This is a genomic window from Pseudomonas sp. PS01300 (genome assembly GCF_029960155.1).
Lineage (GTDB): Bacteria > Pseudomonadota > Gammaproteobacteria > Pseudomonadales > Pseudomonadaceae > Aquipseudomonas > Aquipseudomonas palmensis.
Genome location: NZ_JASCPN010000006.1, coordinates 1 through 54596 on the forward strand (window position 1 = coordinate 1; position 54596 = coordinate 54596).

Consider the following 54596-nt stretch of genomic DNA (forward strand, 5'->3'; position numbering starts at 1 on the left):
GGTCAAGCCCGCTCCCACAACGGCTACGGTGATCCTTGTGGGAGCGGGCTTGACCCGCGATTGGGCATAACTGTCAGTAGTAGGCGTTTTCTTTCTGCGAATGGTCGGTCACGTCACGCACGCCCTTGAGCTCCGGAATGCGTTCGAGCAAGGTGCGCTCGATGCCTTCGCGCAAGGTAACGTCGGCCTGGCCGCAACCCTGGCAACCACCGCCGAACTGCAGCACCGCAATGCCGTCCTCGACTACTTCGATCAGGTTGACCTGACCGCCGTGGCTGGCCAGCCCCGGGTTGATCTCGGTTTGCAGGTAGTAGTTGATGCGCTCGTTGATCGGGCTGTCGGCATTGACCATTGGCACCTTGGCGTTCGGCGCCTTGATGGTCAGCTGGCCGCCCATGCGGTCGGTGGCGTAGTCCACCACCGCATCCTCCAGAAACGGGATGCTGACCGCATCCAGGTAGGCGGTGAAGGACTTGAGCCCCACCGCTTCGTCTTCCGGCTTTTCTTCACCTGGCTTGCAGTAGGCAATGCAGGTTTCGGCGTAGCTCGTACCCGGCTGGGTAATGAAAATGCGAATGCCAATGCCTGGGGTATTCTGCTTTTCCAGCAGATCGGCCAGGTAATCGTGCGCGGCGTCGGTAATCGTTATGGCGCTCATGTAAGTTCCTCACAGACTTGTGCGCAGTTTACGCCAACACGGCCGGCGAACAAAGTCCTAGTAATTCTGTCGGGAAAGTGCCACCGGCACCGCCGGGCCCAGACGCGCCTCGAACCAGCCACTCATGCGCCGGTACAGGCCCTTTTCCAGCCAGCGGTAACTGGCCCACGACGCCCCGCCGATCAGCGGCACGCACAGCGCGAACACCAGGTAGGGGTTGAGCCCCAGACGCTCGCTGGCAAACCAGCCGCCGTATAGCACCAGCACATGGATCAGGTACACCGAATAGGAGCAGTCGCCCAGGGCCTTGAGCACCCGGTTGCCCTTGAAATACGGCTCCAGCGAGATGCACGCCAGCACGATCAGCGCGCTCGGCAGGCCCCAGTGCAGCAGGCGCGACGAATTATCCAGGCGATAGATCGCCACCGATGCGGCCGCCAGGGTCAGCAACGGCAGCCACAGCCCCTGGGCAATCCAGCCGCGTCGGTAGAGCACGCCGATGGCTACGCCCAGCAGGAACTCGTAGATGATGTTGTTGCTGTAGAACCGCCCCAGCACGCCCAGGCCGGTGAGCACCTCGCTGACCGCGAACAGCGCCAGCGCCACCAGCCACAGGTGATGGCGCTGGCGCACCAGGAACACCAATGAGAACAGCAGGTAGAAGAACATCTCGTAGTTCAGCGTCCAGCCCACGTTGAGCGTGGGGTACAGGCCGTAGCCGCCGGGGTTTTCCGCCGGAATGAACAGCAGCGACAGCAGCAGGTGCGACAGCTCCAGGGTCTGGTGCGGCATCCACTGGCTGGCCACCACCAGCAGCAGCGCCATCAGGCCGGTATAGAACCAGTAGGCCGGCACGATGCGCAGCACCCGGTTGAGCAGAAAGCGCCGGGGCGCCATGGGTTTGTCGCGGGTCGAGAGGTAGATCACCAGCCCGCTGATGACGAAGAAGATGTCCACCCCGACCGCACCGCGATCGGCCAGAAACTGCCCTACCGGGCCGCTGGCCTTGAAGTCGAAGAAGATCTGCATGAAGTGGTGACAGACCACCACCCAGGCGGCGAGCGCCCTCAATGCCTGAAGCGAAAACAGCATGTCGATTCCCGTCTCTCGTTACCCCACCCTGGCCCCGCACAAATCGGGACCGCTTGCGGGTGGGACTACGAAAGGCCGGGAAAGATCAGCCCGATCTGCCCGGCGGTTGCTTCAGAGGTTCTCGTAGCGGTTCATGTCGAGCACGCCGGCCTCCACCGGATCGGTCTGCTGGATGTAGCGGCTCAGGTCATGAAAGTACTGCCAGAACTGCGGGTGGCTGCGGCGCACGCCCCAGCGCATGACGATGCGCTCGAAGCGGGCCGGATCGTCCCGCGCCGCCTCCATGTCCTCGACCCACTCGGGCACGTCGCTGGCCGGAATGTTGAACATGAAGTTGGGGTAGCTGCTCATCACCCCCGGGTAGAGGGTCAGGGTGTCCAGCCCCGGCTGGTAGCGGTAGGCCTCGCCGAGCATGAAGGCCACGTTGCTGTGGGCGCGGTTGCGCAGCAGGCTGTAGACCTTGCGCTGGCCGCCCTGCCCTTCGATGCGCAGCATGGTCGCCTCGGGCAGCTGGCCGATCACCTTGAGCCCGGCCGCCGGGCGCGAGGCCAGCCGGCTCAGGGCCTGCTCCACGTCACGGAACTCCTCGCTGCCGGGCAGCGAGCAGTACGCGCCCTGGCAGCGGTTGATCGGATCGGGCGCGGCGTTCAGGCTGCCGGTGCGCTCCACCAGCTTGAGGCCGAAGTCGCGCTTGGGGTCGCGCGGGTCGAGCTTGAGGGCGGTCGGGGTCTTGCTGTCGATCGCCTCGTAGTCCAGCCACATCTTGACCTTGCCGCTGTTCTGGTACCAGTCGCCGAGGATGTCGCTGCGCTGCTTGGCCGGCATCAGGCGCAGGAAGTTGACCTCGGCCCCGTTGCGGATCAGGTCGAAGTACAGGCGCGTCTGCGCCTGGTGCGAGACGTTGCCGTACACGTCGAAATTCACCGCCAGCTGGTAATAGGTGCGCTCGAACAGCGGGTAGTCGAACAGCCACAGGGTCTTGGGCACATCGCCGATCAGGCCCTTGCTCACCGAGGCGCTGTCGAAGTGGCGGAAGATGGTCAGCAAGGCATTGTCGTTGCCGGCCCACAGGCTCGACCAGCTCGGTGGCGGCAGGTCGGCATAGGCGTCGCGGCGCAGTTTTTCGTACTCGTTGCGCTTGTCGCGGTAGGCGTGCCACAGGGTCAGGATGCTGCCCACGTCGTCGATCTGACCGGGCATCGCCAACAGGGGCGTGGCCTTGCCGCGGTACTCGGCATCGGTGATGTAGCGGTCGTGTGCCGGCTCCTGGAACAGGGTCCAGAAGTTGTCGCGGATCACGTCGGTGGCGATCTGCCCACGGCATACCGGGCCGCGAATGAAGGTGCGCACGAAGTACTCGGCGTTATCGAGCATGAACTGGTAGCGCGCTATCGCCGGGATCGCCTCGAAGGTCTCGAACGGGTTGGCGCGGTGGCGCGGGCCGTAGCCGGGCAAGGCCGTGGCATGCCAGTCGCCGCTGTAGAACAGCTGCTTGACGCGCTTGAGCTTGTTCGGCCCCATCGGGTAGGTGATGTGGGTCTTGTGCACGATCACGCCCTGCACGGGCATCAGGCGGTAGTAGAAGTCGGTGCCGGGCGGATCGTTGGGGCGGCGTGTGGCGATCAGGTCGATCGGCTGGCCGCTGGGCGTGCGCGAGCGCACCCACTGGAAGAAGTGGCCCTGCTCGCCGCCGACAAAGTAGATGTGCGCCAGGAACAGGTGCTCGTACAGCCAGCGCCCCACCAGCGCCTCGGTGGACCCGGGGCGGTTGAGCAGCGCCTCCCACTCGGTGATCTGCGCGGCCTCGCTGGCACTTGGCTGGATCGGGTTGTACTCCACCGGCGCACCGGCGGCGAACCAGCGCTGCAGGGTCTGGTACTCGGCATCGGTAAGGCCGGTGACGGCCAGCGGCATGCCCTCCCTGGGGTGGGCGCCGGCGTAGGCGTCGAACTCGCCGGGCAGCGGGCACATGTTGTTGCGGTTGAGCCCCAGCACGATCTCCTCGGGCAGCTTGGCGTTGGGGGTGAGCGGCGTGTTGTGGCCCAGCTCGAGCATGCGCGCCATCAGCGCGGCCTGGCTGCCCTGGCTGTCGAGCACCGAACTGAAGCCCTTGCGCTGCCAGGCCTCGACGCTGTGCGCGTCGTAGAAAAGCCGGGTCGGCGCGACCGCCGTACTGCGGTCGCCCTGATACACAGGCACCTTGGAGGCACCGCGCGCGGCGCCCTCGGCACTGCCCAGGTTCAGCTGGCAGGCCGCGTCGTTGCAGGCATGGCAGGCAACGCACTTCTCGGTGAAGATCGGTTGGATGTCCCGGGTATAGGAAATAGCCGGGCTTGTGACGGGGGCTTGTCCGAGCGCCGCGCCGCTGATGAGCAGTGCGAAGGCGCCGGCAAGTAAACGATGCACCATGTGCCGAATGTCCTGGGTATTGATAGCTTCACGATTCTACCGGTGGCGGCAGCGTGCCAACATGAATCAAATTCATGCAAACCGGCAACACGCCTAAAAACCGCGCAGGTTTGTTATTATTCCGCAACTTTTGTATTTGCCCGACCAGGTAGTCCTATGTCTGACCGCAGCGCCCGTTACCAAGCACTTCAGCAAGCCCTCAAAGAGCGCATACTGATCCTCGATGGCGGCATGGGTACTATGATCCAAAGCTACCGCCTGGAGGAACACGACTATCGTGGCACGCGCTTTGCCGACTGGCCTAGCGACGTCAAGGGTAACAACGACCTGCTGCTGCTTTCGCGCCCCGACGTGATCGCGGCCATCGAGAAAGCCTACCTGGATGCCGGCGCCGACATCCTCGAAACCAACACCTTCAACGCCACCCAGGTATCCCAGGCCGACTACGGCATGGAATCGCTGGTGTACGAACTCAACGTGGAAGGTGCGCGCATCGCCCGCCAGGTGGCCGATGCCAAGACCCTCGAAACCCCCGACAAGCCGCGCTTCGTCGCCGGGGTGCTGGGCCCCACCAGCCGGACCTGCTCGATCTCCCCGGATGTCAACGACCCCGGCTACCGCAACGTCACCTTCGACCTGCTGGTGGAAAACTACATCGAGGCCACCCGCGGCCTGATCGAGGGCGGCGCCGACCTGATCCTGATCGAGACCATCTTCGACACCCTCAATGCCAAGGCGGCGATCTTCGCCGTGCAGCAGGTGTTCGAGGACGACGGCATCGAGCTGCCGATCATGATCTCGGGCACCATCACCGACGCCTCGGGCCGTACCCTCTCGGGCCAGACCACCGAGGCGTTCTGGAACTCGGTGCGCCACGCCAACCCGATCTCGGTGGGCCTGAACTGCGCACTGGGCGCCAAGGACCTGCGCCCCTACCTCGAAGAGCTGTCGAACAAGGCCGGCACCCACGTTTCGGCGCACCCCAACGCCGGCCTGCCGAACGCCTTCGGCGAGTACGACGAGACCCCGGCCGAAACCGCCGCGGTGATCGAAGAGTTCGCCGCCAGTGGGTTTCTGAACATCATCGGCGGTTGCTGCGGCACCACCCCGGGGCATATCCAGGCCATCGCCGAGGCAGTGGCCAAGTACCCGCCACGGGCGATCCCCGAGATTCCCAGGGCCTGCCGCCTGTCGGGCCTGGAGCCGTTCACCATCGACCGCAGCTCGCTGTTCGTCAACGTCGGCGAACGCACCAACATCACAGGTTCCGCCCGTTTCGCGCGGCTGATCCGTGAAGAGAACTACACCGAGGCGCTGGAAGTGGCCCTGCAGCAGGTCGAGGCCGGCGCCCAGGTGATCGACATCAACATGGACGAAGGGATGCTCGATTCCCAGGCGGCCATGGTCAAGTTCCTCAACCTGATCGCCGGCGAACCCGACATCTCCCGGGTGCCGATCATGATCGACTCCTCCAAGTGGGAAGTGATCGAGGCCGGCCTCAAGTGCATCCAGGGCAAGGGCATCGTCAACTCGATCTCGATGAAGGAAGGCGTCGAGGCGTTCAAGCACCATGCCCGCCTGTGCAAGCGCTACGGCGCCGCCGTGGTGGTGATGGCCTTCGACGAGGTCGGCCAGGCCGATACCGCCGCCCGCAAGCGCGAGATCTGCAAGCGCAGCTACGACATCCTGGTCGATGAGGTGGGCTTCCCGCCCGAAGACATCATCTTCGACCCGAACATCTTCGCCGTGGCCACCGGCATCGAGGAACACAACAACTACGCGGTGGACTTCATCGAGGCCTGTGCCTACATCCGCGACCACCTGCCGTATGCACTGACCTCCGGCGGGGTATCCAACGTGTCGTTCTCGTTCCGTGGCAACAACCCGGTGCGCGAGGCGATCCACTCGGTGTTCCTCTACCACGCGATCCAGAACGGCCTGACCATGGGCATCGTCAACGCCGGCCAGCTGGAGATCTACGACGAGATCCCGGCGCTGCTGCGCGAGAAGGTCGAGGACGTGGTGCTCAACCGCACCCCCGACGGCACCGATGCGCTGCTGGCGATTGCCGACGACTACAAGGGCGGCGGCGCGGTCAAGGAGGTCGAGAACGAGGAGTGGCGTTCGCTGCCGGTGGACAAGCGCCTCGAGCACGCCCTGGTCAAGGGCATCACCGCGTTCATCGTCGAGGACACCGAGGAGTGCCGCCAGCAGTGCGCGCGCCCCATCGAGGTGATCGAGGGGCCGCTGATGAGCGGCATGAACGTGGTGGGCGACCTGTTCGGCGCAGGCAAGATGTTCCTGCCCCAGGTGGTCAAGTCGGCGCGGGTGATGAAGCAGGCGGTGGCTCACCTGATCCCGTTCATCGAACTGGAAAAAGGCGACAAGCCCGAGGCCAAGGGCAAGATCCTGATGGCCACGGTCAAGGGCGACGTGCACGATATCGGCAAGAACATCGTCGGCGTGGTGCTCGGCTGCAACGGCTACGACATCGTCGACCTGGGCGTGATGGTACCGGCCGAGAAGATCCTGCAGGTGGCGCGCGAGCAGAAGTGCGACATCATCGGCCTGTCGGGGCTGATCACCCCGTCGCTGGACGAAATGGTGCACGTGGCCCGCGAGATGCAGCGCCAGGACTTCCACCTGCCGCTGATGATCGGGGGGGCAACCACCTCCAAGGCGCATACCGCGGTGAAGATCGAGCCCAAGTACAGCAACGACGCGGTGGTCTACGTGACCGACGCCTCGCGTGCGGTGGGCGTGGCCACGCAGTTGCTGTCCAAAGAGCTCAAGCCGGCCTTCGTGCACAAGACCCGCGAGGACTACGTGGAGGTGCGCGAACGCACCGCCAACCGCAGCGCGCGCACCGAGCGCCTGAGCTATGCGCAGTCGATCGAGGCCAAGCCGAAATACGACTGGTCTGCCTACCAGCCGGTGGCACCGACCTTTACCGGTACCCGCGTGCTGGAGAACATCGACCTCAAGGTGCTGGCCGAGTACATCGACTGGACGCCGTTCTTCATCTCCTGGGACCTGGCTGGCAAGTACCCGCGCATCCTCAACGACGAGGTGGTGGGCGAAGCGGCCACCGCCCTGTTCGCCGATGCACAGGAAATGCTGGCCAAGCTGATCGACGAGAAGCTGATCAGTGCCCGCGCGGTGTTCGGCTTCTGGCCGGCCAACCAGGTGGCGCACGACGACATCGAGGTGTACGGCGATGACGGCCAGCCCCTGGCCCTGCTGCACCACCTGCGCCAGCAGACGATCAAGCCCGACAGCAAGCCCAATTTCTGCCTGGCGGACTTCGTGGCGCCCAAGGACAGCGGCATCACCGACTACGTGGGCGGCTTCATCACCACCGCCGGCATCGGCGCCGAGGAAGTGGCCAAGGCCTACCAGGACAAGGGCGACGACTACAGCTCGATCATGGTCAAGGCCCTGGCCGACCGCCTGGCCGAGGCCTGCGCCGAGTGGCTGCACGAGCAGGTGCGCAAGGAGTACTGGGGCTATGCCAAGGACGAGCACCTGGACAACGAGGCGCTGATCAAGGAGCAGTACGCGGGTATCCGCCCTGCCCCGGGCTACCCGGCGTGCCCGGACCACACCGAGAAGGAAACCCTGTTCCGCCTGCTCGACGGCACGGCGATCGGCGAGACCGGCCCGAGCGGCGTGTTCCTCACCGAGCACTTCGCGATGTTCCCGGCGGCGGCGGTCAGCGGCTGGTACTTTGCCCACCCGCAGGCGCAGTACTTTGCCGTGGGCAAGGTCGACAAGGACCAGGTCCAGAGCTACACCGCGCGCAAGGGGCAGGACCTGGCGGTAACCGAGCGCTGGCTGGCGCCCAACCTGGGGTACGACAACTAAGCGCTGGTGAGGCAAGGGTCTACACTGAGCTGAAGCCTTTTACAGGAGCAGATCATGGAAGACCCGGCCGAACACAAACCGCCGACCTTCTGGCAAATGCTGCACAGCGTGCTGGCTGCAGCCTTTGGCGTGCAGACCGGCAAGAACCGCGCCCGCGACTTCACCCACGGCAAGCCCGCGCACTTCATTGCGCTGGGCACGGCCTTCACGCTGGTGTTCATCCTGGTGCTGATAGGGCTGGTTCAGCTGGCGATGCACCTGACGGCACGCTGAATCTGTTCTGCCCCCATCGCGGGTCAAGCCCGCTCCCACACGGGCATTGCTGACCCGCGGTAGGCCGCAATCGACCTTCAGGGCTCCAGCCCGATCCCACGCAGTATCACACTGGTCACCGTCTGCAACGCCCGCTCGAACTGCGGTTCGCTCAGCGGCTGGTGCGCGTTGAGCAGGTTCACCTGGTGGCTGAAGTCGGCGTAGTGCTGGGTCGAGGCCCAGATCATGTACAGCAGCCCCGAGGGCTCCACCGGCAGAATCCGCCCGTCCTCGACCCACTGGCGAATCTTGCCCTCCTTGAGCTTGGCCCATCCGTACAGGCTGTCATCCAGCGCCGCCCCCAGGTGCGGCGCACCGTGGATGATCTCGTTCGCCCACACCTTGGAACCGTGCGGGCGGGTCCAGGAATGGTTCATCTTGGCGCGGATATAGGTGCTGAGCACGATGCGCGGGTCATCGTAGAGCTCGAAGCACAGGGCGTCCTGCTTCCACACTTCCAGCAAGCCGAACAGCACCGCCTGGTACAGCTCGGCCTTGGTGCTGAAGTAATAGTGCACGTTGCTGCGCGGCAGCGCGGCGGCCTCGGCGATGTCGGCCATGGCCGTGCCGGCGAAGCCCTTCTCGGCAAAGACCTTTTCTGCTGCCAGCAGGATGCTGTCGACATTGCGTTGGCGAATGCTGTGCTTGTGCGCGGCCATGGGCGGGTCCGTTGCGGATGACCCTGCAAGGCTACCACCGCCAGGGCGATTCGTGCCGCACGCTCAAAAAAGTTGTGCCGCGGGCGGTGTTTTTCAGCGCCGTGCGCTGTCCGATACTGCGCCTCACCGCATTACATCCCACACAAGAGGACGCACTCCATGACTATTCCCCTGCTCGGCCTGGGCACCTTCCGGCTCAAGGACCAGGTGGTCATCGACTCGGTCAGCCAGGCCCTCGAACTGGGCTACCGGGCCATCGACACCGCGCAGATCTACGGCAACGAGGCCGACGTCGGGCACGCCATCGCCGCCAGCGGCGTTGCACGCAACGAGCTGTTCCTGACCAGCAAGATCTGGACCGAGAACCTGGGCGCCGACAAGCTGATCCCCAGCCTGAAAGAGAGCCTGCACAAGCTGGGCACCGACTATCTGGACCTGACCCTGATCCATTGGCCGTCGCCCAAGGGCGCCGTGCCGGTGGCCGAGTTCATGGGCGCCCTGCTCGAAGCGAAGCGCCAGGGCCTGACCCGCCAGATCGGCGTGTCCAACTTCACCATCGCCTTGCTGCGTCAGGCCATCGAGGTGGTTGGCGCCGAACAGATCGCCACCAACCAGATCGAGCTGCACCCCTACCTGCAGAACCGCACGCTGGTGGATTTCATGCACGAACAGGGCATCGCGGTGACCTCCTACATGACCCTGGGCTATGGCAAGGTGCTGCACGATCCGCTGATCCAGCAGATCGCCGAACACCATGGCGCCACCCCGGCGCAGGTGGCCCTGGCCTGGGCGATGCAGCTGGGCTATGCGGTGATCCCCTCCTCGACCCGGCGTGAAAACCTGGCCAGCAACCTGAAGGCAGCGCAGCTGCGCCTGAGCGAACAGGACATGGCGCAGATTGCCGGCCTGGACAAGGGCGAGCGCCTGGTCGACCCCGAGTCGCTTGCACCCGCCTGGGACTGATCAACCGCGGTCGGTGCACACCTTGGCCAGTTTCAGGTACTGCACGGTGTGCTGCCGGCCGGCAGAGTCCACGTAGGTCATGTACGCCTTCACCACGTCGCAGACCTCGGTGGCCGGCTCGTCCAGTTGCACCACGCGCGCCACGTCCAGTGGCATGCCGTACTGATAGACCGTGGTTGTCTGGGCCTGGGCGGCACCGGCCAGCAACAGCGCCAGGGGCAGCAGCATTCGCAGCGTCATGACAGTTCTCCCGTGAAATGGAAGGCACGCCCGGCACCGGCGCGCGCCGACCCTTTCAGTGTGGTGCCATGCCTGCCCTGGCGTCGCTTTCGCGGATCAACGGCATGCCCATCGCCTGCGCATAGCCGCTGGGGGCGAAGCGCCAGGTCACCAGCAGCATCAGCAGCACCGTCACGCTCAGCAGCAGCCAGGAGGCCTGGAAGTCGCCGCTGACGTCGCGCAACCAGCCGGTGACGTAAGGCACGATGCCGGTGATGATGAAGCCCACGCCCTGCACGAACGCCGCCAGCGCCCCCGCACTGGCCGGGGCCTTGAGGTGTTCGAGGGTCAGCGTGAGGCTGAGGCTGAAGCACGCGCCCAGGCCGAAGCCGATCAGGGCCACCCATAGCCCGGCGATCGCCGGGGCCAGCAGCAGGCCGACAAAGCCTGCCAGTTGCACGGTCAACGCCAGCCACAGGCCGGGGCGCCGATCCACCAGGCGACGCAGCAGCAAGGGCAGCCCGAGGGCGCCGGCCACCTGGAACACGGTCATCAGCCCCACCAGCTCGCCACCGCCCTGGGCACTGCCGCCGACCTGCTGGTAGTAGGCCGGCAGCCACGCCACCATGCTGGTGTAGCCGCCATTGATCAGCCCGAAATAGACCGCCAGCAGCCATGCCCGACGGCTGCCGAACAGGTGCCCGCTGGCACCTGCGCCGCCGACCGCCGCTTCGAGCTGCGGGCGCACCCAGGCCCATACCGCGAACGCCAGCAAGGCCGGCAACAGCCAGATGCCCAGGCCTGCCTGCCAGTGCGAGAACTGCTCGGCCACCCGCGGCCCGAGCACGGCGGCGGCCCCGCCGCCGCTCATCAGGGCTGCCGAATACACACCCATGGCCATGGCCAGGCGGTGAGGAAACCGCCGGTTGACCAGCCCCGGCATCAGCGCCTGAATGCAGGCCACCCCAAGCCCGGCCAATGCTGCGCTGGCGATCAGCGCAGCGGCGGAGTCGAGGGTCAGGCGCCAGGCGCAGGCCAGCGCGATGGCGGCCAGCCCGGCGAGCATCGCGCCCTGCTCGCTGACCCAGCGGCGCAACCAGGGTTGCAGCAAGGGCACCAGCCCCATGCACAGCACGGGCAAGGCGGTCAGCAGCGCGGCCTGCTGGTAGCCGATGCCGGTGCTCTGGCGGATGGCCTCCAGCAATGGGCCGATGCTGGTGAGGATGGGGCGCAGGTTCAGCGCCATCACCACCACCAGCAACAGCAGCAAGGTACTGCGAGCCTGCTCGCGCATCACCCCTGCACCTGCCGCCAGGCGGCGTACAGGCCCTGCTCGCCGGCTGGCTTCAGGGGTGCCAGGGGCAGCGACTGCTGCTGCGGCGGGCGTGCCATCTGCACGTACACCGCTGCCGTCGACAGGCCATAGGGCTCGCCGTCTTCGTTGCTGTAGGCGAACCAGGCGCGCTCGATACCGCACAGGTGCATGGCGGCCAGGCACATCGGGCAGGGGTGGCCGGTGGCGTAGATTTCGCAGCCTTCCAGGCGCGGGCTGCCGAGCACCTGGCTGGCCAGGCGGATGGCCTGCAGTTCGGCGTGGGCGGTCGGGTCCTGGGTCAGGTGGATCTGGTTGACCGCCTCGGCGATCACCCGGCCCTGGTGCACCAGCACCGCCGCGAACGGGCGGCCGCCGGCCTGGATGTTAGCCCGGGCCAGCCCCAGCGCTTGCTGCATGAAATGTTCGTTGGCCATGGTCAGGCTCCTGTCAGGTTCAATGGGCATCGTGGGCCAGCAGCAACTCGACGATCCGCTGCTGGCCGCGTTCCCGGGCGTGCTGCAGGGGCGTCACGCCCTGGCGGTCGGCAAGGTTGACGTCGGCACCGGCGTCGATCAGCAGTTGCACGATGGCCTGGTGACGCGGGCCGCCATCGCTGAGCAGGATGGCTTCGAGCAGCCCGGTCCAGCCCAGCGAGTTCACGTGGTCGGGTGCAACGCCGGCGGCCAGCAGGCGAGCGACCACCTCGACATGGCCGCGCTCGCATGCGGGGATCAGCGCCGTGCCGCCATAGCGGTTGGTGCTCTTGAGGTCCGCGCCATGGGCCAGGGTCATCTCCAGAATCTGCAACTGGCCTTCGGCGCCGGCCAGCAGATACGGGCTGTCGTGCATCCAATTGCTGGCGTTGACGTCGGCGCCGGCGTCGATCAACCGGCGCGCCGCCGCCACATGCCCGCCGGCGGTGGCCAGCAGCAGCGGCGTATTGTTGCGCGAGTCGCGCTGATCGACGTCGGCGCCCTGGGCCAGCAAGGCGCCGACGCGGGTGGGGTTGCCGCTGGCGGCGGCTTCGAGCAAGGTGTCGGCCGCCCCGGCGGCCCCGGCGATGCCGAGGCTGGCGCACAGCCCGGCAACCCCGTACATCCAGTGTCTGAGCAATGACATGGCGCCTCCTTTGGTGCAATGAAGCGGGATTATCCGAGGCTTGGGGTGTAGCATGAAATTAATTGATTTCATGCATACCAGTGGGTAATCGAATGCTTGACCCCGTACTGCTGCGCAGCTTCGTGACCGTGGTGGAAACCGGCAATTTCACCCGCGCCGCCGAGCGCCTGCACCTGACCCAGTCGACCATCAGCCAGCAGATCATCCGGCTGGAGCAGCACCTGGGGGTGCGCCTGCTGGATCGCAGCCAGCGCCAGGTGTGGCCGACCGAAGACGGCGAGCGCCTGCTGGGGTATGCCCGGCGCCTGCTGCGCCTGGACGAAGAGGCGCGCCAGGCGTTCAGCCCGGTGCAGGCGCAACGGGCACTACGCCTGGGGGTGCCGGAAGACCTGGCCGGGGAAGTGCTGACCGAGCCATTGAGCCGGTTCATCGGCGAGCGCCCGCATGTGCGCCTGGAGGTCGAGAGCGGGCTGAGCAGCCCGCTGCTGCGCCTGTACCGTGATGGCGAGCTGGACTTGCTGCTGGTCAAGCAATGGGGTGCGGACCGCGACCGCCATGCCGGCTGGCGCGAGCCGTTGTCGTGGGTGTGCAGTGCCGGGCAGACGCAGCTGGCCGACCCGGTGCCGCTGGTGGTGTTTCCGGTGGGGGCGCTGTACCGGCAGGAAATGATCAATGCGCTGGAAGCCCGTGGGCGCAGCTGGCGTATCAGCTATTCGAGCACCAGTCTGGCCAGCCTGGGGGCGGCGGTGAGTGCGGGGTTGGGCGTGAGCCTGATACCGACCCGCAGCGTGTTGCCGACCCATCGGGTGCTGGGTGAAGCGCAGGGGTTTACCCCGGTCCAGGGCCTGGAGCTGGCGTTGTACGGGCGCAAGGGGCTGGACGCCGATGGCCTGGCGCTGCGCGAGCTGCTGCAGACCCTGTGCGAGCAGCGCGCAGGGTGTCGAGGGGGCCAGCCCCCTACTCCCCCGCCACCCGCGCCCGGTAGCTCCCCGGGCTCTCCCCCGTCCATTTCTTGAACGCGCGATGAAACGCGCTGGGCTCCTGGAAGCCGGTCTGCTCGGCAATCTGCGCCACGCTCAACACACCATCGCGCAGACACTCGAACGCCAGTGCACGGCGCACCTCGTCCTTGATCTGCTGGTACGAACACCCCTCACGCTCCAACTGCCGGCGAAAACTGCTCGGGCTCAGGCCCTCGGCTGCCGCCATGCCCAGCAAGGTTGGCCACTGCCCGTACTGACGCCCGCGCAGATGCCGGTATACCCGCGCCGCCAATCCGTTCTGGTTGCGGTAGCGCACCACCAGCCACTGCGGCGCACTGCGCAGGAAGGTCTTGAGCGCACCCAGGTCCTGCACCACCGGCAAGCGCAGGTAGTGCGCCGAGAACTCGACCTGGGTGCGGCCACTGCCCAACTGCAGGTTCGGCCCCCACAGCAACGCGTCGTCCTCCAGCACCGCACGCCCGTCGCGCAGTTCGGTACGGTCGATGGCGATGCGCCGCCCCCCCAGCCAGCACAGCAGGCTGACCACCAGCACCAGGAAGGTCTCCTCTGCATATACCCGAGTCTGCGCATCGTCGAAATGCGACTCCAGGCTGATCACCGCACGCTGCCCACGCACCACCAGGCGCCCGCGCACGTCACGCAGGAACAGGCCGAAGTTGCTCAGGCACTGGCGCAAGGCCTTTTCCAGCGTCGGCTCCTGGATCAGCCCACGACAGATCAGGGCGAAACTGCCCAGCGGCATGCCGTGGCTGTCGAGGTTGAAGAATTCGTCGCCCAGGTCTTCAATGAGCAGCAGCCACAGCCGTGCGAACGCCCTGGCCGGCACCCGTGCATCGGGTGCGTCCACCACCGCCGGGTCGATGCCCGCCTGCACCAGCAACGCACTGGCGCGCGCCGGCTGTTGGCGCAGTGTGTGCAGCATGATGTGCACGAAGTACACCGCGACCGAATCGTTTTCCCGCATGACTGTTTCCGCTATGCAGCGTAAGAATATGGCAAAAAGTGCCAGCCTCGCTGGGCAGTTATGGCATAGGCCCAGGCGTGACCTTTGCCTAGACTCGAACCCATCCCGAGCGTGGCCCCGGGCGCCATTCTGGCAGAGCCAGGCAGCGCCCCGCCACGCTTTCGCACACTGGAGTCGCGTATGAACACCCCGCAAATCTATGTAGTGAGCGCCGTTCGCTCGGCCATCGGCACCTTCGGCGGCTCGCTCAAGGACCTGCCCCTGGCCGACCTGGCCACCCAGGTGACCCGCGCCGCCATCGAACGCTCCGGCATTGCCCCCGAACAGATCGGCCACATGGTCATGGGCAACGTGATCCCCACCGAGCCGCGTGACGCGTACCTTGGCCGCGTGGCTGCGATGAACGCCGGCGTACCCAAGGAAACCCCGGCATTCAACGTCAACCGCCTGTGCGGCTCGGGCCTGCAGGCCATCGTCTCGGCCGCGCAGAGCCTGCTGCTGGGCGAGGCCGAGGCGGTGATTGCCGCCGGCGCCGAATCCATGAGCCGCGGCCCGTACCTGCTGCCGCAGGCGCGCTGGGGCGCGCGCATGGGTGACCTGAAGGGTGTCGACTACATGCTGGGCATTCTGCAGGACCCGTTCGAAGGCTTTCACATGGGCATCACCGCCGAGAACGTGGCGGCGAAAAACGGCATCACCCGCCAGATGCAGGACGAGGTGGCCCTGACCAGCCAGCAGCGCGCCGCCCGCGCCATCGCCGAAGGCCGCTTCACCAGCCAGATCGTGCCCATCGAGATCCCGAGCCGCAAAGGTCCGGTACGTTTCGAGGTGGACGAGCATGTGCGTGGCGATGTGAGTGCCGAGCAACTGGCCGGCATGAAGCCTGCCTTCAAGAAGGACGGCACCGTCACCGCCGGCAACGCCAGCGGCCTCAACGACGGCGCCGGCGCCCTGGTGCTGGCCACCGGCGAAATGGTCGAGCGCCTGGGCTTGCGCCCGCTGGCGCGCCTGGTGGCCTATGCACATGCAGGCGTCGAGCCCGAGCTGATGGGCCTGGGCCCGGTGCCGGCCACGCGCAAGGTGCTGGAAAAGGCCGGCCTGAGCGTCGCCGACCTGGACGTGATCGAGTCCAACGAAGCCTTCGCTGCCCAGGCCTGCGCCGTGTCGCGGGAACTGGGCCTGGACCCCGAAAAGGTCAACCCCAACGGCTCGGGCATTTCCCTGGGCCACCCGGTGGGAGCCACCGGGGCCATCATCGCCACCAAGGCGATCCATGAGCTGCAACGTATCCAGGGCCGCTACGCGCTGGCCACCATGTGCATCGGCGGCGGTCAGGGTATCGCCGTCGTGTTCGAACGTGTTTGAGTCGGAGTTAACCGTGAGTATTGAAAACATCGCCGTGATCGGCGCCGGCACCATGGGCAACGGGATTGCCCAGGTGTGTGCAGTGGCCGGCTACCAGGTCACCCTGATCGACGTGTCCGAGGCCGCGCTGGAGCGTGGCCTGGCCACCCTGCGCAAGAACCTGGAGCGCCAGGTCAGCAAGCAGACCCTGCAGGCCGAACAGGCCGAGGCAGCCCTGACGCGCATCGCCACCAGCACCGACTACGCGCAGCTCAAGGGCGCGCAGCTGGTGATCGAGGCAGCCACCGAGAACCTCGCCCTGAAGGTGAAGATTCTGCAGCAGGTGGCCGCCAGCGTGGCCGACGACTGCGTCATCGCCACCAACACCTCGTCGCTGTCGATCACCCAGCTGGGCGCATCGGTGAGCCAGCCCGAACGTTTCATCGGCGTGCACTTCTTCAACCCGGTGCCGATGATGGCGCTGGTCGAGATCATTCGCGGCCTGCAGACAAGCGATGCCACCTACGCCAGCGCCATGGCCCTGACCGAGCGCGTGGGCAAGACCGCCATCAGTGCCGGCAACCGCCCGGGCTTCGTGGTCAACCGCATCCTGGTGCCGATGATCAACGAGGCAATCATGGTGCTGCAGGAAGGCCTGGCCAGCGCCGAGGACATCGACACCGGCATGCGCCTGGGCTGCAACCAGCCCATCGGCCCGCTGGCCCTGGCCGACCTGATCGGCCTGGACACGCTGCTGGCGATCATCGAGTCGTTCCACGACGGCTTCAACGACAGCAAGTACCGCCCCGCTGCCCTGCTCAAGGAAATGGTCGCCGCCGGCTACCTGGGGCGCAAGAGCGGCCGCGGCTTCTTCACCTACTGAGGTACGGGCATGCCGCAGACCTGCGCCGAACGTTGCGCCAACTTTGAAGAACGTCGGGACAAGGCACTCGAACTCTTTGCGGTCAAGGGGTTCGGCCAGGTCAGCATGCGTGAACTGGCCAGCCACCTGGGGCTGACGGCGGGCTCGCTGTATCACCACTTCCCGAGCAAGCAGCACCTGCTGTTCGACCTGATCGAAGAGCTGTTCGAGGAGTTGCTGGCCACCCTGCAGCCCCGTGGGCGCGGCAAGCCCGGGGCCACGGCGTTGAGCCGGGTGATAAAGGCACACTGGGCGCTGCATGCCGAGCGCCCGTTGCAGTTTCGCCTGGCCGAGCGTGACCTGTGCTGCCTGAGCGAGGAACAACAGGCACGCATCGCCCAGCTGCGCCGTGAATACGAAACCCGCCTGTTACAGTTGATCGCCCCTCACGCGGCCCTGCCGCCGCCAGCCCGGGAGGCGACCGGCCATGTCATCGCCACGCTGCTCAACAGCCTGCCCGGCTGGTTGCAGGCCTCACCGCTGGGGCAGCCACAACGCCTGGCGCTGATGGAAAACATGCTGCTGGGGGCGATAGAGCGCACCCTGCAGACCGGTGCGCTGGACGCTGCCGCTTGAACTCACGCCAACGTCAGGCCTATTTCAGGAGTTCCTGAATCTGGTCGCGCAGGCTGTCCAGGTCGAACGGCTTGGCCAGGATCGGTGCCTTGAACGCGATCGGGCTGCCCGACTCGCGGATCTCCGCCGGGTAGCCACTGATGAAGATCACCTTCAGGTCCGGGCGCAGCTTGACCGCAGGTTCGGCGATCTGTACCCCTGAAATGCCGCCCGGCAGGCGGAAGTCGGTCACGATAAGGTCCAGGTGCGGCTTGCTGGCCAGGATCTTGAATGCCTGCTCGCCATCTTCGGCCACCAGCACGTGATAGCCCTCGCCTTGAAGATAGTCCTTCAGGATCATGCGAATGACCGGTTCGTCTTCGACGACCAGTACTACATCTTGCGCATCTTCACTCATGCCAATGCCTTCAACTCGTATTTGATTCATGGGGGATCGCTATACGACCCCGGCCTCACGCAGAGGTTGCCTGCTGCGCGCCACTTTCTTGCGGGCTGCGTACCAGTGGCAGGCGCACGCTGAATGTCGCGCCCTGGCCCTCGGTACTGCTGACCGTGATGCTGCCGCCATGGGCCAGCACGATCTGTTCGGAAATATACAGGCCCAGCCCCAGGCCGGCACTGCTCTGGTTGGAGCATACCCGCTCGAACTGCTGGAAGATGCGCTGCTGGTTCTCGGCACTGATGCCGATGCCATGGTCGCGCACCTGCACGCAGGCCATGCCCTGTTCCTCGAACACGCGCACCTGCACCGGCGACTTGGCGCCATAGCGCAGGGCGTTGGTGAGCAGGTTGGCGATCACCTGCTCGATACGAAACTCGTCCCAGTAGCCGACCAGTTCGGCGCCGGCCTGCAGGCTGATGCTCGAGTCGACCGCAGCCGCCTGGGCGGCGAAGTTCTCGACCAGGCCGCTGACCAGCTGGCACAGGTCGAACGATGCGGGCCGGATCGACAGCTTGCCGGTACGGATGCGCGACACGTCGAGCATGTCTTCGATCAGCCGGATCAGGCTGTTGATCTGGCGCTCGTCACGCTCGACCATGGCGTGCATCTTGTCCAGGGTGAAGGCATCGGCGTTGTTGCGCGCCAGGTGCAGCTTGCGCAGCTGGGTCTCCAGTATCAGACCGTTGAGCGGTGTGCGCACCTCGTGGGAGACGATCGACATGAAGTCGTCGCGCATGCGTACGGCGTGCTCCAGCTCGCTGCGCGTGACCTGCAGCTGCGCCAGCAGCAGCTCCTGCTCCTGGCGGCTGCGCTCCAGGGCCTCCAGCTGCTGGCCGAGGGCCTTGCGCTGGCGGTACAGGTCGATGAACACCGCCACCTTGCTCTTCACCGCCTGGGTGTCCAGCGGCTTGTGCAGGAAGTCCACCGCGCCGCTCTCGTAGCCCTTGAAGGCGTAGTTCATCTCGCGCGCCGCAGCGCTCACGAACACGATGGGAATGTTCTTGGTCTTTTCCGTACCGCGCATCATCTCGGCCAGTTCGAAACCGTTCATCCCGGGCATCTGGACGTCGAGGATGGCCAGTGCGAACTCGTGCTCGAGCAACAGCGACAACGCATGGTCGGCCGATTGCGCCTGGTACACGTTGCGGTCCGGCCCCTTGATCAGCGCCTCGAGCGCCAGCAGGTTTTCCGGCAGGTCGTCGACGATCAGCAGGTTTGCTTGGATATGGCTTAGCATGCACGTGGTTCCAGCTTGGCGAGCAATTGCCCGATGCCATTCAATGGGAGTATGTGGTCGGGCCGGTGCAGCGCCAGCGCCGCCTCGGGCATGACCGCGACTTGCGCCTCATGCGGGTCCTGAATCAGGGTAGTACCGCCGTGCTCCTTGATGCGCGCCAGCCCGCGCGCTCCGTCTTCGTTGGCGCCGGTCAGCAGCACGCCGACCAGGCCGTCGCCATAGGCATCGGCGGCCGACTCGAAGAGGATGTCGATCGAGGGGCGGGAAAAGTGCACGCGGTCCTCCTGGCTCAGGGACAGGCTGCGGTCACGCTCCACCGACAGGTGATAGCCGGGGCCGGCCACGTAGATCATCCCCGGCACCACGCTTTCCTTGTCGCGGGCCTCCTGCACGGGGCGCTGCAAGCGGCGGCTGAAGACTTCGGCCAGCTGGCTGTGGCGGTCGTCGGGCAGGTGCAGCACGCACAGCAGCGCAATGGCGTAGTCGGCGGGCAAGGCGGCAAACACCGTGAGCAGCGCCGACACGCCCCCGGCTGAAGCCCCCACCACGATCGCATCGGTGCCTTTCATGACTTTCGGTAGATCCGTTCTGGCTTGACCAGCGCGTCGAAGCGGTTGGCGTAAGCGGAAAAATCCAGGGTTTCCTTGCTGCCCAGCACCAGAAAGCCACGGTGGCACAGCGAGTCGTGAAACAGACCGAAGGCCCGGTCCTGCAGGGTCTTGTTGAAGTAGATGAGCACGTTGCGGCACGAGATCAGCTGGGTTTCGGAGAACACGCTGTCGGTGGCCAGGCTGTGGTCGGCGAAGGTCACGTTTTCGCGCAGGCTGCTGTCGATGATCGCGTTGCCATAGGCGGCAGTGTAGTAGTCGCTGAAGGCCCGGCGCCCGCCGGCCTTCTGGTAGTTCTCGGTGTACTCGCGCATGTTCTGCATCGAGTAGATGCCCTGCTTGGCCTTTTCCAGCGAGCTGGGGTTGATGTCGGTGGCGTAGATGATGGTGCGTTCGAGCAACCCTTCTTCGCGCAGCAGGATGGCCATGGAGTAGACCTCCTCGCCCGTGCTGCAGCCGGCAATCCAGATCTTGATCGAGGGCCAGGTCTTGAGGTGCGGCACCACCTCCTCGCGCAGCGCGAGGAAGTGACCGGGGTCGCGAAACATCTCGCTCACCGGGATGGTGAGGTACTGCAGCAACTGCATGAACACACTCGGGTCGTGCAGCACCCGTTCCTGCAGGGCCGACACCGTGGCACATTCGAACTGGCGCACGGCATGCAGCACCCGGCGCTTGATCGAAGCGCCGGAATAGTCGCGAAAGTCATAGCTGTACTTGAGGTAGATCGCCTCGATCAGCAGCCGGATTTCAATGTCGGTGTTACGTTCGATACTCAAATTCGCTCCAGTTGCGGCAGCCATACCCGAATCAGGGAGAACAGCCGGTCCAGCTCTATCGGCTTGGCCAGGTAGTCGTTGGCGCCGGCCTGCAGGCAGCGCTCCTGGTCATCCTTCATGGCCTTGGCGGTGACGGCGATGATCGGCAGCTTGCGCCAGCGCGGGTCCTTGCGAATGCGCCGTGTGGCTTCATAGCCGTCCATCTCCGGCATCATCACGTCCATCAGCACCAGGTCGATATCGCTGACCTGCTCGAGTTTTTCGATGGCCTCGCGGCCATTGCGACCGATCTCCACGATCGCGCCCTTGTGCTCCAGCGCACTGGTGAGGGCGAAGATGTTGCGCACGTCGTCGTCCACCAGCAGGATCTTGCGCCCCTCGAACACCTTGTCGCGGCTGCGCGCGGTCTTGAGCATGCGCTGACGTTCATGGGACAGCGTCGACTCGACTTTGTGCAGAAACAGCGTGACTTCATCCAGCAACCGCTCGGGTGAACGCGCGCCCTTGATGATGATCGAGCGCGAGTACTTGAGCAGGTCGGCCTCTTCGTCGCGGGTCAGGTTGCGCCCGGTGTAGACGATCACCGGCGGGAACGAGCGGATATCGTCGGCGGTCATGCGCTTGAGCAGCTCGTTGCCGAGCATGTCGGGCAGCTTGAGGTCGATGATCATGCAGTCGTAGATGTTCTCGCGCAGCAGCTCCAGGGCTTCCTGGGCCATGCCCACCGCGGTGATCTTGATGTCTTCGTCGCCGATCAGGCGGGCGATGCTTTCGCGCTGCAGGTCATCGTCTTCCACCAGCAGGATGTGCTTGAGCTTCTGGGTCAGCTTGGCTTCCAGGCGGCCGAACACGGCCTTGAGCTCCTCACGGCTGGTGGGCTTGACCGCATAGCCGATCGCGCCCATGTGCATGGCCGCCTCGACACGGTCCTCGACCGAGATGATGTGCACCGGTATGTGCCGGGTGGACGCCTGCTCCTTGAGCCGCTGCAGCACGGTAAGGCCGGAATGGTCGGGCAGGCGCATGTCCAGCAGGATGGCGTCGGGGATGTAGCTGGCCGCCAGTTCGAAGCCTTCGTCGGCGGCCTGGGCCACCAGGCAGCTGTAGCCCAGTTCGTGGGCCAGGTCGAAGAGGATGCGGGCAAAGTTGGGCTCGTCCTCGATCACCAGGATGCAGCGGTTGCTGAACGGTGCCAGGTGACGGTCGTCGGCGAAGCTGGCCGCCGGACGCGGGGCTTCGGCGGCCGGCAGCACGACGGGGGCCGCCACGGGCAACGGCGCGGCGGCGCGGGCCACCAGTGCCAGCGGCTGCGCCTCGACGCTCGGCTCGTACGACTCGGGCAGTATCAAGCTGAACACGCTGCCCTGGCCCAGTTGGCTTTCGACACGGATCTGGCCGCCCAGCAACTGCGCCAGGTCACGGGAAATCGACAGCCCCAGGCCCGTGCCGCCGTAGCGCCGGTTGGTGGTGCCGTCGGCCTGGTGGAAGGCTTCGAAGATGCTCTGCTGCTGGTCGTCGGCAATGCCGATGCCACTGTCGCGCACCGAGAACACGATGCCGGTGCCGGCCTGGTAGCCGATGGTCAGCGCCACCTGGCCGCGCTCGGTGAACTTCAGCGCGTTGGACAGCAGGTTCTTGAGGATCTGCTCCAGGCGCTGGCGATCGGTGAACAGGGTGGCCGGCACCTGCGGCTCTACGGTGACGCTGAAGGCCAGCTGCTTCTGCTGCGCCAGCGGCTCGAACAGGCTGCGCAGGCCTTCGGCCATGCGGCTGATGTGGGTGGTTTCGGCGCGTACATCGAGCTTGCCGGCCTCGACCTTGGCGATGTCGAGAATGTCGTTGATCAGGTTGAGCAGGTCGTTGCCGGCCGAATAGATCGACTCGGCGAACTTGACCTGCTCGGCGCTGAGGTTGTCCTGCGGGTTCTCGGCCAGCAGCTTGGCCAGGATCAGCGAGCTGTTGAGCGGGGTGCGCAGCTCGTGGGACATGTTGGCGAGGAATTCGGACTTGTACTTGCTCGAGCGCTGCAGTTCCTCTGCACGCTCCTGCAACTCGACCTGCACCCGGTTCAGCTCGCCGTTCTTGCGGTCCAGCGCATCGCGCTGCTCGGCCAGCGCGTCGGTACGCTCGGCCAGTTGCTCGTTGGTCTGCTCCAGCTCGGCCTGCTGCGTCTCCAGATGGGCCTGGGACTCCTTGAGCACCCGGGACTGTTCCTCGAGCTCTTCGTTGGCGGTCTTGAGCTCTTCCTGCTGCACCTGCAGCTCTTCGTTGAGCTGCTGGGTTTCGGCCAGCACTTCCTGCAGGCGCTGGCGATAGCGCGCACTCTCGATGGAGGTGCCCAGGTTGTCGGCCAACCGCTCGAGAAACTCGATGTCGCGATCCTCCACTGCGCGCAGAAAGCCCAGCTCGACCACACCATTGACCTGGCCGTCGTTGATCGCCGGAATCACCAGCACGTTGCGCGGGCACCCCTCGCCCAGCCCGGAGCTGACCTTGAAGTAGTCCTGCGGCACCTCGTCCAGGCGCATCAGGCGACGTTGCGCCACGGCCTGGGCAAGGATGCCCTCTTGGGCGCCGACGACCTGCTCCTGCCCCTGCTGCTCGCGGGAGAAGCCGTAGCTGGCCACGCGGCGCAGGCTGCCATGCTCGTCGCGCACGTACACGGCCGCCACCACGCTGCCCAGGTAATGGGCGAAGAACTGCAGGATGTTGTTGCCCAGCATCGGCAGGGTCAGTTGCCCCAGCACCTGCTCGGCCAGACGCGATTGCCCGGCGCGCTGCCAGGCCTGCTGTTCGAGGCGCTCGGCAGCGCGCTGCTGGGCCTCCAGGTTGGCCGCGTAGTTGCTGGACAGGTTGAGCAGGTCGCGGCGGCCGATGTAGGCCAGCAATGCGCTGAGCAGCACCACGAAGGCCAGGTAAAGGGAAATGGACCACTTCGTGGTGTTGCTGACCTGATCGTTGCGGGCAAGACGCAGCTGTTGCTCCATCGCGACGAAATCGTCGAACTCCTTGCGGATCTCGTCGGTCAGGCGCTTGCCCTGACCGAGCTTGATGGGCGTGCGGTAGTCGTCATTGGCGCGGCGCAGGGCGATCATGTCCTTGCCGAAGTTGTTCCAGGCGGCCTGCAGGGCTTGCAGGCGGCTCAGGCGGTCGACCTGCTGCGGGTTGTCGGCCACCAGTTCCTTGAGCGTCTCGAGTTCGGCCTGTATGCGTGGCTTGGCCACTTCATAGGGGTCGAGGAACTGCTCGTCGCCAGTGAGCAGGAACCCGCGCATGCCGGTTTCCATGTCGATGGACAGCTTGACCGCCTCGTTGGCGTTGTTGATCACCCGGTCGGTGTGGGCGACCCACTGGATGACCGACAGCAGGTAGGCAATCACGGCGACGAAAACCACCGCACTGATCAGACCGACCCCCAGGGGCAGGCCGATGTTGCGGCTCAGCAGCTTGCGAAAGCTCTGCTGATCGGTCGAGGCTGGTTGACTCATTGGAAAGGCCCGAGCAAGTAGACGAACGAAAGAGTGTGACGGATTTTCGAGCAATTGTTCCAGTTTTCCGCCAGTTCAATGCCCGCAGCGTGGCGCCGTGCCCGTGTTGGCCGGGCATCGAGCCCGTATTTGAGCCAGTGCTGCGCCAAACGTTCCCTGTTTGGCCAGAGCCCGCTATGCTCACTGGCTGGTACGTTTGACGATCCAGGGAACTAAGCACCGCGTGCTGTTTACAGATAGTGTGTCACCCATTTTCACAGGATCCTGCCATGCCCGATAATCACCCTCTTCTGGTCGTCGAAGACGACACCATCGTGCGCATGCTGATGGTGGATGTGCTCGATGAACTGGGTTACCAGGTGGTGGAGGCCAAAGATGCCGAACAAGCGCTGCAAGTGCTGTGCGACCCGGACAAACCCCTTGCCCTGATGATGACCGATGTCGGCTTGCCCGACATGGACGGCAAGCAACTGGCGGGCAGGGCCCGCGAACTGCGGCCGCTGTTGCCCATCCTGTTCGCCAGTGGCTATGCCGACAGCTTCGATGTGCCCGAGGGCATGCACATGATCGGCAAGCCGTTCAGCATCGACCAGCTGCGCGACAAGGTGACCTCGATTCTGGCCCTCTAGGCGCGCCAGCTCCCGCACCGCTGTACCTGCGGGAGCCGGCCTGCCGCCGAAGAGGCCGAAACGGGTGGCCTGGATTCTGGTTTAATACGCCTTTTTTGCCCAAAGGCCCGCCCTCCCCATGCACCCAACCGCCCTCCACGTACTGGTCATCGGCTATGTCTGGCCCGAACCCCGCTCTTCGGCCGCCGGCGGGCACATGATGCAGCTGCTGGAGTGTTTTCTGGAGCGCGGCTGGCACATCACCTTCAGCAGCCCCGCAGCCATCGGCGAACACAAGGCCGACCTCGCGAGCCTGGGCATCGCCGAGCAGGCCATCGAGCTGAACAACGCCAGTTTCGACCGTTTCATCGCCGACCTTGCCCCCGACGTGGTGTTGTTCGATCGCTTCATGATGGAGGAGCAGTTCGGCTGGCGCGTCGAGAAGCATTGCCCGGCGGCCCTGCGCGTGCTCGAGACCTCCGACCTGCAGAGCCTGCGCGATGCCCGTCATCAGTTGCTGCGCCGGCGCCTGGCCGAGGGCCTGGACAGCAACGACTTTCGCGCGCTGTTCAACACCTCGGGCCCCGACCTGTATCGCCAGATGGCCGGTGCCGACCTGGCCCAGCGCGAACTGGCGGCGATCTACCGCAGCGACCTGAGCCTGATGATCTCGGATGTCGAGATAGACCTGCTGGTCAATGGCTTCGGCGTGCCCGAGGCGTTGCTGCACTGGTGCCCGCTGATGCTGGCGCCGCCCACCGAAGCCTTCAGGCCGTTCGCGGAACGCGAGCACTTTCTCAGCATCGGCAACTTCCGCCACGCGCCGAACTGGGATGCGGTGCTGTGGATGAAGCACAGCCTGTGGCCGATGGTCCGCCGTCGCCTGCCCAAGGCGCAGTTGCACATCTATGGTGCCTACACGCCGCCCAAGGCCACCGCGCTGCACAATGCTGCCGAAGGGTTTCACGTGATGAACTGGGCTGAGGACGCCCTGCAGGTGATGAGCGGCGCACGGGTGTGCCTGGCCCCGCTGCGCTTTGGCGCCGGCATCAAGGGCAAGCTGACCGATGCGATGCTGTGCGGCACGCCCAGCGTGACCACCCCGATTGGCGCCGAGGCCATGCACGGCGACCTGCCCTGGCCAGGCCTGGTGGCCGACACCGCCGAAGGGTTGGCCGATGCCGCGGCGCGGCTCTACAGCGAGCAACCGCGCTGGGAGCAGGCCCAGCGCGACGGGCGCCAGCTGCTGAGCGCCCGCTACGACAGGCGCTGGCACGGCCAGGCCCTGGTGCAGCGCATCGAACACACGCTGGCGCACCTGGATGAACAGCGCCTGTACAACTTCACCGGGGCCATGCTGCGCCACCATCACCACAAGAGCACCCAGTACATGGCCCAGTGGATCGAGGCCAAGAACCGGCCTAGCACCGGCGCAGCAGATACGTGTCCATGATCCAGCCCTTGCGCGCGCGGGCCTGCTCGCGCTGCGCCAGGATCTGCGCCTTGACCTGCATCAGCGGCCCCTCGATCAGCAGCTCGTCGGCAGTGCCCAGGTAGGCGCCCCAATAGATGTGCAGGTGCGGATCGTCCAGTTCGGCAAAGGCGCATTGCCCGTCCAGCATCACCACCACGTTGTCGATGCCTGACTCATCAGCCAGGCGTCGGCCCGGCAGGATATGCAGCGGCTCGCCGATACGGTTCAGTGCAATGCGGTGAGCGGCCGCCAGGGCCTGGACGCTGCTGATGCCGGGGATGACTTCAAGGCTGAACGCCGGCTGCGCCACCCGCTCCAGAATGCGCAGGGTGCTGTCGTAAAGCGTCGGCTCGCCCCACAGCAGGAACGCGCCGCATTGCCCCTCGGCAAGCTCGTCGTGCAGCAGACGCCCATACAGCGCAGCGCGCTGGCGGTGCCAGTCCTCCACGGCACCGACGTAGTCTGCAGCCGCCGCGTCGCGTTGCGGGTCTTCGACCTGCACCAGGCGATAGGGCCGGGTGACGTGGCGCTCCAGCAGCTCCTTGCGCAGGCGCAGCAGGTCGTCCTTGGCGGCGCCCTTGTCCAGCACGAAGAACACGTCGGCGCGGTTCAGGCTGTCGATGGCTTCGAGGGTGATCTGCCGGGGGTTGCCCGGGCCTATTCCAATCAGCAGCAGGTGTTTCATCGCAAGCTCTCCCAGGGGCGCGCGGCCATTGTCGGCCGGCCCGCGCCACTTGGCAAAGCCTGCGCCTACAGTACGGAGAAGTTGTAGCTGACGATCACCCGGGTCTCATCCATGTCGCGGGCGAATTTCTCGTAGTTGCTGCGGTAGGTGGAGTTGCGCAGGCGCACGCTGACGTCCTTGAAGGTGCCGCTCTGCACCTGGTACTTGAGTTCGCTGTCGCGCTCCCATTCCTTGCCCTGTGCCGGGCTGCCCGGCACCTTGACGTGATCGCCGCTGATATAGCGGGTCAGGAAGCTCAGGCCTTCGAGCCCTACAGCCTTGAAGTCGTAGTCGTAGCGCACCTGCCAGGACCGCTCCTGGGCCGCAGCGAAGTCGTTGACCTGGGCGTAGTTGACCAGGTAGGGGTTGCTGCCATCGAGGTACGGCATGGCGTTCTCGCCGTACATGCGCTGCCAGCCGGCGCTGAGCTTGTGCCCGCCCAGGCTGTAGCCAAGCATGGCGCTGAAGGCACGGTGGTCGATGTCGCCGGCACGGGAACGACCGATGTCGTCGCTCTTGATCAGGCGCAGGTCGGCCGAGAGGCGGCCCACGCTCAAGGGCTGGCTGGCCACCAGCCCGAGGAAATGCTGGCGATAGATGTTTTCGAGCTTGGCCACCTGGTACTGCGCGCTCAGGCGCTCGTTGAAGCGGTACTCCAGCCCGGCCGTGTCGAAGTGGTCGGCGCGGGTGTCGCAGGCATAGCGCTTGTTCTTGCAGTGCACGCGGATATCTTGCTGGTCGGTCGAATCGCGGGCGGTGTACTTGTCGAGCCGCGCGGCGCTGAAGGTGAGGTTGTCGACCTCTCTGGACGTCAGCATCGCGCCATGGAACATGGTGGGCAACAGGCGCCCGTCGTTGTACTTGAGCAGCGGCATGTCCGGCAGCATGGCACCGTATTTCAATACGGTCTGCGAGTAACGCACCTTGCCGGCCACACCCAGTTTTGCGTACTGATCGGCCGAATGGCGCGGGTTGTGGCCGCTGGAAGGCAGCAGCCCGCTGTTGCTGTCGGCCGGGCTGGAATCGAGTTTGAAACCCAGCATGCCCAGCGCATCGATACCAAAGCCCACGGTGCCCTGGGTATACCCGGACTGCGCGTTGAGTATGAAGCCCTGCGCCCACTCTTCACGTTTCGACGCGCCCTGGGAGGAGGCGGTGTGACCGTCACGAAAGTCACGATTGAAATACACATTGCGCGCCTCGATGTTGACACTGCTGTCTTGCAGGAAACCACTGGCCTGGGCCGAAACAGTAACGAAGGACAACAACGCGCCGACCACCGGGCGTTGGGCAATGAAGGGAGTTGGGGCACGCATGAAAAGCAGTATCCAGAACGAAGGGCAAGGTATCCATCAGCCCCGACGGGGCTGGGCAAGGGCCGCTGCACACAACTAGGCAGCGACCGCTTATTGTCTCCAAAGCGCTCTGGCACGGGCCATTGGACCATGGTCTAGAACAGATGCCGATGCGGTAATTAATTCTTTAGTGTGGCGAGCACTGTGCAATAAGAAAGTTCCGTAGTGTGTTGTCGTAAAAGTTTGATGTTTATCGCAGGGCGATTGACTACACTCTTTTTACTGTGTTGTTTGTTTTCTACCCGGTGACGCGGCATCAATAGCGGCCTCAAGCGGTTGCGCCGCGCACGGCCTTTACCGACCAACAGGAGAGATGACAGTGTCCAGACTTGCAGAGTTTCGTGCTGCCGAAAAAGCCCTTCAGGAACAGCTTGCTCAACTGGAGGCACTGAAAAAAGACGCCGGCCTCAAACGGGAAATCGAATTCGAGCAGAAACTTGTCAGCCTGATGAAAACCTATGACAAGGGCTTGCGCGACATCATCAATATTCTCGACCCGGCGGCCACTACGCGCCGGCCTGCCAGCGCGCCCAAACAACGCCGTGCGCGCGTGGTGAAAGTCTATGAAAACCCGCATACCGGCGAGCTGATCGAAACCAAGGGCGGCAATCATCACGGCCTCAAGGCATGGAAGCAGGAGTACGGCGCACAGACAGTCGACAGCTGGTTGCGCAAGTGAAACAGTACTTCACACTTTTTTCACATGTACTGGCTCAGGATGAAGACTGCTAAAGGATTAGCGCCCCATACGCCCGCTTCGGCGGGCTTCTAATTCTTGCGCCCCGTCAGGCCTGGCCGACGGGGCGCAAACCGTTTGCGCAATCGCTTCAGTTCCGTATCATTGCTCCCTGACTGTTTTGCTGGCGCGCCAAGCGCCGGCCCTATCTGCGGAGTGCCCATGAGCCTGCAAAACCTCGACACCCTCCCCGGCGTCACCGCGCAACCGGATGCCGCGACCCACAACTTCGTGTTCAACCACACCATGCTGCGGGTCAAGGACGTCGCCAAGTCCCTGGACTTCTACACCCGCGTTCTGGGCTTCAGCCTCGTGGAAAAACGCGACTTCCCGGAAGCCGAATTCAGCCTGTACTTCCTGGCGCTGGTGGACAAGGCGCAGATTCCGGCCGACCCGGCCAAGCGTACCGAGTGGATGAAGTCGATCCCGGGCATCCTCGAACTGACCCACAACCACGGCACCGAAAACGATCCCGCGTTCGCCTACCACAACGGCAACACCGACCCGCGCGGTTTCGGCCATATCTGCATTGCCGTACCGGACATCCGCGCGGCCTGCGAGCGCTTCGAACAGCTGGGCGTGAACTTCCAGAAGCGCCTGAGCGACGGGCGCATGAAGCACCTGGCCTTCATCAAGGACCCGGACGATTACTGGGTAGAGATCATCCAGCCGACCGAGTTCTGACAGCGGCCCCGGGGGCGCGCTCGTCGGCGCGCCGCCCCGGCGCACCTGGCTGTGGTATACCGGAGCTGATACCGGTTGAAGCCACCACAGCGAGGTAGCGCTCATGCACACCCTTGAATGTGTCCACCGCAACTACACGGTCACGGCAAACGTGGTCCCGCATGCCGGCATTCCCCTGCCGTTCGAAGTCGGATGCCGCATCACCTCCCCAGACAAGCACAGCACCCGGCGATTGTGTGCCCACGCGCCGCTGTTTCTGGCCGACCTGGAAAACGCCCAGCGCGCGTCGATTGCACTGGGCAAGTCGCTGGTCGACCAGCAACTGGACAAGGGCCGGTCGCTGTTCGAATAGGCCACGCAAAAGCCCTGACAGGCTGACCTGTCAGGGCTTTTGCGTTGTTGCACCGTCACAGGCCGGCAAGGCCGGCGATGCGCCTCAGGCCGGAGCGCTGGTACGGATCAGGTGGTCGAACGCTGCCAGCGACGCCTTGGCCCCCTCACCCACCGCGATCACGATCTGTTTGTAGGGCACCGTGGTCACGTCACCGGCGGCAAACACGCCCGGCACGCTGGTCTGGCCCCGCGCATCGACAATGATCTCGCCACGGGGCGACAGTTCGAGGGTGCCCTTGAGCCAATCGGTGTTGGGCAGCAGGCCGATCTGGACGAAGATCCCTTCCAGCGCGATGTCATGCTGCACGTCGCTGTTGCGGTCCTTGTAGCGCAGCCCGTTGACCTTCTGGCCGTCGCCCAGCACTTCGGTGGTCAAGGCGCTGGTGATCACGGTCACGTTGGCCAGGCTGTGCAGCTTGCGCTGCAGCACCGCGTCGGCACGCAACTGGCTGTCGAACTCGATCAGCGTGACATGGGCGACGATGCCGGCCAGGTCGATGGCCGCCTCCACACCGGAGTTGCCACCACCGATCACCGCCACACGCTTGCCCTTGAACAGCGGGCCGTCGCAGTGCGGGCAGTAGGCCACGCCACGGCTGCGGTACTCCTTTTCGCCCGGCACGTTCATCTCGCGCCAGCGTGCGCCGGTGGCCAGGATCACGGTCTTGGCCTTGAGCGTGGCACCGTTGGCCATGCGCACCTGGTGCAGCGCGCCGTCCTGGCCCGGCACCAGCGCATCGGCGCGCTGCAGGTTCATGATGTCGACGTCGTACTGCTTGACATGCTCTTCCAGCGCCGTGGCCAGCTTCGGCCCTTCGGTCTCCTGCACGGAGATGAAGTTCTCGATGGCCATGGTGTCCAGCACCTGCCCGCCGAAGCGCTCGGCAGCCACGCCGGTGCGAATGCCTTTGCGGGCCGCGTAGATCGCTGCTGCCGCGCCTGCCGGCCCACCACCGACCACCAGCACGTCGAAGGCGTCCTTGGCGTTGAGTTTCTCGGCCTGGCGCTCGCTGGTGCCGGTGTCGAGCTTGGCGACGATCTCCTCCAGGCCCATGCGGCCCTGGCCGAACACTTCGCCATTGAGGTAGACGCTCGGCACTGCCATCACCTGGCGTGCCTCGACTTCGGCCTGGAACAGCGCGCCGTCGATGGCCACATGGCGCACGCTGGGGTTGAGTACCGCCATCAGGTTCAGCGCCTGCACCACGTCCGGGCAGTTCTGGCACGACAGCGAGAAGTAGGTTTCGAAGTTGAACTCACCCTTGAGCCCGGCGACCTGTTCGATCAGCTCGGCGCTCGCCTTGGAGGGGTGGCCACCGACTTGCAGCAGCGCCAGCACCAGCGAGGTGAATTCGTGGCCCATGGGGATGCCGGCAAAGCGCAGGCTGATATCGCCCCCCGGGCGATTGAGCGAGAACGACGGGCGACGGGCGTCGGCACCGTCCTCGCGCAAGGTAATCAGATCCGACAGGCTGGCGATTTCCCGCAGCAGGTCGTGCATTTCACGGGACTTCGCGCCGTCGTCGAGGGAGGCAACGATCTCGATCGGCTGGGTGACCCGCTCCAGGTAGGCTTTCAACTGAGTTTTAAGCGTGGCGTCCAACATACGGGCGATTCCTTTTCAAACGGTAGAAAAAACAACGCCCGGGCAGAGTCGCCCGGGCGTTTTGCGGGGCGGGACAGACTTCAGGTGCGGTGGCCCGCCCTCGGCTGGTTCACGGCCTTAGATCTTGCCGACCAGGTCCAGCGATGGCGCCAGGGTAGCTTCGCCTTCTTTCCACTTGGCCGGGCAGACTTCGCCTGGGTGGGCAGCGACGTACTGGGCAGCCTTGACCTTGCGCAGCAGCTCGCTGGCATCACGGCCTACACCGCCGTCGTTGAGTTCGACGATCTTGATCTGGCCTTCAGGGTTGATCACGAAGGTACCGCGGTCGGCCAGGCCGGCTTCTTCGATCAGCACGTCGAAGTTGCGCGAGATGACGTGGGTCGGGTCACCGATCAGCGGATACTGGATCTTGCCGATGGTTTCCGAGGTGTCGTGCCAGGCTTTGTGGGTGAAGTGGGTGTCGGTCGACACACCGTAGATTTCCACGCCCAGCTTCTTGAATTCAGCGTAGTTGTCGGCCAGGTCGCCCAGTTCGGTCGGGCAGACGAAGGTGAAGTCGGCCGGGTAGAAGAACACCACGGACCACTTGCCCTTCAGGTCGGCTTCGGAAACAGGAACGAATTCGCCGTTGTGGTAGGCAGTAGCGTTGAACGGTTTGACCTGGCTGTTGATGATAGGCATCGGTGACTCTCCTCAGGGTTGAAAAACTTGATGGGAGAATCCTAACCATTCATCGCCGATAGCGCTCATTGGCAAAGCTGATGCTGGTGATTGGTTTTGGCTATAAAGCTCAGTACAGATAGACGATTTATGTTGATGCGATCGCGGGCCAAGCCCGCTCCCACAAAGACCGTTGCAATCGCTGTGGGAGGGGGCTGGACCCGCGCTGGAAGCACCGCTTAGCGCGTAGGCGTACGCAGGGTCACGAACTCCTCCGCGGCTGTCGGGTGCACACCGATGGTTTCGTCGAACTGCTGCTTGGTCGCCCCGGCCTTGAGCGCGATGCCCAGGCCCTGGATGATCTCGCCGGCATCCGGCCCGACCATGTGACAGCCCAGCACGCGGTCGGTGTCGGCATCGACCACCAGTTTCATCAGGGTCTTCTCCTGCACGTCGGTGAGGGTCAGCTTCATTGGCCGGAAGCGGCTTTCGAAGATCTGCACCTTGTGCCCCGCCTCCAGCGCCTGCTCCTCGGTCAGGCCCACGGTGCCGATCGGCGGCTGACTGAACACCGCCGTCGGGATGTTCCGGTAATCCACCGGGCGATACTGCTCCGGCTTGAACAGGCGCCGCGCCACGGCCATGCCTTCGGCCAGGGCCACCGGAGTGAGCTGCACGCGGCCGATCACATCGCCAATGGCCAGGATCGACGGCTCGTCGGTCTGGTACTGGTCATCGACCTGCACGTAGCCGCGCTTGTCCAGTTGCACTTCGGTGTTCTCAAGCCCCAGGTTGTCGAGCATGGGGCGCCGGCCGGTGGCGTAGAACACGCAGTCGGCAATCAGCTCGCGACCATCCTTGAGGGTCGCCTTGAGGCTGCCATCGGGCTGCTGGTCGATACGCTGGATGTCGCTGTTGAACTGCAGGTCGAGACCGCGTTTTTCCAGCTCTTCCTTCAGGTGCGTGCGCACTGCGCCATCGAAGCCGCGCAGGAACAGGTCGCCCCGGTAGAGCAAGCTGGTCTTGGCGCCCAGCCCCTGGAAGATTCCGGCGAACTCCACCGCGATGTAACCACCCCCCACCACCAGCACACGCTTGGGCAAGGCCTTGAGGTAGAACGCCTCGTTGGAACTGATGGCCAGCTCGCGCCCGGGGATGTCCGGAATCTGTGGCCAGCCGCCGGTGGCGATCAGGATGTTCTTCGCGCTGTAGCGCGTGCCGTCCACCTCGACCTCATGGGGCCCGGTGAGGCGGCCGTGGCCTTCGAGCAGGGTCACGCCACTGTTGACCAGCAGGTTGCGGTAGATGCCGTTGAGCCGCTCGATTTCACGGTTCTTGTTGGCGATCAGCTGTGCCCAGTCGAACTGTGCATCTTCCAGCGACCAGCCGTAGCCTGCCGCCTGCTCGAAGTCATCGGCAAAGTGCGCGCCGTACACCAGCAGTTTTTTCGGCACGCAGCCGACGTTGACACACGTGCCGCCCAGGTAGCGGCTTTCGACCACCGCCACTTTTGCGCCGAAACCGGCAGCAAAACGTGCTGCACGCACACCGCCGGAACCGGCGCCAATCACGAACAGATCAAAATCGTAGGCCATATCAGTCTCCTTGGCAGGCCGCCAGCATACCGCCAGCCAGGCCCATAAACAAAAAAGCCACCCGAAGGTGGCTTTGTGACGCAACCGACCGAGTGAACTCAGTAGGCCTTGCCGGTCTTGTAGAAATTTTCGAAGCAGAAGTTGGTCGCGTCGATGTAACCCTCGGCGCCACCGCAGTCGAAACGCTTGCCCTTGAACTTGTAGGCAATCACGCAGCCGTCCTGGGCCTGCTTCATCAGGGCGTCGGTGATCTGGATTTCACCGCCCTTGCCCGGCTCGGTCTCTTCGATCAGCTTGAAGATGTCCGGGGTCATGATGTAGCGGCCGATGATCGCCAGGTTCGACGGGGCGTCTTCCGGCTTTGGCTTCTCGACCATGTTGCGTACACGGTACAGGTCGTCGCCGATCAGGTCGCCGGCGATCACGCCGTACTTGCTGGTTTCCTGCGGGTCGACTTCCATGATCGCAACGATGGTGCAGCGGTACTGCTTGTACAGCTTGACCATCTGCTTGAGCACGCCGTCACCGTCGAGGTTGACGCACAGGTCGTCGGCCAGCACCACGGCAAACGGCTCGTCACCGATCAGCGGGCGACCGGTCAGGATAGCGTGGCCCAGGCCTTTCATTTCGGTCTGGCGGGTGTAGGAGAACGAGCACTCGTCGAGCAGGCGACGAATACCGACCAGGTACTTTTCCTTGTCGGTGCCCTTGATCTGGTTTTCCAGCTCGTAGCTGATGTCGAAATGGTCTTCCAGAGCGCGCTTGCCGCGGCCGGTGACAATGGAGATTTCGTTCAACCCAGCGTCCAGCGCTTCTTCAACGCCGTACTGGATCAGTGGCTTGTTCACCACTGGCAGCATTTCCTTTGGCATGGCTTTGGTTGCTGGCAGGAAGCGGGTGCCGTAACCGGCTGCCGGGAACAAGCATTTCTTGATCATAAACGTCCTTAACAAGGGCTGTGCAGTACGAAATTCGGCGCAGTCTAATCAGGCGGCGATGCGCTTACAATGCCCCCGTGGCCCGGCCGAATGAATGATAGAGAAAAACTCAGTGTAGATAGTTCCCGCAGGTTGCAAATAATCCGCGTATCCAGGCCCGCAGGCAGGCCTGGATACGCGGATGGGCGAGCGTTCTAGCCGCCTGTGCCCTGCCCGATCAGCACCCCATCGACCTTCTGGCCGTAGAGGTTGACGCCGTCATTGGCGTGGAACTTGAGCCGGGTTTTTTCCACCGAGCCTTCGACCAGGCGCGGGTCCTGAGGGCGCTCATGCGCGTTGATGAAGGCCGCCACGTCCCAGGCCTGCTGGTCGGTCAGCGTGCCTGGCTTGCCCAGCGGCATGTTGTGCTTGATGAACGAGGCCGCCGTGTTGATGCGGTGCATGCCGGCACCCCAGTTGTAGGAGTCCTTGCCCCACAGCGGTGGCATCACATAGTCCTTGGCCACCTTCTGGCCCTGGCCGCTGTCGCCGTGGCAGATGGCGCACTGCTGCTGATACACCTGGGCACCGCGCTTGATGTCATAGCCCTGCGCAGGCTTGTCGACCTCCGGGTAGCCACGCCCCGGTGTCTCGACGCCGATCGGTGCCTTGCTCGCCAGCCAGTAGGCATACACCGACAACGCCGTCATCTCGGGGCTGTCGGCCGCCGGCGGCTTGCCGTTCATGCTGAACTGGAAGCAGCCCAGGATACGCTCGGCAAAGGTGTTGACCTTGTCGTTTTTCTTGCGATAGGCAGGGTACATCGGGTAAGCCCCCCACAGCGGCGCCGAATGCGCCAGCCGCCCCTGATCCAGGTGGCAGTTGCTGCAGTTCAGGCCGTTGCCCACATACTCGGGGGCCAGGCGCTTGGTGTCGACGAACAGCGCATAGCCGTCGCGCACCATCTTGCCGAAGGCGTTGTCGGGCAACTCGCTTTCGGCGGGGGGCTTGAAGCTGGCCGGCGTGCTGGCCGGCGCCACCTTCAGTTGCGACTGGTCTTCCATGGCGATCGGGGCCGCCTGAACGCCGCCCATGAACAGGGTCAGGGTAGTGAGTAGCAAGCGATTCATTGGGCGGCCTCCTGGCTGGCGCGGGTGGCAAAGTATTCAGCCAGCGCCTTGACCTCGGTATCGGTCAGGGCTTTGGCGACACCGACCATCAACTGGTTAGGGTCGTTGCTGCGCCGGCCGTCGCGCCATGCGTCAAGTTGCCCGGCCAGGTAGCTGGCAGGCTGGTGGGCCAATGGCGGAAAGTGCTCGCCTACCCCCACACCACCCGGCCCGTGACATTGCACGCACCCGGGGATGCCTCGGCTCCAGTCGCCGTAAAGCGCCAGCGACTCGACCGGGTCGGTTGCCATCTGCTGGCGACGGGTATCAGGGGTGGGCGGTACCGGCATTGCCGCCAGCGTGGCGCTGATGGCGCTGATCTCGGCGTCGCTCAGGGCCTTGGCCAGCGGCTCCATGATCGGCTGCTTGCGGCTGCCGTCACGAAAGTCCTTGAGCTGTTTGCTCACATAGGCGGCCGGCAGGCCGGCCAGGCGTGGGAAGCCGGCGGCGGCCATGCCCAGGCCATCGGGGCCATGGCAGCTCATGCAGGCCATGGCAGAGGGGTTCTCCCCTCCCTGGGTGAATATCTTCTGGCCATCGGCGGCAGTGGCGGCTTGCATTGAAAGCAACAGCAGGCTGCCTATCAGGATTCGATCCAGTGGGATCATCACGGACTCCATTTTTCTTGTTATAAGCTTAGACTTATAAAATATAAGCCTACCGATACTAGGCCTATCCGGCCAGCGCTACAACGCGGGCAGGCACAGAAAAATGCAGGGACAACCACTGAATCGTTTAAACGCGGCTCACGCCGTCACTTGGAGATGCACACGCTCACAGCCGCTTTGACATCCCCCGGGCGCAGGGGAAAATTGCTCAACCGCTCATGCAACTTGACCGCGCTGCCACTCGAGCGCTCGCTGATCTCCAGCACTGCAGCCGGGGACTTGTCCGAGAGCTTCTGCGGAACCACAACGCGCAGGCCGCTACCCCGCTCCTCGATGGTCAGCGGGCCACGGCTATCAGCCAGTTTTTGCTGAACGCAGGTGGCAAACTCGCGTGGCGACTTGCCCGAGATCACGCTCATGGTCTCGGGGCTCTGTTCGATTTCGGCTACATTGGCACAACCGGTCAGCGCAACTGCCAGCGCTGGTACAACCCATTTCATCGGTACCCCTCCATAAAAAACCGTTGGACCATGGCCAGGCCGATTTGCTCCCTGGATTGGCAGTTTTATCTCTGGCCTTGGCACTCAGCCCCACAGTGTAACCCGACATCGTGCTATCGTTTTGATTTGCCAAAAGATCCCTTGCGGAGAGCGACATGAAATTCGTACACCAGCGCGAGCACCTCAATGAAGACGACATCGTCGTCATCCACTGCTCCCAGCGCTGCAATATCCGCCTGATGAACGATGCCAACTTCCGCAGCTTCAAGAATGGCGGCCGGCATACCTATCACGGCGGCGCCTTCGTCGACTTCCCGGCGAAGATCACCGTGCCCAGCGACGGCTTCTGGAACATCACCATCGACACCGTCGGCCCGCGTGCCCTGTCGGCGGTAAGCAAGCCGACCTTCACCCACACGATCAAGATCATCCGCCGTTCGTCGTCGAAGCTGAGATAACCCCATGAGCGAAAACATCAAGTACGTCATCAAGTACAACCTCGACGGCGAGCGTCGTTTCGACTTCGCCGTGCTCAGCAGCACGGCGCCACAGCAGGTCGAGGAAGCCTTGCGCAAACTGCACGGCGAAGACTTCAGCAAGATCACCGACATCAAGGTAAGCAAGGCGCTGTAACCCACGCCCACACAAGGAGCCCCGCGATGAGCCAATGGCCGGACCCACGTATCCTCGACCTGCTCGGTATCGAGTTGCCCATCATCCAGGCACCGATGGCGGGCGCCACGGGGCCGGCCATGGCCATCGCGGTCAGTAACGCCGGGGGGCTGGGCTCGCTGCCATGCGCGATGCTCACCCCCGAGCAGATACGCCAGGAGATCGCGACCTTCAGCCAGGCCAGTCGCGGCCCGCTCAACCTCAATTTCTTCTGCCATCGGCCACCCGCCACCGATGGCGAACGTGCAATCCGCTGGAAGCAGGCACTCAAGCCGTACTACGAAGAAGTGGGTGCCGACTTCGGCGCCACCACCCCGGTCTCCAATCGCGCGCCCTTCGACGAAGCGGGCTGTGCCTTGGTGGAAGACTGCAAGCCTGCAGTGGTGAGCTTTCACTTCGGCCTGCCTGCGCCCGAGCTGCTGGCGCGGGTCAAGGCCAGCGGGGCCAAGGTACTGTCAAGTGCCACCACGGTCGAGGAAGCACGCTGGCTCGAAGCCCATGGCTGCGACGCGATCATCGCCATGGGCTATGAAGCAGGTGGGCACCGCGGCATGTTCCTGAGCGATGACCTCACCACCCAGATCGGCACCCTGGCGCTGGTGCCCCAGGTGGCCGATGCGGTCAAGGTGCCGGTGATCGCGGCTGGCGGCATCGGCGATGCCCGCGGTGTTGTGGCGGCCTTCGCACTGGGCGCCTCGGCCGTTCAGGTGGGCACCGCCTACCTGTTCTGCCCCGAGGCCAAGGTGTCGGCCGCGCATCGCCAGGCACTGCACAGCGCACAGGCCAGCGATACCGCGCTCACCAACCTGTTTACCGGGCGCCCGGCACGCGGCATCAATACCCGCATCATGCGTGAGTTGGGCCCGATGAGCCCCCTGGCCCCTGCCTTCCCCCTGGCCGGCGGCGCCTTGATGCCCCTTCGCGCCATCAGCGAGCCGCAGGGCAACAGCGATTTCAGCAACCTGTGGGCCGGCCAGGCGCTGCGCCTTGGCCAAGCCCTGCCGGCAGCCGAACTGACGCGCCAACTGGCAGAAAAGGCGCTGGCATTGATGTCACGGTAAAACAGATCTTTCCGTTTGCCGGGCAATCGCTATATATTCCAATGCATAACGATTACCTCATGCACATGGAGCTGTTTGATGAGAATGCGCGCCCCTCGTTTTGCCCTGACCGCCGTATTCGGCATGCTGACCCTCAACAGCGCCTGGGCCGATGAAGTCCAGGTGGCCGTCGCGGCCAACTTCACCGCGCCCATCCAGGCTATTGCCAAGGATTTCGAAAAGGACACCGGCCACAAGCTGGTCACCTCCTTCGGCGCTACCGGGCAGTTCTACGCGCAGATCAAGAATGGCGCGCCCTTCGAGGTGTTCCTGTCGGCCGACGACACCACCCCCGAAAAACTCGAGAACGAAGGCGAAACCGTCAAGGGCTCGCGCTTTACCTACGCCATCGGCACCCTCGCGCTGTGGTCGCCCAAAGCGGGCTATGTGGATGACAAGGGCGAAGTCCTGAAGAAAAACGACTACAAGCACCTGTCCATCGCCAACCCCAAGGCCGCGCCCTACGGCCTGGCCGCCACGCAGGTACTGGCCAAGCTGAACCTGACCGAGGCCACCAAGGGCAAGTTGGTCGAAGGCCAGAACATCACCCAGGCGTTCCAGTTCGTTTCCACCGGCAACGCCGAGCTGGGCTTCGTGGCCCTGTCGCAGATCTACAAGGACGGCAAGGTCAGCAACGGCTCGGCCTGGATCGTGCCAGCCGACCTGCACGACCCGATCAAACAGGACGCTGTGATTCTCAACAAGGGCAAGGACAACGCCGCCGCCAAGGCGCTGGTCGATTACCTCAAGGGCCCCAAGGCCGCTGAAGTGATCAAGTCGTACGGCTACGAACTCTGATGCCACTGGACGCCAGCGACCTGGGCGCCATCTGGCTGACGTTCAAGCTGGCGTCGCTGACTACCCTGATCCTGCTGCTGATCGGCACCCCGATCGCCTGGTGGCTGGCGCGCACGCACTCCTGGCTGCGCGGGCCGATCGGGGCGATCGTGGCCCTGCCCCTGGTGTTGCCGCCCACGGTGATCGGCTTCTATCTGCTGATCGCCCTGGGCCCCCACGGCTGGCTTGGCCAGGCCACCCAGGCGCTGGGCCTGGGCACCGTGGTGTTCAGTTTCACAGGCCTGGTGATCGGGTCGGTGGTGTACTCGATGCCGTTCGTGGTGCAACCGCTGCAAAACGCGTTCAGCGCCATTGGCGAGCGCCCGCTGGAGGTGGCTGCCACCTTGCGCGCCAGCCCGTGGGACTGCTTTTTCAGCGTGGTGCTGCCCCTGGCCCGCCCTGGCTTCATTACCGCGAGCATCCTGGGCTTTGCCCACACCGTCGGCGAGTTCGGCGTGGTGCTGATGATCGGCGGCAATATTCCCGACAAGACCCGCGTGGTTTCCGTGCAGATCTTCGACCATGTCGAGGCCATGGAGTACATGCAGGCCCACTGGCTGGCCGGCGCCATGCTGGTGTTCTCGTTCCTGGTGCTGCTGGCGCTGTACGCCAGCCGCCGCGGCAAGCCGGCCTGGAGCTGACCGATGAGTGCATTGATCCAGGCCCGGTTGCAGGTGGCCTTCGACGATTTCCGGCTGGATGTCGACCTGCAACTGCCCGGGCGCGGTGTCAGCGCCCTGTTCGGCCATTCGGGCTCGGGCAAGACCACCTGCCTGCGCTGCCTGGCAGGCCTGGAGCGGGCCGACCAGGCCTACATCGAGGTCAATGGCGAGGTCTGGCAGGATTCCGCACGCCAGTACTTCATGCCGCCCCACCAGCGCCCCATCGGCTACGTGTTCCAGGAAGCCAGCCTGTTCCCCCACCTGAGCGTGAAGAACAACCTGATCTTCGGCTGGCGACGCATCGCCCAGCACCAGCGCCAGGTCGGCCTGGAGCACGCCTGCGAGCTGCTGGGCATCAGCCACCTGCTCGCGCGCAAGCCGTACACCCTGTCGGGCGGTGAACGACAGCGCGTGGGGATCGCCCGTGCGCTGCTCACCAGCCCCAAGGTGCTGCTGATGGACGAACCCCTGGCAGCCCTGGACGGCCCGCGCAAACGCGAGATCCTGCCGTACCTGGAGCGCCTGCACGACCAGTTGCAGATCCCGCTGATCTACGTCAGCCATGCGCAGGACGAAGTGGCGCGCCTGGCCGATCACCTGGTGCTGCTCGAACAGGGCAAGGTGCAGGCCAGCGGGCCGATCAGCCAGACCCTGGCCCGCCTGGACCTGCCGCTGGCCCTGCAGGAGGACGCCGGGGTGGTCATCGAGGGCGAGGTGGACGCCCACGACGCGGCCTACCAGTTGCTGGACCTGAAACTGCCGGGCAGCGACCTCAGGTTGCGCCTCACCCACGAGGCGCTGGCCCCGGGGGCGCGCCTGCGGGTCAAGGTCCAGGCACGCGACGTGAGCCTGAGCCTGGCCGACGACAGCCGTTCGAGCATTCTCAACCGCCTGCCGGTGCGCGTGTGCGCGTTGCGCGCCGGTGACAACCCGGCGCAGATGCTGGTGAGCCTGGACGCCGATGGCACAGCCCTGCTGGCGCGGGTGACGCGCTACTCGAGCGACCAGTTGGGGCTGCACGAAGGCCAGCAGTTGTGGGCGCAGATAAAATCGGTGGCATTGCTGGGCTAACTTGCGCGAACGGCTGCTGTCCATCGTCAGAGCCCCTACGCGAGCGCCCAGCATGAGTGTCGACCTGCCCCCTTTGCCCAGTGGCCTGCATTACGTGGATGACAGCCGCCCCGGTTTCCATCGGCGCCTGCTGCGCAAGCACTTCGCCTATTTCGACGCCCACGGCCAGCGCATCACCGCACCGGATACCCTGGCCCGCATCAAGGCGCTGGCCATACCGCCGGCCTATACCGATGTATGGATCTGCGCCGACCCGCGCGGCCACCTGCAAGCCACCGGACGCGACGCACGTGGTCGCAAGCAGTACCGCTATCACCCCGACTGGCGCGAACTGCGCGACAGCCACAAGTACGACCGCATGCTGGCCTTCGCCAAACGCCTGCCGAGGCTGCGCAAGCAACTCGACGAACACCTGGCGCGGCCCGGCCTGGACCGCGAAAAGGTCATGGCACTGGTGGTCAGCCTGCTCGACAACACGCTGATCCGCGTGGGCAACCGTCAGTATGCCCGCGACAACCGCTCCTACGGGCTGACCACGCTGCGCACTCGCCATGTGCAGGTCGAAGGCAGCGCGATACGGTTTCGCTTTCGCGGCAAGAGCGGCATCGAGCACCAGGTGACCCTCAAGGACCGTCGCCTGGCACGCATCGTCAAACGCTGCCTGGAATTGCCGGGCCAGGACCTGTTCCAGTGGCAGGACGAGTTGGGGCAATGTCACACCGTCGGTTCGGCAGACGTGAACGCCTACCTGCAGCAATTGACCGGTGCCGACTTCACCGCCAAGGACTATCGCACCTGGGCCGGCAGCGCGCTGGCGCTGGAGTTGCTGCGCGAGCTGCAATGGCAACCGGAAACCGAAGCGCGCCGACAGATCGTGGCCATGCTCAAGCAGGTGGCGTCGCGACTGGGCAATACCCCCGCCGTATGCCGGCGCAGCTATGTGCACCCGGCGCTGCTGGAGCGCTTCGTGCTGGGCGAGCTCCACGCGCTGCCCCGGCCACGGGCGCGCCAGCGCATGGAGCTGGCCGAGGTGGCCCTGGCACGTTTTCTCATGACATTGAATACATGAGATACGAATGAAAATCATTAACTAGCACATTAAATAACCCTACTTTTTAAACGCCGCCGTTCCATAGAAAAAAGACATATCCCCCATCAGGCAGAGAAATTTCCCATATGCGTTGAAGCCCCCTATGCTTGCGTCCATGGGCGATACCGGTTGTGCGTAATTGCCCATCTGCCCAATCGGAACCTGTGACTAAAGACCTCAACAGAATCTTGTGCTCGGGGAATTAATTTCCATCGAATGCGTCTTTAATGAAGGGAAAGACGGCTGTGCCACCGCGCACACCCGGCCTGTGCAGCTACCGCCTGCAAGGCATTCAAAGTTACCAAGGAGAAGTACATGCTGATACTCACCCGCAAAGTTGGCGAAAGCATCGTCATCAATGATGACATCAAGGTCACCATTCTAGGGGTCAAGGGGATGCAAGTGAGGATCGGCATCGATGCACCCAAAGATGTCCAGGTGCACCGTGAAGAGATTTACAAGCGCATTCAAGCCGGCAGCCCGGCGCCGGAGAAGGGGGATGATCACCAGTAACCAGGGCTAATCGAGTCGCACGGATGCGCTTGGTCCCGGCAACACGGTTCACTGAAGCTCTGGCGTATCCCGCCCGGCCTCCGCCACACCGATGAATGCCCTGACCCTGGCCACCATGCTGGCAGTATCGAACGGCTTGTCGAACACTGCAGAAAACAGGTCAGGTATGGCTTTGCCGATACTTGCCTGGGCCCCGCTCATGAGAATGACCGGTAGGTCCGCAAACTGCGCATTGCTGCGAATCGCTTTGGCCAACTCCTCGCCATTCATTATCGGCATCATGTAGTCGGTGATGACCAGGTCGATTCGCACCTTCTCCAGCACGTCCAGGGCCGTCTTGCCATTGGGCGCCTTCTCGACCTTGTAGCCGGCGTCCTCCAGGGCATACCCCAGGATATCGGCGATCACATACTCGTCGTCCACGACCAGAATCGTGCTCATGGCTGCCAGCCCAGGGCTTTCATGCCCCTTGCGCCGATGAAGCGGTGCCCGACATCACCGCGCTCGCCTGAACGAACGCCTTGTCGAGCTCGATGCCTGTCGAACGGATGACCAGCTCCAGCAGGGCCGGATCGTATTCACTGTCGCGCACCTTGAGGATCGACAGCAAGCGTTTGAGCTCGGCGTCCAGCTCGACGAAACGCATCAGGAACAGGTTGTCGACGATCGACGACAGCTCCGACGCGGGTGCGTTGATTTCAGAGCCGAACAGGTCGCGCATCTCCCAGGTCGCCAACACCGTCACATCCTCGGCACGCAGCTCGCCCATCAGCGCACGGAAGAACTCGTTGAGCCGCCCCTGGTTGGTGGCGAGCCGGGCAAACGCGCCCAGGCTGTCGATCAGCACCCGTTTGATGCGGTGCTTGCGTACATGGCTGAGCAAACGGGCGCCCACGCCATCGAGCAACCCTTCGGTAGTGGGCTGCCAGGCCAGGTGCACCGCCCCGCTTTTCTCCAGTGCCGGCAGATCGATACCGATGGCCCTGGCCTTGATACGCAAGCGCTGCGGGGTCTCGTAGAAGCCGAAATGCAGGCCCGGCTCGGCCACTGTGGCACCGGCCAGAAAACTCAGGCCCAGGGAGGTCTTGCCAATACCCGACGGCCCCATCGCCAGTGAGACCGAAGCGCTGGGAAAGCCCCCGCCCAGCAAGCCATCGAGACTGGCCAGGCCCGTGCCGACGCGGGTCAACACCTCGCTGCCCGGGCTGGAGGGGTGGCTGTAGAGTGCTTCAAGGCGCGGATACACTTTCAGCCCCTGCTCGGTGATCTCGCATTCGTGCACCCCGGACAGCGCCCCGCTGCCGCGGGTCTTGCGCAACTGGATGCGTCGCACCGAACGTGCGCCGTACAGGTCCTCGCCCAGCTCGATGACGCCATCGACCATGGTGTGTTCCGGGCTGCCGTCATCCAGGCGCGAACTGGTAAGCAGCAGCAAGGTGCAGCCGGCAAACGCGGCATGGCCTTGCAGCTCTGAAATGAACTTCTTGGTGTCGAGCACGTTTTCGGCGCGTGAACGTGCATTGAGCAGGCCGTCGACAATCAGCAGTGAGGCGCCCTGGCGGCCGATTTCACCGCGCAGCAGCTTGACCACCGCCTCCAGCCCCTCGCTTTCGAGGGTATCGAAGGCACTGACGAACTGCAGCTGGTTGCCCACCAGCGCAGGGTCGAAAAAGCTCAGGGTGGACAGGTACTGGAACAGACGCTCATGGGACTCGCTCAGCAGCGTCGCCACCAGCACCCGCCCGCCCGTGGCCACATGGTTGAACGCCAACTGGTTGGCCAGGATGGTCTTGCCCGAGCCCGGGCGACCCTGGACGATATAGGACGAGCCGGCCACAAGGCCGCCCTTGAGCAGGTCGTCCAGACCTTCGATGCCTGTAGCAAGACGCTTGAGCTGCTCCACGATAGGTTCACTCGCTTTGAAGGTTGTCGGGCTGGGGTGGCTGCCATGCCGGCAGGCACAGGGTCATGCAGGTGCCGCGACCGCTTTCGCTCTCGACCCTGATACAACCGTTGCTCTGCTTGGCAAAACCGTAGGCCTGGCTCAACCCCAGGCCGGTTCCCTTGCCAAAACTCTTGGTGGTGAAAAACGGTTCGAAGATGCGCGGCAACACCGCAGCATCGATACCACGTCCGGGGTCGCGCACGCTGATGAGCACATGATCGCCAACCAGCCCGTCCCACTCCCCCTGCAGCACCTGGTTGCGTGCAACCAGTTCGATGCGCCCCTCGGCATCCATGGCGTCACGGGCGTTGAAGATCAGGTTGAGCAGCACCATCTGCAACTGGCCGCTGTCCACCTCGATATCCGATACCTCGCCCTGGATATCTACCTGCAATTCGATGCCCTTGGGCAGCGCCTGGGACAGCAACGCCTGGCTCGCCCGGACCAACTGCGCCACATCGACCCGGCTTGTGCTCTGCACCTTGCGCCGGGCGAACCCGAGCAACTGCTGGGTCACCTGGCTGCCGCGTTCGCCGGCATCGACGATATGCTGCAACAGGCGCTCGGTACGCTGCGGGTCGCGAGAGGTCATGGCCAGCTTGGCCGAGCCGATGATGATCGTGAGCAGATTGTTGAAATCGTGGGCCATGCCCCCGGTAAGCTGGCCGAGGGCTTCCAGCTTCTGCGACTGGAACAGCTGCGCACGCATGGCGTCCAACTGTAATGCGGCTTCCCGACGATCGGTGATGTCGCGGGTGATTTTCGCCAGCCCGACCACCTCGCCCTGCTCGTCCCGAATCACATCCAGTGCCGCCAGGGCCCAGAACTGCGTGCCGTCCTTGCGCATGCGCCAGCCTTCGTCCTGTGCCCCGCCGGTGCTCAGCGCACGATTGAGCAACCAGCCAGGCCGGCCTTCGGCGCAATCCTGCGGCGTGAAGAACATCGAGAAGTGCCGACCGATGACCTCGTCGGCGTTGTAGCCCTTGATGCGCTGGGCCCCCAGGTTCCACGACACCACATGGCCCTCGAGGTCGAGCATATAGATGGCGTAGTCCGCAACGGTCTGCACCAACTGCTCATAGCGGCTGGCGTGCATGGTTTGAAGGTCAGAGCGCTGGGAAGAATCCATGGCAAACCCGCAGGCACCGCAGTGAGGACAATGAGAAGGTAGACAACCGGGCGCCTCTGCAATTCCGTAATTTCGAAACAGTCGTATCGACCTGCAGGACGTGAACGATAAATCACTGGCGGAACAGTGGCGCAGTGATTGCCCGGTGTCAACGGGTGCTCACCTATCCGGGCAGTGCCCGGGGAAATCGTTCCGGGCCAGGGGGCAACTTGTTATAGTCCACAGGTGCAAGCGCAACCGGGGGAAGGACGTTGACCACAGATGCAAGGATGAAAGGCATTCACGATGACCTGGAGCACACCGCCGCCAATCTGGAGCAGATCGCGCGCGAAATGGCCGGGCATGCGCGCTACCTGCAGCACTCGGCCCACCCGCAGGATGCCTTGGAAGTGCAGCGCAGCATCAATGGGCTGCAGGCATCGATCGACCAGTTGCGCAGCGTGGCCGACCGCATCGAACCCTAGCCCCGGAGACGCCCATGCTGCCAGAGCGCCCACAGGGCCAACGCGGGCCGCTGACTACCCTCGTCTACAAGCGCCGGGGCCGCGTCGGGTTGTTTTTCGTCGCCGCCCTGTCGGTGCTGGCGGGCATGACCGACGCCATCGGCTTTCTCGCCACCGGCGATTTCGTTTCTTTCATGAGCGGCAACACCACGCGCATGGCCGTCGCCCTGGGCGATGCGCACTGGGCACTGGTGGCCCGCCTGGCCCTGCTGATCGGCGCCTTCATTGCCGGCAACGCGCTGGGGGTGATCATCGCCCGCCTGAGCGCCAAGCGTGCATGGCCGCTGCTCGCCCTGTCGGCGGCACTGCTGCTGGGGGCAGGCCTGTGGGGCGCGCAGGCGCAGTTGCCGGCGCTGCTGGGCGCGATCATCGCCATGGGCATGCTCAATGCGGCGGTCGAAGAGGTGAACGGGCTGCCCATCGGGCTGACCTATGTAACCGGCGCCCTGTCGCGCTTTGGCCGCGGCCTGGGCCGCTGGCTGATGGGGGAGCGGCGTCCGGGCTGGCGCGTGCAACTGGTGCCGTGGTCCGGCATGTTCGGCGGCGCAGTGCTGGGCGGGCTGCTGGAGCACCGCTACGGCCTGGCGGCGCTGATGGCCTGCGGTGGCTTCGCCCTGGCGCTGGCCATCGTGTCACTGCTGATTCCCCGTCGCTGGCTGCGGCGTTACATGGCAAAGTAGCGGGTGCGCGAGTTGACTCGAATATAACGATGAGTTATAAAGCCGCCTTGATCCGGAAGGTAAAGTGTCGCACACACCCTGTGCCTGACCTTGCAGCCGGATGATCCGTGCGAGTGTGGTGGAATTGGTATACACAGCAGACTTAAAATCTGCCGGCGTGAGCCTTGCGGGTTCGAGTCCCGCCACTCGCACCATCTTCTGAAAAGCGCCCCTTGGGGCGCTTTTCTGCTTTCTGCGTCCTGCGTTCTCCCTCGCCTTGCCCCTGCCCCTGCGTCCATCTCCCTGCAGCAAAATCTGCAGGGATGAATTGACTTGTACAAATTTCCCTCTAACCTGCAAATATCTTGTACAAATAACAATACGTGTACAACTAAATGACCACAATGGTCATGGGTGCAGGCAATGTCCGAGTATCTCAAACGCTTTGCAGAGCGATTCTGCGCGATCGACGCGCACAACCTGGGTGTGCTGCGCGAGTTGTACAGCGACGATGTCCAGTTCCGTGACCCGCTGCATCAGATCCACGGCATGGCCGCGCTGCAGGATTATTTCGCTCAGCTGTACGCCAACGTCGATCAGGTGCGCTTCGAGTTCCACGGTTATGACCAGGTCGACGACGGGAAGGGCTACCTGCGCTGGACCCTGCACTACCGGCATGCGCGCCTGAACGGTGGGCGCCCGGTTCAGGTACAGGGTTGCTCGCACCTGATGTGGCGCGACAAGGTCTACCTGCACCATGACTACTTCGACGCCGGGGCGCTGCTGTACGAGCACCTGCCGGTGATGGGCAGCGTGATCGGCTGGCTCAAGCGGAGGCTGGCATGAGACGCATCTGGCTGACCGGCGCCAGCAGCGGCATTGGTGCGGCACTGGCCCCCCTGCTGCTGGCCCAGGGGCATCGCCTGGCGGTCAGCGCGCGCAATGTCCAGCCCTTGCAGGCATTGGCGCAGCGCTACCCCGACCAGGTACTGGTGGTACCGGGCGACCTTCGCGAAGGTGACCAGGTGCGCGCGATAGCCCAGCAGATCGCCCAGGCCTGGGGTGGCCTGGACCAGGTGATACTCAACGCCGGCACCTGCGAGTACCTGGACAGCGAAGCCTTCGAAGCCGCCATGGTCGAGCGCGTGGTGGCTTCCAACCTGTTCAGTGCCAGCCACTGCGTGGAGGCTGCCCTGCCCCTGCTGCGCCAGGGCCGACAGCCGCACCTGGTGGCCGTGGCCAGCGCCGTGACCTTTCTGGCGCTGCCACGCGCCGGGGCCTATGGCGCCTCCAAGGCCGCGGTGCGCTACCTGTTCGAATCGCTGCGCATCGACCTGGCCCGCGAAGGCATTGCCGTGACGCTGGTCAGCCCGGGCTTCGTCGACACCCCGCTGACCCGGCGCAACGACTTCCCCATGCCGCTGTGCTGGCCCGCCGAAAAGGCCGCACGCCATATTGCCCGGCGCCTGCACAAGCGCCCGTACACCATTGCCTTTCCACTCCTGTTCATCGCCGGCCTGCGCCTGGTCGCGCTGCTGCCGGTGAGCCTGCAACTGGCACTGGGCAAGCACCTGTCACGGCCACTGCGCCAGGAACCCCACCCATGAAGATAGCCATCATCGGCAGCGGTATCGCCGGGCTTACCTGCGCCCACCTGCTGCAGCGCCAGCACGCCATCACGCTGTACGAATCCAGTGACCGGATTGGCGGGCACACCCATACCGTCGACGTGCAGCTTGGCGAGCGACACTACGCGGTGGATACCGGGTTCATCGTATTCAACGACTGGACCTACCCCAACTTCATCCGCCTGCTCGATCAGCTGGGCATCGCCTCGCGCCCTACCGAAATGAGCTTTTCGGTCCACGACCCGCAGACCGCCCACGAGTACAACGGCAACACCCTCAACAGCCTCTTCGCGCAGCGCCGCAACCTGTTGTCGCCGCCCTTCTGGGGCATGCTCTACGACATCCTGCGCTTCAATCGCCAGGCCCTGAACGACCTGGAGCAGCAGCGAGTCAACGACACCCTTTCGCTGGGCGACTACCTGTACATGAACGGCTACGGCGAGCGCTTCATCGACCACTACATCGTGCCGATGGGGGCCGCCATCTGGTCGATGCCGCTGGCGCAGATGCTGGGCTTCCCGCTGCAGTTTTTCGTGCGCTTCTTCAAGCACCACGGGCTGCTGTCGGTCAACGACCGCCCGCGATGGCGGGTAGTGGAAGGTGGCTCGCGCAGTTACCTGGCCCCGCTGTGCGCACCGTTTGCCGAACGCATTCGCCTCAACTGCCCTGTACTGGGCGTGACCCGCGATGCCGACGGTGTCAACCTGTTCAGCCGAGCAGGCATGGAGCGTTACGACAAGGTGGTGTTCGCCTGCCACAGCGACCAGGCGCTGCTGATGCTGCATGATCCCAGCCAGGCCGAGCGCGAGATTCTTGGCGCGCTGCGCTATGCCGACAACGACGTGGTCCTGCACACCGACACCCGCCTGCTGCCGCGTCGCCCCCTGGCCTGGGCCAGCTGGAACTACCGCCTCGGCGGCTCGCAGTCCCAGCCGGCCGCCGTCACCTACAACATGAACATTCTGCAGGGCATCGATGCCCCGCAGACCTTCTGCGTGAGCCTCAACCAGACCGGCGCCATCGACCCCGGCAAGGTCCTTGGCCGCTACACCTATGCCCACCCGCAGTTCAGCCTGGCCGGGGTACGGGCCCAGGCGCGTCACGCCGAACTGTGCGGTGCCCGACACAGCTACTACTGCGGCGCGTACTGGGGCAACGGCTTTCATGAAGACGGCGTGGTCAGCGCGCTGCGCGTGGCCGCCCAATTTGGTGAGCAGTTGTGAACAGCGCTCTCTACCAGGGCTGGGTCAGCCACCGCCGCCCCGCCAGGGGGGATTTCGGCTTTGCCTACCGCATCGGCCTGCTGTACCTGGACCTGGACGAGCAGGCGCAGCTGCCAGCGCTGTCGAGGCTGGCCGGCAGGGGCCGGTGGAGCGCCTTTGCCTTCGACGAGCGGGACTATCTGCCAGCCGCCACTCACCAGGGCACGCCCCTCAAGAGCGCCGTGCTGGACCTGCTCGAACAGGTGCTGCACCACCGCCCCCAAGGGCCGGTGTGCGTACTGACCCAACCCCGCAGCTGGGGCCTGGCCTTCAACCCGGTGAGCTTTTTCTACTGTTTTGAAGGTGACGGGCGTCTGGCTGCGATTCTCTGCGAGGTCACCAACACGCCCTGGCGCGAACGCTTTCACTACGTGTTGCCCGCCGACGGCCCGGGGCCGTGGAACTTCAGCGTGGCCAAGGCGTTTCATGTGTCGCCGTTCCTGCCCGCCGACCTGGAATACCGCATGCACTTCTGCACACCTGCAGCACGTATCCGTGTGCGCATGGAGGACTGGCAGGCACACACCCGGGTGTTCAGCGCCGTGCTGAACCTGGCGCGCATCGACCTGGACCGACGCAGCCTGCACCGGCACCTGCTGAGCTTCCCGTGGATGACCGCCAAGACCCTGCTGGCCATCCATTGGCAGGCGTTGCGCCTGCTGCTCAAGCGTCATCGCCTGTTCGACCACTTCGCCGCCCGGGGCACCTGGCGGCGAGCCAAACCGATCAATGCACCCGACAGCGCAAAGGACACCCCCCATGAAGAGCCCTGAGGCAATCCCGGCAAAACGCTTCGCGTCCGCCGGCAACGGCATCGGCGTGATGCTGCTGCGGCGCGCTGTGCTGCGCCAGCTCGAACGCCTGCGCCACGGCGCACTGGTGGTCATCGAAGCCAATGTGGTGCACCACTTCGGCAACGCCGGCGCGAGCCTGCAAGGGCATGTCCAGGTAGTGGACGACGCACTATGGGGCCTGGTGGCCAGCAACGGCTCGATTGGCGCAGGCGAAGCCTACGTCCACGGCTACTGGACCAGCCCGGACCTCACCGCCGTGGTCCGCGTGCTGGTGGCGAACCTGGAGGTACTCGACGGCCTGGAAGGCGGGCTGGCACGCCTGGGGCGCCCGCTGCTGCATGGCCTGCACTGGCTCAACCGCAATACCCGGCGCGGCGCCAGACGCAACATCGCCGCCCATTACGACCTGGGCAACGAACTGTTCGAGCGCCTGCTGGACCCGAGCATGATGTACTCGGCGGCCATGTTTCAGGGGGCCGACGATACCCTGGAACAGGCCCAGCACTACAAGTTGCAGCGCATCTGCCAGAAGCTCGCCCTCACCCGCGACGATCACCTGCTGGAGATCGGCACCGGCTGGGGCGGCCTGGCCATTTACGCGGCACGCCACCACGGCTGCCGGGTAACCACCACCACGGTGTCGGCCGAACAGTTCGCCTATGCCCGTCGGCGCATCGACGAAGCCGGCCTGCAGGACCGCATCACCCTGCTGCTGGAGGATTACCGCGACCTGCAGGGCCAGTACGACAAGCTGGTATCCATCGAGATGATCGAAGCTGTCGGCCATCGCTACCTCAGCAGCTACTTCAGGCAATGCGCGCGGCTGCTCAAGCCCGATGGCCTGATGCTGCTGCAGAGCATCACCATCCGCGAACAGCGCTACGCACAGGCGTGCCGCTCGGTCGACTTCATCCAGCGCTACATCTTTCCGGGCGGCGCCCTGCCTTCGGTAGGGGTGATGCTGCAGGTGATGGGCCGCGACACCGATCTGAACCTGCACCACATGGAAGAATTCGGCCTGCACTATGCGCGCACCCTGCGCTGCTGGCACCAGAACCTGCAGCAGGCGCGCCAGCCGTTGCAGGCGTTGGGTTATGACGACACGTTCTACCGCTTGTGGGAGTTCTACCTGTGCTACTGCGAGGGGGGCTTTCTGGAGCGTGCCATCGGCACCGCCCAGCTGTTGCTGGCCAAGGCCGGCGCACGGCCCGCACCGCTGCTGGGGCAACCAGGCTGAACCGGCGGACAGCGCATTGGGCACCGGTGCTGGGCAATGCGCTGCTGTTTCAGCTTGGCTGGTTCGCCTGCGTGCTGGGTGCTCGCCACCCCGCCTTGCTGGCAGTGGCAGTGGCCTGCCTGGTGACGCACCTGAGCTGCCTGGCCAGGCCCGGCGAGGTACGCCTGATCGTCGCCGTCAGCCTGTGCGGCTGGCTGACCGACAGCCTGCTGCTGGCGCTCGGGGTGTTCGAGTTTGGCGGTCATCGCTGGCTGCCGCCGTTCTGGCTGCTGTTGCTGTGGCCGGTGTTCGCCTGCACCTTGCGCCACAGCCTGCACTGGACCGCCAACCCCTGGTGGCGGGCCAGCCTGCTGGGCGCGGTGGGCGGCCCGTTGTCCTACTGGGGCGGTGTGCAGCTTGCCGGTGCCGGGCTGCCATTGGGCACCTGGCCGAGCCTGCTGGTGCTTGCCGCCGTGTGGGCCTTGCTGCTGCCGGTACTGCACCGTCTCGGCCGGACTATTGCACCTGCTTGCGAAAGAACAAGGTGACCTGCCCGACTTCGATGCCGAACTTGGTCATGTAGGAGCGGTTGGCCAGGGTGTTATCGTCCAGCAGGTACATCCAGTCGTCGAAGCGGATGGCCCAGGTCTTGCCGTCCACCGGTACGTCGAGCACGTACTGCCAGCGCAAGGCGAAACCGGCGTTCTGCCCGCGCGCCTCTTCCACCACATCCCCGGCCGTGCCGCGCCAACGTCCCGGGCCGTCCGGGCGAATGGTCCAGGTGCGTTGCTGCCGGGTGCCGTCGCTGTAGGTGAAGTGCTCGTTCAGCACCACGTTATCGCCTTCGCTGCGCCCTTCGATCAGCACGTGAAAACGCTTGATGACCTCGCCGGAACGCTTCTGCACGATGCCCCAGCCGTCGACGCGGCCGTTGAAGTACTGACGCAGGTCGAACGCCGGTGACTGGTTGCGGTAAGCCTCGACATCGACATTGCCGCAGCCGGCCAACAGCAGGAACACCAACAGGTACCAGGCTTTCATGGGGAGGCTCCAAGGAGTTGCCGACGCAAGTCGGGGTAGCGGCTGCGAGGGTCCAGCCAGATGGCGAAGAACGCACGGGCGAATGCCTGGTCACGCACTTCGTGCTGCAGGCGCTCCCCCACATAGAAGCGACAGCCAAGCCCGGGAACGTACACGCCCGTGATGCGCATACCCGCCTCGACATCCACGAACGCCTGCTGCATCTGCGCCTGCCACTGGTCCCGTTGCGCTGCCGTCAGCGGGGTGGCAGACAGACGCTGGATCTCCTCGAGGCTGACCTCGACCAACCGCTCGCGACTGACCGCGCGCCGGTAGGTGATCTCGAGGGCGAAGCCATCGCCCTCGTTCAAGCGTGCACCGGGAGCCCACAATCGCGCCGTATAGATATCCAGGCCCCAGGTCCTGAATTCAGCACTGCCTACCAGACGCGCATCCGGCAGGTCGGCCCGCCACCCCGCCTGGGCGTAACCGCAGGCCAGCACACCGATCAGCAACAGCAGCCTGCACAGCGCGATGGGTGGCGGTCGCATGCGGTACTCCCTGGCAGCCCCTTGGGCGGGGGGTTGCGGCGATACTTGCACATGGAAAATTTTATGTACAAGTTAATTGCCGTATCTGTACACGCTAGCACAGCCTGCAGAAATCACTGCTTGACGAACACTACCCACGACGGCGAGGAGTCGATGATCTGCTCCTTGAACTCGATCTGGACCTGCCCTGCCCCGAACAGGCTGATGTCCTTCAGGCCCAGGCCACCCTGAACCACCACCCGTGCATCCTGCGGAAGCCGCGACAAGGCTGCCACCAGCTCGCCAACGGTCTTGTACTGCGCCATATCAACCTCACTGTGCAAAAGCCAATCGGCCATCTTCGCCGAGGCCCGCGAAGCCTCGCAAGGGCGCACCACGTTTTTAAATGGCGCGACCGGAAACCAAACCTTCGGCGCGCGGTCTGAACAGCACCAAAAAATCATCTTGCAGATCAAGTACCTGAGGTTCACATCATGCGTTTCACCCTGCCTACCCTCGCCCTGGGTATCCTGCTGCCCCTGACTGCCGTTGCCGGCGACGGCACCACCGCCATCGGTGGCGGGCTGGGCGGCGCACTGGGCAATGTGGTTGGCCAGCAGATCGGCGGCAGCACCGGCGCCGCCATCGGTGCCGGGCTGGGTGGCGCTGCAGGTAGCGCGGCTGGTGCGCGCAAGGGCAACCGCACCCAGGCCGCCGTGGGCGGTGGCCTGGGGTCGGCTGGCGGCTCGCTGATCGGCAATGCGCTGGGCGGCTCCACCGGTTCGACCGTCGGCGCCGGCCTGGGCGGCGCGGCCGGGGGCGCGGTGGGCAATCATCTGGCAGATGACAACAGGCACAGCGCCAGCAAGCACAAGCGCAAGCACCGCCACCGCTAAGTCGCCTGCCACTACGCAAACGTCCGGCACATGGCCGGACGTTTGCGTTCAAGCCTTGTGCAAATC

Annotated in this window: 58 protein-coding genes and 1 tRNA gene; 30 read left to right on the forward strand and 29 right to left on the reverse strand. The window is 64.6% G+C overall.

The window, feature by feature from the left end:
- Positions 1-73 precede the first annotated feature (73 nt).
- From nfuA to QMX96_RS05200, 3 genes are all read right to left on the reverse strand, one after another.
- Positions 74-658: a Fe-S biogenesis protein NfuA gene (nfuA, locus tag QMX96_RS05190; RefSeq protein ID WP_043864076.1), complete on the reverse strand. Its 585-nt coding sequence runs from the start codon at positions 656-658 to the stop codon at positions 74-76.
- A gap of 57 nt (positions 659-715) precedes the next feature.
- Positions 716-1750 carry an acyltransferase gene (locus tag QMX96_RS05195; protein WP_104572570.1) on the reverse strand — a complete coding sequence of 345 codons (1035 nt, stop codon included), beginning with the start codon at positions 1748-1750 and terminating at the stop codon, positions 716-718.
- Between the two features lie 111 nt (positions 1751-1861).
- A complete protein-coding gene (locus QMX96_RS05200; RefSeq protein WP_054914322.1) occupies positions 1862-4159 on the reverse strand; it encodes a fatty acid cis/trans isomerase in 2298 nt (765 codons plus the stop codon).
- Positions 4160-4315: 156 nt separating this feature from the next.
- Between QMX96_RS05200 and metH the strand changes: the two genes are divergently transcribed.
- Positions 4316-8023: a methionine synthase gene (gene metH / locus QMX96_RS05205; protein WP_058540347.1), complete on the forward strand. Its 3708-nt coding sequence runs from the start codon at positions 4316-4318 to the stop codon at positions 8021-8023.
- A gap of 54 nt (positions 8024-8077) precedes the next feature.
- Positions 8078-8296 carry a DUF2970 domain-containing protein gene (locus QMX96_RS05210; protein ID WP_043864080.1) on the forward strand — a complete coding sequence of 73 codons (219 nt, stop codon included), beginning with the start codon at positions 8078-8080 and terminating at the stop codon, positions 8294-8296.
- A gap of 77 nt (positions 8297-8373) precedes the next feature.
- On the opposite strand, the gene QMX96_RS05215 is transcribed toward QMX96_RS05210, so the two are convergent.
- Positions 8374-8994, reverse strand: coding sequence for a TetR/AcrR family transcriptional regulator (locus QMX96_RS05215; RefSeq protein ID WP_043864081.1), 621 nt, complete (start codon positions 8992-8994; stop codon positions 8374-8376).
- A 159-nt stretch (positions 8995-9153) separates the two neighbouring features.
- On the opposite strand from QMX96_RS05215, the gene dkgB reads away from it, so the two are divergent.
- Complete coding sequence (gene dkgB, locus QMX96_RS05220) at positions 9154-9957, forward strand: 2,5-didehydrogluconate reductase DkgB (RefSeq protein ID WP_078481166.1); 804 nt, start codon at positions 9154-9156, stop codon at positions 9955-9957.
- On the opposite strand, the gene QMX96_RS05225 is transcribed toward dkgB, so the two are convergent.
- The 4 genes from QMX96_RS05225 to QMX96_RS05240 are packed head-to-tail and all read right to left on the reverse strand — an operon-like array spanning position 9958 to position 12589.
- Positions 9958-10197 carry a DUF2790 domain-containing protein gene (locus QMX96_RS05225; protein WP_043864083.1) on the reverse strand — a complete coding sequence of 80 codons (240 nt, stop codon included), beginning with the start codon at positions 10195-10197 and terminating at the stop codon, positions 9958-9960.
- Between the two features lie 55 nt (positions 10198-10252).
- Entirely contained in the window at positions 10253-11470 is a 1218-nt protein-coding gene (locus tag QMX96_RS05230; RefSeq protein ID WP_282361313.1) for a cyanate transporter, read from the reverse strand.
- Positions 11470-11925, reverse strand: coding sequence for a nucleoside deaminase (locus QMX96_RS05235; protein ID WP_058540350.1), 456 nt, complete (start codon positions 11923-11925; stop codon positions 11470-11472). Before QMX96_RS05235 ends, QMX96_RS05230 begins: the two co-directional genes overlap by 1 nt.
- A 19-nt stretch (positions 11926-11944) precedes the next feature.
- Positions 11945-12589 carry an ankyrin repeat domain-containing protein gene (locus QMX96_RS05240; protein WP_043864086.1) on the reverse strand — a complete coding sequence of 215 codons (645 nt, stop codon included), beginning with the start codon at positions 12587-12589 and terminating at the stop codon, positions 11945-11947.
- Positions 12590-12702: 113 nt separating this feature from the next.
- On the opposite strand from QMX96_RS05240, the gene QMX96_RS05245 reads away from it, so the two are divergent.
- Positions 12703-13626, forward strand: a complete 924-nt coding sequence (locus tag QMX96_RS05245; protein ID WP_081315101.1) for a LysR substrate-binding domain-containing protein — start codon at positions 12703-12705, stop codon at positions 13624-13626.
- Here QMX96_RS05245 and QMX96_RS05250 read toward each other — a convergent pair.
- Complete coding sequence (locus QMX96_RS05250) at positions 13568-14578, reverse strand: AraC family transcriptional regulator (RefSeq protein ID WP_058540352.1); 1011 nt, start codon at positions 14576-14578, stop codon at positions 13568-13570. The two genes, QMX96_RS05245 and QMX96_RS05250, sit on opposite strands and share 59 nt — an antisense overlap.
- 180 nt (positions 14579-14758) lie before the next feature.
- Between QMX96_RS05250 and QMX96_RS05255 the strand changes: the two genes are divergently transcribed.
- From QMX96_RS05255 to QMX96_RS05265, 3 genes are read left to right on the forward strand one after another with little or no spacing between them, the layout of a single operon-like run.
- The gene (locus QMX96_RS05255; protein WP_043861759.1) at positions 14759-15943 is read left to right on the forward strand and encodes an acetyl-CoA C-acyltransferase family protein; all 1185 of its coding nucleotides are present in this window, start codon (positions 14759-14761) and stop codon (positions 15941-15943) included.
- A gap of 13 nt (positions 15944-15956) precedes the next feature.
- A complete protein-coding gene (locus tag QMX96_RS05260; protein WP_043861758.1) occupies positions 15957-16805 on the forward strand; it encodes a 3-hydroxybutyryl-CoA dehydrogenase in 849 nt (282 codons plus the stop codon).
- 9 nt (positions 16806-16814) lie between these two features.
- A complete protein-coding gene (locus tag QMX96_RS05265; RefSeq protein ID WP_282361314.1) occupies positions 16815-17420 on the forward strand; it encodes a TetR/AcrR family transcriptional regulator in 606 nt (201 codons plus the stop codon).
- Positions 17421-17439: 19 nt separating this feature from the next.
- Here the strand turns inward: QMX96_RS05265 and QMX96_RS05270 are convergent, their stop codons facing one another.
- Genes QMX96_RS05270 through QMX96_RS05290 form a run of 5 tightly spaced genes read right to left on the reverse strand, consistent with a single transcriptional unit; the run spans position 17440 to position 23974 of the window.
- Positions 17440-17817, reverse strand: coding sequence for a response regulator (locus tag QMX96_RS05270; RefSeq protein ID WP_043861756.1), 378 nt, complete (start codon positions 17815-17817; stop codon positions 17440-17442).
- A gap of 55 nt (positions 17818-17872) precedes the next feature.
- The gene (locus QMX96_RS05275) at positions 17873-19099 is read right to left on the reverse strand and encodes a hybrid sensor histidine kinase/response regulator (protein ID WP_043861755.1); all 1227 of its coding nucleotides are present in this window, start codon (positions 19097-19099) and stop codon (positions 17873-17875) included.
- Entirely contained in the window at positions 19093-19668 is a 576-nt protein-coding gene (locus QMX96_RS05280) for a chemotaxis protein CheB (RefSeq protein WP_043861754.1), read from the reverse strand. Before QMX96_RS05280 ends, QMX96_RS05275 begins: the two co-directional genes overlap by 7 nt.
- Positions 19665-20486 (reverse strand): protein-glutamate O-methyltransferase CheR, encoded by an 822-nt coding sequence (locus tag QMX96_RS05285; protein ID WP_043861753.1) that lies wholly within the window; start codon positions 20484-20486, stop codon positions 19665-19667. The genes QMX96_RS05280 and QMX96_RS05285 overlap by 4 nt, the downstream gene beginning before the upstream one ends.
- The gene (locus QMX96_RS05290; RefSeq protein WP_054914314.1) at positions 20483-23974 is read right to left on the reverse strand and encodes a response regulator; all 3492 of its coding nucleotides are present in this window, start codon (positions 23972-23974) and stop codon (positions 20483-20485) included. The genes QMX96_RS05285 and QMX96_RS05290 overlap by 4 nt, the downstream gene beginning before the upstream one ends.
- Positions 23975-24243: 269 nt before the next feature.
- On the opposite strand from QMX96_RS05290, the gene QMX96_RS05295 reads away from it, so the two are divergent.
- Both QMX96_RS05295 and QMX96_RS05300 read left to right on the forward strand, forming a co-directional pair.
- Positions 24244-24603: a response regulator gene (locus tag QMX96_RS05295; RefSeq protein WP_100632579.1), complete on the forward strand. Its 360-nt coding sequence runs from the start codon at positions 24244-24246 to the stop codon at positions 24601-24603.
- 118 nt (positions 24604-24721) lie between these two features.
- The gene (locus tag QMX96_RS05300; protein WP_282361315.1) at positions 24722-26035 is read left to right on the forward strand and encodes a glycosyltransferase; all 1314 of its coding nucleotides are present in this window, start codon (positions 24722-24724) and stop codon (positions 26033-26035) included.
- Here the strand turns inward: QMX96_RS05300 and cobF are convergent.
- Positions 26004-26741 (reverse strand): precorrin-6A synthase (deacetylating), encoded by a 738-nt coding sequence (gene cobF, locus QMX96_RS05305; protein WP_196932830.1) that lies wholly within the window; start codon positions 26739-26741, stop codon positions 26004-26006. The genes QMX96_RS05300 and cobF overlap by 32 nt on opposite strands.
- Positions 26742-26806: 65 nt before the next feature.
- A complete protein-coding gene (locus tag QMX96_RS05310; protein ID WP_282361316.1) occupies positions 26807-28096 on the reverse strand; it encodes an OprD family porin in 1290 nt (429 codons plus the stop codon).
- A 358-nt stretch (positions 28097-28454) separates the two neighbouring features.
- Between QMX96_RS05310 and QMX96_RS05315 the strand changes: the two genes are divergently transcribed.
- From QMX96_RS05315 to QMX96_RS05325, 3 genes are all read left to right on the forward strand, one after another.
- Complete coding sequence (locus QMX96_RS05315) at positions 28455-28814, forward strand: histone-like nucleoid-structuring protein, MvaT/MvaU family (RefSeq protein WP_043861747.1); 360 nt, start codon at positions 28455-28457, stop codon at positions 28812-28814.
- Positions 28815-29033: 219 nt separating this feature from the next.
- Positions 29034-29555: a lactoylglutathione lyase gene (gloA, locus tag QMX96_RS05320; protein WP_043861746.1), complete on the forward strand. Its 522-nt coding sequence runs from the start codon at positions 29034-29036 to the stop codon at positions 29553-29555.
- A gap of 103 nt (positions 29556-29658) precedes the next feature.
- Complete coding sequence (locus QMX96_RS05325; protein WP_054914310.1) at positions 29659-29907, forward strand: hypothetical protein; 249 nt, start codon at positions 29659-29661, stop codon at positions 29905-29907.
- Between the two features lie 84 nt (positions 29908-29991).
- On the opposite strand, the gene ahpF is transcribed toward QMX96_RS05325, so the two are convergent.
- The 7 genes from ahpF to QMX96_RS05360 form a co-directional block, all read right to left on the reverse strand.
- Positions 29992-31554: an alkyl hydroperoxide reductase subunit F gene (ahpF, locus tag QMX96_RS05330; RefSeq protein ID WP_078481836.1), complete on the reverse strand. Its 1563-nt coding sequence runs from the start codon at positions 31552-31554 to the stop codon at positions 29992-29994.
- A 117-nt stretch (positions 31555-31671) separates the two neighbouring features.
- Positions 31672-32235 carry an alkyl hydroperoxide reductase subunit C gene (gene ahpC, locus QMX96_RS05335; protein WP_043861743.1) on the reverse strand — a complete coding sequence of 188 codons (564 nt, stop codon included), beginning with the start codon at positions 32233-32235 and terminating at the stop codon, positions 31672-31674.
- A 218-nt stretch (positions 32236-32453) separates the two neighbouring features.
- A complete protein-coding gene (gorA, locus tag QMX96_RS05340; RefSeq protein WP_282361317.1) occupies positions 32454-33809 on the reverse strand; it encodes a glutathione-disulfide reductase in 1356 nt (451 codons plus the stop codon).
- Between the two features lie 98 nt (positions 33810-33907).
- Positions 33908-34747, reverse strand: a complete 840-nt coding sequence (gene galU, locus QMX96_RS05345) for a UTP--glucose-1-phosphate uridylyltransferase GalU (RefSeq protein WP_043861741.1) — start codon at positions 34745-34747, stop codon at positions 33908-33910.
- A gap of 194 nt (positions 34748-34941) precedes the next feature.
- Positions 34942-35856, reverse strand: a complete 915-nt coding sequence (locus QMX96_RS05350; protein ID WP_282361318.1) for a c-type cytochrome — start codon at positions 35854-35856, stop codon at positions 34942-34944.
- Positions 35853-36503 (reverse strand): c-type cytochrome, encoded by a 651-nt coding sequence (locus QMX96_RS05355; RefSeq protein ID WP_100632575.1) that lies wholly within the window; start codon positions 36501-36503, stop codon positions 35853-35855. Before QMX96_RS05355 ends, QMX96_RS05350 begins: the two co-directional genes overlap by 4 nt.
- Before the next feature lie 146 nt (positions 36504-36649).
- The gene (locus QMX96_RS05360) at positions 36650-37003 is read right to left on the reverse strand and encodes a hypothetical protein (protein ID WP_043861738.1); all 354 of its coding nucleotides are present in this window, start codon (positions 37001-37003) and stop codon (positions 36650-36652) included.
- Positions 37004-37158: 155 nt separating this feature from the next.
- Between QMX96_RS05360 and QMX96_RS05365 the strand changes: the two genes are divergently transcribed.
- The 8 genes from QMX96_RS05365 (at position 37159) to csrA (ending at position 42948) form a co-directional block, all read left to right on the forward strand.
- Complete coding sequence (locus QMX96_RS05365) at positions 37159-37461, forward strand: DUF1883 domain-containing protein (protein WP_043861737.1); 303 nt, start codon at positions 37159-37161, stop codon at positions 37459-37461.
- Between the two features lie 4 nt (positions 37462-37465).
- A complete protein-coding gene (locus QMX96_RS05370; protein WP_088514404.1) occupies positions 37466-37636 on the forward strand; it encodes a hypothetical protein in 171 nt (56 codons plus the stop codon).
- Between the two features lie 26 nt (positions 37637-37662).
- A complete protein-coding gene (locus QMX96_RS05375; protein WP_282361319.1) occupies positions 37663-38736 on the forward strand; it encodes a nitronate monooxygenase in 1074 nt (357 codons plus the stop codon).
- 78 nt (positions 38737-38814) lie between these two features.
- A complete protein-coding gene (modA, locus tag QMX96_RS05380; RefSeq protein ID WP_282361320.1) occupies positions 38815-39573 on the forward strand; it encodes a molybdate ABC transporter substrate-binding protein in 759 nt (252 codons plus the stop codon).
- Positions 39573-40253: a molybdate ABC transporter permease subunit gene (gene modB, locus QMX96_RS05385; RefSeq protein ID WP_282361321.1), complete on the forward strand. Its 681-nt coding sequence runs from the start codon at positions 39573-39575 to the stop codon at positions 40251-40253. The genes modA and modB overlap by 1 nt, the downstream gene beginning before the upstream one ends.
- Before the next feature lie 3 nt (positions 40254-40256).
- Positions 40257-41345, forward strand: coding sequence for a molybdenum ABC transporter ATP-binding protein (modC, locus tag QMX96_RS05390; RefSeq protein WP_196932826.1), 1089 nt, complete (start codon positions 40257-40259; stop codon positions 41343-41345).
- A 52-nt stretch (positions 41346-41397) separates the two neighbouring features.
- On the forward strand, positions 41398-42414 hold the full coding sequence (locus QMX96_RS05395; protein WP_274096946.1) for a DNA topoisomerase IB: 1017 nt from the start codon (positions 41398-41400) through the stop codon (positions 42412-42414).
- Positions 42415-42750: 336 nt separating this feature from the next.
- Complete coding sequence (gene csrA, locus QMX96_RS05400; protein WP_043861731.1) at positions 42751-42948, forward strand: carbon storage regulator CsrA; 198 nt, start codon at positions 42751-42753, stop codon at positions 42946-42948.
- 48 nt (positions 42949-42996) lie between these two features.
- On the opposite strand, the gene QMX96_RS05405 is transcribed toward csrA, so the two are convergent.
- The 3 genes from QMX96_RS05405 to QMX96_RS05415 are packed head-to-tail and all read right to left on the reverse strand — an operon-like array spanning position 42997 to position 46022.
- The gene (locus QMX96_RS05405; RefSeq protein ID WP_054914301.1) at positions 42997-43389 is read right to left on the reverse strand and encodes a response regulator; all 393 of its coding nucleotides are present in this window, start codon (positions 43387-43389) and stop codon (positions 42997-42999) included.
- A gap of 19 nt (positions 43390-43408) precedes the next feature.
- On the reverse strand, positions 43409-44854 hold the full coding sequence (locus QMX96_RS05410) for an ATPase domain-containing protein (RefSeq protein ID WP_043861729.1): 1446 nt from the start codon (positions 44852-44854) through the stop codon (positions 43409-43411).
- Positions 44855-44858: 4 nt separating this feature from the next.
- Entirely contained in the window at positions 44859-46022 is a 1164-nt protein-coding gene (locus QMX96_RS05415) for a PAS domain-containing sensor histidine kinase (protein ID WP_043861728.1), read from the reverse strand.
- A 269-nt stretch (positions 46023-46291) separates the two neighbouring features.
- Between QMX96_RS05415 and QMX96_RS05420 the strand changes: the two genes are divergently transcribed.
- The 9 genes from QMX96_RS05420 to QMX96_RS05460 all read left to right on the forward strand — a co-directional run bounded on the left by QMX96_RS05420 (position 46292) and on the right by QMX96_RS05460 (position 52632).
- Entirely contained in the window at positions 46292-46486 is a 195-nt protein-coding gene (locus tag QMX96_RS05420; protein WP_210014105.1) for a hypothetical protein, read from the forward strand.
- A gap of 14 nt (positions 46487-46500) precedes the next feature.
- Complete coding sequence (locus QMX96_RS05425) at positions 46501-47205, forward strand: YoaK family protein (protein WP_043861726.1); 705 nt, start codon at positions 46501-46503, stop codon at positions 47203-47205.
- A gap of 109 nt (positions 47206-47314) precedes the next feature.
- Positions 47315-47399, forward strand: a tRNA-Leu gene (locus tag QMX96_RS05430).
- Positions 47400-47607: 208 nt separating this feature from the next.
- Positions 47608-48030 carry a nuclear transport factor 2 family protein gene (locus QMX96_RS05435; RefSeq protein ID WP_043861725.1) on the forward strand — a complete coding sequence of 141 codons (423 nt, stop codon included), beginning with the start codon at positions 47608-47610 and terminating at the stop codon, positions 48028-48030.
- A complete protein-coding gene (locus tag QMX96_RS05440; protein WP_043861724.1) occupies positions 48027-48791 on the forward strand; it encodes an SDR family NAD(P)-dependent oxidoreductase in 765 nt (254 codons plus the stop codon). The genes QMX96_RS05435 and QMX96_RS05440 overlap by 4 nt, the downstream gene beginning before the upstream one ends.
- Complete coding sequence (locus QMX96_RS05445) at positions 48788-50035, forward strand: FAD-dependent oxidoreductase (RefSeq protein WP_282361322.1); 1248 nt, start codon at positions 48788-48790, stop codon at positions 50033-50035. The genes QMX96_RS05440 and QMX96_RS05445 overlap by 4 nt, the downstream gene beginning before the upstream one ends.
- Positions 50032-50847: a DUF1365 domain-containing protein gene (locus tag QMX96_RS05450; protein WP_229590219.1), complete on the forward strand. Its 816-nt coding sequence runs from the start codon at positions 50032-50034 to the stop codon at positions 50845-50847. Before QMX96_RS05445 ends, QMX96_RS05450 begins: the two co-directional genes overlap by 4 nt.
- Positions 50834-52105: a cyclopropane-fatty-acyl-phospholipid synthase family protein gene (locus QMX96_RS05455; RefSeq protein ID WP_058540366.1), complete on the forward strand. Its 1272-nt coding sequence runs from the start codon at positions 50834-50836 to the stop codon at positions 52103-52105. The genes QMX96_RS05450 and QMX96_RS05455 overlap by 14 nt, the downstream gene beginning before the upstream one ends.
- Before the next feature lie 26 nt (positions 52106-52131).
- Positions 52132-52632 carry a DUF2878 domain-containing protein gene (locus QMX96_RS05460; RefSeq protein WP_282361323.1) on the forward strand — a complete coding sequence of 167 codons (501 nt, stop codon included), beginning with the start codon at positions 52132-52134 and terminating at the stop codon, positions 52630-52632.
- On the opposite strand, the gene QMX96_RS05465 is transcribed toward QMX96_RS05460, so the two are convergent.
- The 3 genes from QMX96_RS05465 to QMX96_RS05475 form a co-directional block, all read right to left on the reverse strand.
- Positions 52601-53125, reverse strand: coding sequence for a DUF3833 domain-containing protein (locus tag QMX96_RS05465; RefSeq protein ID WP_043861719.1), 525 nt, complete (start codon positions 53123-53125; stop codon positions 52601-52603). The genes QMX96_RS05460 and QMX96_RS05465 overlap by 32 nt on opposite strands.
- On the reverse strand, positions 53122-53655 hold the full coding sequence (locus tag QMX96_RS05470; RefSeq protein WP_043861718.1) for a chalcone isomerase family protein: 534 nt from the start codon (positions 53653-53655) through the stop codon (positions 53122-53124). The genes QMX96_RS05465 and QMX96_RS05470 overlap by 4 nt, the downstream gene beginning before the upstream one ends.
- Before the next feature lie 113 nt (positions 53656-53768).
- Positions 53769-53960: a hypothetical protein gene (locus QMX96_RS05475; protein WP_043861717.1), complete on the reverse strand. Its 192-nt coding sequence runs from the start codon at positions 53958-53960 to the stop codon at positions 53769-53771.
- Positions 53961-54128: 168 nt separating this feature from the next.
- Here QMX96_RS05475 and QMX96_RS05480 point away from each other — a divergent pair, with 168 nt between their 5' ends.
- Positions 54129-54530 (forward strand): glycine zipper domain-containing protein, encoded by a 402-nt coding sequence (locus tag QMX96_RS05480; RefSeq protein ID WP_043861716.1) that lies wholly within the window; start codon positions 54129-54131, stop codon positions 54528-54530.
- Positions 54531-54596 lie beyond the last annotated feature (66 nt).

Coding starts and splice junctions, on each gene's coding strand:
- ahpC (WP_043861743.1), bottom strand. CDS start 32,235: ATGCCTATCATCAACAGCCAGGTCAAACCGTTCAACGCTACTGCCTAC.
- QMX96_RS05480 (WP_043861716.1), top strand. CDS start 54,129: ATGCGTTTCACCCTGCCTACCCTCGCCCTGGGTATCCTGCTGCCCCTG.
- QMX96_RS05435 (WP_043861725.1), top strand. CDS start 47,608: ATGTCCGAGTATCTCAAACGCTTTGCAGAGCGATTCTGCGCGATCGAC.
- csrA (WP_043861731.1), top strand. CDS start 42,751: ATGCTGATACTCACCCGCAAAGTTGGCGAAAGCATCGTCATCAATGAT.
- ahpF (WP_078481836.1), bottom strand. CDS start 31,554: ATGTTGGACGCCACGCTTAAAACTCAGTTGAAAGCCTACCTGGAGCGG.
- modA (WP_282361320.1), top strand. CDS start 38,815: ATGAGAATGCGCGCCCCTCGTTTTGCCCTGACCGCCGTATTCGGCATG.
- QMX96_RS05470 (WP_043861718.1), bottom strand. CDS start 53,655: ATGCGACCGCCACCCATCGCGCTGTGCAGGCTGCTGTTGCTGATCGGT.
- QMX96_RS05265 (WP_282361314.1), top strand. CDS start 16,815: ATGCCGCAGACCTGCGCCGAACGTTGCGCCAACTTTGAAGAACGTCGG.
- QMX96_RS05475 (WP_043861717.1), bottom strand. CDS start 53,960: ATGGCGCAGTACAAGACCGTTGGCGAGCTGGTGGCAGCCTTGTCGCGG.
- QMX96_RS05405 (WP_054914301.1), bottom strand. CDS start 43,389: ATGAGCACGATTCTGGTCGTGGACGACGAGTATGTGATCGCCGATATC.
- QMX96_RS05465 (WP_043861719.1), bottom strand. CDS start 53,125: ATGAAAGCCTGGTACCTGTTGGTGTTCCTGCTGTTGGCCGGCTGCGGC.
- QMX96_RS05235 (WP_058540350.1), bottom strand. CDS start 11,925: ATGGCCAACGAACATTTCATGCAGCAAGCGCTGGGGCTGGCCCGGGCT.
- QMX96_RS05250 (WP_058540352.1), bottom strand. CDS start 14,578: ATGCGGGAAAACGATTCGGTCGCGGTGTACTTCGTGCACATCATGCTG.
- QMX96_RS05360 (WP_043861738.1), bottom strand. CDS start 37,003: ATGAAATGGGTTGTACCAGCGCTGGCAGTTGCGCTGACCGGTTGTGCC.
- QMX96_RS05375 (WP_282361319.1), top strand. CDS start 37,663: ATGAGCCAATGGCCGGACCCACGTATCCTCGACCTGCTCGGTATCGAG.
- QMX96_RS05290 (WP_054914314.1), bottom strand. CDS start 23,974: ATGAGTCAACCAGCCTCGACCGATCAGCAGAGCTTTCGCAAGCTGCTG.
- gloA (WP_043861746.1), top strand. CDS start 29,034: ATGAGCCTGCAAAACCTCGACACCCTCCCCGGCGTCACCGCGCAACCG.
- QMX96_RS05295 (WP_100632579.1), top strand. CDS start 24,244: ATGCCCGATAATCACCCTCTTCTGGTCGTCGAAGACGACACCATCGTG.
- QMX96_RS05195 (WP_104572570.1), bottom strand. CDS start 1,750: ATGCTGTTTTCGCTTCAGGCATTGAGGGCGCTCGCCGCCTGGGTGGTG.
- QMX96_RS05245 (WP_081315101.1), top strand. CDS start 12,703: ATGCTTGACCCCGTACTGCTGCGCAGCTTCGTGACCGTGGTGGAAACC.
- QMX96_RS05200 (WP_054914322.1), bottom strand. CDS start 4,159: ATGGTGCATCGTTTACTTGCCGGCGCCTTCGCACTGCTCATCAGCGGC.
- QMX96_RS05300 (WP_282361315.1), top strand. CDS start 24,722: ATGCACCCAACCGCCCTCCACGTACTGGTCATCGGCTATGTCTGGCCC.
- modB (WP_282361321.1), top strand. CDS start 39,573: ATGCCACTGGACGCCAGCGACCTGGGCGCCATCTGGCTGACGTTCAAG.
- nfuA (WP_043864076.1), bottom strand. CDS start 658: ATGAGCGCCATAACGATTACCGACGCCGCGCACGATTACCTGGCCGAT.
- QMX96_RS05425 (WP_043861726.1), top strand. CDS start 46,501: ATGCTGCCAGAGCGCCCACAGGGCCAACGCGGGCCGCTGACTACCCTC.
- dkgB (WP_078481166.1), top strand. CDS start 9,154: ATGACTATTCCCCTGCTCGGCCTGGGCACCTTCCGGCTCAAGGACCAG.
- QMX96_RS05415 (WP_043861728.1), bottom strand. CDS start 46,022: ATGGATTCTTCCCAGCGCTCTGACCTTCAAACCATGCACGCCAGCCGC.
- QMX96_RS05455 (WP_058540366.1), top strand. CDS start 50,834: ATGAAGAGCCCTGAGGCAATCCCGGCAAAACGCTTCGCGTCCGCCGGC.
- QMX96_RS05225 (WP_043864083.1), bottom strand. CDS start 10,197: ATGACGCTGCGAATGCTGCTGCCCCTGGCGCTGTTGCTGGCCGGTGCC.
- QMX96_RS05280 (WP_043861754.1), bottom strand. CDS start 19,668: ATGAAAGGCACCGATGCGATCGTGGTGGGGGCTTCAGCCGGGGGCGTG.
- modC (WP_196932826.1), top strand. CDS start 40,257: ATGAGTGCATTGATCCAGGCCCGGTTGCAGGTGGCCTTCGACGATTTC.
- QMX96_RS05270 (WP_043861756.1), bottom strand. CDS start 17,817: ATGAGTGAAGATGCGCAAGATGTAGTACTGGTCGTCGAAGACGAACCG.
- QMX96_RS05420 (WP_210014105.1), top strand. CDS start 46,292: ATGAAAGGCATTCACGATGACCTGGAGCACACCGCCGCCAATCTGGAG.
- QMX96_RS05370 (WP_088514404.1), top strand. CDS start 37,466: ATGAGCGAAAACATCAAGTACGTCATCAAGTACAACCTCGACGGCGAG.
- gorA (WP_282361317.1), bottom strand. CDS start 33,809: ATGGCCTACGATTTTGATCTGTTCGTGATTGGCGCCGGTTCCGGCGGT.
- QMX96_RS05365 (WP_043861737.1), top strand. CDS start 37,159: ATGAAATTCGTACACCAGCGCGAGCACCTCAATGAAGACGACATCGTC.
- QMX96_RS05240 (WP_043864086.1), bottom strand. CDS start 12,589: ATGTACGGGGTTGCCGGGCTGTGCGCCAGCCTCGGCATCGCCGGGGCC.
- QMX96_RS05230 (WP_282361313.1), bottom strand. CDS start 11,470: ATGCGCGAGCAGGCTCGCAGTACCTTGCTGCTGTTGCTGGTGGTGGTG.
- QMX96_RS05325 (WP_054914310.1), top strand. CDS start 29,659: ATGCACACCCTTGAATGTGTCCACCGCAACTACACGGTCACGGCAAAC.
- metH (WP_058540347.1), top strand. CDS start 4,316: ATGTCTGACCGCAGCGCCCGTTACCAAGCACTTCAGCAAGCCCTCAAA.
- galU (WP_043861741.1), bottom strand. CDS start 34,747: ATGATCAAGAAATGCTTGTTCCCGGCAGCCGGTTACGGCACCCGCTTC.
- QMX96_RS05255 (WP_043861759.1), top strand. CDS start 14,759: ATGAACACCCCGCAAATCTATGTAGTGAGCGCCGTTCGCTCGGCCATC.
- cobF (WP_196932830.1), bottom strand. CDS start 26,741: ATGAAACACCTGCTGCTGATTGGAATAGGCCCGGGCAACCCCCGGCAG.
- QMX96_RS05440 (WP_043861724.1), top strand. CDS start 48,027: ATGAGACGCATCTGGCTGACCGGCGCCAGCAGCGGCATTGGTGCGGCA.
- QMX96_RS05355 (WP_100632575.1), bottom strand. CDS start 36,503: ATGATCCCACTGGATCGAATCCTGATAGGCAGCCTGCTGTTGCTTTCA.
- QMX96_RS05445 (WP_282361322.1), top strand. CDS start 48,788: ATGAAGATAGCCATCATCGGCAGCGGTATCGCCGGGCTTACCTGCGCC.
- QMX96_RS05310 (WP_282361316.1), bottom strand. CDS start 28,096: ATGCGTGCCCCAACTCCCTTCATTGCCCAACGCCCGGTGGTCGGCGCG.
- QMX96_RS05395 (WP_274096946.1), top strand. CDS start 41,398: ATGAGTGTCGACCTGCCCCCTTTGCCCAGTGGCCTGCATTACGTGGAT.
- QMX96_RS05210 (WP_043864080.1), top strand. CDS start 8,078: ATGGAAGACCCGGCCGAACACAAACCGCCGACCTTCTGGCAAATGCTG.
- QMX96_RS05215 (WP_043864081.1), bottom strand. CDS start 8,994: ATGGCCGCGCACAAGCACAGCATTCGCCAACGCAATGTCGACAGCATC.
- QMX96_RS05275 (WP_043861755.1), bottom strand. CDS start 19,099: ATGCTAAGCCATATCCAAGCAAACCTGCTGATCGTCGACGACCTGCCG.
- QMX96_RS05350 (WP_282361318.1), bottom strand. CDS start 35,856: ATGAATCGCTTGCTACTCACTACCCTGACCCTGTTCATGGGCGGCGTT.